Origin of the sequence: Halomonas sp. C22 (assembly GCF_007655045.1) — a bacterium.
GTDB classification, from domain to species: domain Bacteria; phylum Pseudomonadota; class Gammaproteobacteria; order Pseudomonadales; family Halomonadaceae; genus Vreelandella; species Vreelandella hamiltonii.
The window spans coordinates 226070-268170 of sequence record NZ_VBVC01000003.1 but is presented as its reverse complement, the minus strand read 5'-3'; the positions used below and the strand labels follow the sequence as shown (position 1 = coordinate 268170).

37 protein-coding genes (1 of these 37 cut by a window edge) are annotated in these 42101 nt (G+C 60.3%); 14 read left to right on the top strand and 23 right to left on the bottom strand.

The genetic code is table 11. From position 1 onward, the window contains the following. Positions 1-1320: methyl-accepting chemotaxis protein (locus FEU76_RS07925; protein WP_144982417.1), on the bottom strand; the 1320-nt coding region annotated here is incomplete at its 3' end. Between the two features lie 378 nt (positions 1321-1698). Then, positions 1699-3369 (bottom strand): methyl-accepting chemotaxis protein, encoded by a 1671-nt coding sequence (locus FEU76_RS07920; RefSeq protein ID WP_144981921.1) that lies wholly within the window; start codon positions 3367-3369, stop codon positions 1699-1701. A 567-nt stretch (positions 3370-3936) separates the two neighbouring features. Here FEU76_RS07920 and FEU76_RS07915 point away from each other — a divergent pair. Continuing rightward, positions 3937-5667 carry an HD domain-containing phosphohydrolase gene (locus FEU76_RS07915; protein ID WP_096922444.1) on the top strand — a complete coding sequence of 577 codons (1731 nt, stop codon included), beginning with the start codon at positions 3937-3939 and terminating at the stop codon, positions 5665-5667. A 35-nt stretch (positions 5668-5702) separates the two neighbouring features. On the opposite strand, the gene FEU76_RS07910 is transcribed toward FEU76_RS07915, so the two are convergent. Continuing rightward, the gene (locus tag FEU76_RS07910) at positions 5703-6209 is read right to left on the bottom strand and encodes a GNAT family N-acetyltransferase (protein ID WP_144981918.1); all 507 of its coding nucleotides are present in this window, start codon (positions 6207-6209) and stop codon (positions 5703-5705) included. A gap of 83 nt (positions 6210-6292) precedes the next feature. Here FEU76_RS07910 and FEU76_RS07905 point away from each other — a divergent pair, with 83 nt between their 5' ends. Continuing rightward, entirely contained in the window at positions 6293-6925 is a 633-nt protein-coding gene (locus FEU76_RS07905) for a LysE family translocator (protein ID WP_039176814.1), read from the top strand. Positions 6926-6944: 19 nt separating this feature from the next. On the opposite strand, the gene FEU76_RS07900 is transcribed toward FEU76_RS07905, so the two are convergent. The 6 genes from FEU76_RS07900 to FEU76_RS07875 form a co-directional block, all read right to left on the bottom strand. Next, the gene (locus tag FEU76_RS07900) at positions 6945-7943 is read right to left on the bottom strand and encodes an LLM class flavin-dependent oxidoreductase (protein WP_039176811.1); all 999 of its coding nucleotides are present in this window, start codon (positions 7941-7943) and stop codon (positions 6945-6947) included. Between the two features lie 110 nt (positions 7944-8053). Continuing rightward, positions 8054-9328, bottom strand: a complete 1275-nt coding sequence (locus FEU76_RS07895) for a nitrate regulatory protein (protein ID WP_144981915.1) — start codon at positions 9326-9328, stop codon at positions 8054-8056. A 73-nt stretch (positions 9329-9401) separates the two neighbouring features. After that, positions 9402-10754, bottom strand: a complete 1353-nt coding sequence (locus tag FEU76_RS07890; protein WP_016914702.1) for a NarK family nitrate/nitrite MFS transporter — start codon at positions 10752-10754, stop codon at positions 9402-9404. Positions 10755-11087: 333 nt separating this feature from the next. Further along, a complete protein-coding gene (locus FEU76_RS07885; protein ID WP_096922450.1) occupies positions 11088-12107 on the bottom strand; it encodes a patatin-like phospholipase family protein in 1020 nt (339 codons plus the stop codon). Positions 12108-12196: 89 nt separating this feature from the next. Continuing rightward, positions 12197-13297 carry a CZB domain-containing protein gene (locus FEU76_RS07880; protein WP_039176802.1) on the bottom strand — a complete coding sequence of 367 codons (1101 nt, stop codon included), beginning with the start codon at positions 13295-13297 and terminating at the stop codon, positions 12197-12199. 147 nt (positions 13298-13444) lie between these two features. Continuing rightward, positions 13445-14200, bottom strand: coding sequence for a murein L,D-transpeptidase catalytic domain family protein (locus tag FEU76_RS07875; RefSeq protein WP_096922452.1), 756 nt, complete (start codon positions 14198-14200; stop codon positions 13445-13447). A 170-nt stretch (positions 14201-14370) separates the two neighbouring features. Between FEU76_RS07875 and FEU76_RS07870 the strand changes: the two genes are divergently transcribed. Further along, entirely contained in the window at positions 14371-16008 is a 1638-nt protein-coding gene (locus FEU76_RS07870) for a L,D-transpeptidase family protein (RefSeq protein ID WP_144981912.1), read from the top strand. A gap of 98 nt (positions 16009-16106) precedes the next feature. Here FEU76_RS07870 and FEU76_RS07865 read toward each other — a convergent pair whose 3' ends face one another. Beyond that, positions 16107-17768, bottom strand: coding sequence for a peptidoglycan DD-metalloendopeptidase family protein (locus FEU76_RS07865; RefSeq protein WP_039176794.1), 1662 nt, complete (start codon positions 17766-17768; stop codon positions 16107-16109). A gap of 611 nt (positions 17769-18379) precedes the next feature. Between FEU76_RS07865 and FEU76_RS07860 the strand changes: the two genes are divergently transcribed. Together FEU76_RS07860 and FEU76_RS07855 are read left to right on the top strand one after the other, a co-directional pair. Continuing rightward, the gene (locus tag FEU76_RS07860) at positions 18380-19300 is read left to right on the top strand and encodes a LysR family transcriptional regulator (protein WP_039176791.1); all 921 of its coding nucleotides are present in this window, start codon (positions 18380-18382) and stop codon (positions 19298-19300) included. A 78-nt stretch (positions 19301-19378) separates the two neighbouring features. Next, positions 19379-20389: a glutathione S-transferase family protein gene (locus FEU76_RS07855; RefSeq protein WP_144981909.1), complete on the top strand. Its 1011-nt coding sequence runs from the start codon at positions 19379-19381 to the stop codon at positions 20387-20389. Between the two features lie 75 nt (positions 20390-20464). On the opposite strand, the gene FEU76_RS07850 is transcribed toward FEU76_RS07855, so the two are convergent. Together FEU76_RS07850 and FEU76_RS07845 are read right to left on the bottom strand one after the other, a co-directional pair. After that, a complete protein-coding gene (locus FEU76_RS07850; RefSeq protein ID WP_144981906.1) occupies positions 20465-20944 on the bottom strand; it encodes a PRC-barrel domain-containing protein in 480 nt (159 codons plus the stop codon). A gap of 96 nt (positions 20945-21040) precedes the next feature. Continuing rightward, positions 21041-21238 carry a CsbD family protein gene (locus FEU76_RS07845; protein ID WP_096922455.1) on the bottom strand — a complete coding sequence of 66 codons (198 nt, stop codon included), beginning with the start codon at positions 21236-21238 and terminating at the stop codon, positions 21041-21043. Between the two features lie 508 nt (positions 21239-21746). On the opposite strand from FEU76_RS07845, the gene FEU76_RS07840 reads away from it, so the two are divergent. Continuing rightward, positions 21747-23459 carry a DEAD/DEAH box helicase gene (locus FEU76_RS07840; protein ID WP_016914693.1) on the top strand — a complete coding sequence of 571 codons (1713 nt, stop codon included), beginning with the start codon at positions 21747-21749 and terminating at the stop codon, positions 23457-23459. A 144-nt stretch (positions 23460-23603) separates the two neighbouring features. Further along, complete coding sequence (nfi, locus tag FEU76_RS07835; RefSeq protein WP_144981903.1) at positions 23604-24326, top strand: deoxyribonuclease V; 723 nt, start codon at positions 23604-23606, stop codon at positions 24324-24326. On the opposite strand, the gene FEU76_RS07830 is transcribed toward nfi, so the two are convergent. Continuing rightward, positions 24310-25020: a glutamine amidotransferase gene (locus tag FEU76_RS07830; RefSeq protein WP_144981900.1), complete on the bottom strand. Its 711-nt coding sequence runs from the start codon at positions 25018-25020 to the stop codon at positions 24310-24312. The two genes, nfi and FEU76_RS07830, sit on opposite strands and share 17 nt — an antisense overlap. 112 nt (positions 25021-25132) lie before the next feature. On the opposite strand from FEU76_RS07830, the gene tpx reads away from it, so the two are divergent. After that, on the top strand, positions 25133-25636 hold the full coding sequence (tpx, locus tag FEU76_RS07825) for a thiol peroxidase (RefSeq protein WP_144981897.1): 504 nt from the start codon (positions 25133-25135) through the stop codon (positions 25634-25636). Here the strand turns inward: tpx and FEU76_RS07820 are convergent. Further along, a complete protein-coding gene (locus FEU76_RS07820; RefSeq protein ID WP_039177020.1) occupies positions 25633-26301 on the bottom strand; it encodes a gamma-glutamyl-gamma-aminobutyrate hydrolase family protein in 669 nt (222 codons plus the stop codon). The two genes, tpx and FEU76_RS07820, sit on opposite strands and share 4 nt — an antisense overlap. Further along, positions 26294-27292 (bottom strand): amidoligase family protein, encoded by a 999-nt coding sequence (locus FEU76_RS07815; protein WP_144981894.1) that lies wholly within the window; start codon positions 27290-27292, stop codon positions 26294-26296. Before FEU76_RS07815 ends, FEU76_RS07820 begins: the two co-directional genes overlap by 8 nt. A 109-nt stretch (positions 27293-27401) precedes the next feature. On the opposite strand from FEU76_RS07815, the gene FEU76_RS07810 reads away from it, so the two are divergent. After that, positions 27402-29789, top strand: a complete 2388-nt coding sequence (locus FEU76_RS07810) for a mechanosensitive ion channel family protein (protein WP_144981891.1) — start codon at positions 27402-27404, stop codon at positions 29787-29789. On the opposite strand, the gene FEU76_RS07805 is transcribed toward FEU76_RS07810, so the two are convergent. Both FEU76_RS07805 and FEU76_RS07800 read right to left on the bottom strand, forming a co-directional pair. Further along, positions 29757-30194, bottom strand: coding sequence for a hypothetical protein (locus tag FEU76_RS07805; RefSeq protein ID WP_039176761.1), 438 nt, complete (start codon positions 30192-30194; stop codon positions 29757-29759). The genes FEU76_RS07810 and FEU76_RS07805 overlap by 33 nt on opposite strands. Before the next feature lie 87 nt (positions 30195-30281). Continuing rightward, complete coding sequence (locus tag FEU76_RS07800) at positions 30282-31298, bottom strand: J domain-containing protein (RefSeq protein ID WP_144981888.1); 1017 nt, start codon at positions 31296-31298, stop codon at positions 30282-30284. A 222-nt stretch (positions 31299-31520) separates the two neighbouring features. Between FEU76_RS07800 and FEU76_RS07795 the strand changes: the two genes are divergently transcribed. The 5 genes from FEU76_RS07795 to FEU76_RS07775 all read left to right on the top strand — a co-directional run bounded on the left by FEU76_RS07795 (position 31521) and on the right by FEU76_RS07775 (position 37331). Then, positions 31521-32942: a hypothetical protein gene (locus FEU76_RS07795; protein ID WP_039176754.1), complete on the top strand. Its 1422-nt coding sequence runs from the start codon at positions 31521-31523 to the stop codon at positions 32940-32942. 146 nt (positions 32943-33088) lie between these two features. Beyond that, a complete protein-coding gene (locus tag FEU76_RS07790) occupies positions 33089-33868 on the top strand; it encodes a ThuA domain-containing protein (protein ID WP_144981885.1) in 780 nt (259 codons plus the stop codon). After that, positions 33865-34914, top strand: a complete 1050-nt coding sequence (locus tag FEU76_RS07785) for a Gfo/Idh/MocA family protein (protein ID WP_039176747.1) — start codon at positions 33865-33867, stop codon at positions 34912-34914. Before FEU76_RS07790 ends, FEU76_RS07785 begins: the two co-directional genes overlap by 4 nt. Positions 34915-34977: 63 nt before the next feature. After that, positions 34978-36240, top strand: coding sequence for an ABC transporter substrate-binding protein (locus tag FEU76_RS07780; protein WP_144981882.1), 1263 nt, complete (start codon positions 34978-34980; stop codon positions 36238-36240). 101 nt (positions 36241-36341) lie between these two features. Beyond that, entirely contained in the window at positions 36342-37331 is a 990-nt protein-coding gene (locus tag FEU76_RS07775; protein ID WP_144981880.1) for a LacI family DNA-binding transcriptional regulator, read from the top strand. Here the strand turns inward: FEU76_RS07775 and cdd are convergent. The 6 genes from cdd to FEU76_RS07745 form a co-directional block, all read right to left on the bottom strand. Beyond that, positions 37328-37735, bottom strand: a complete 408-nt coding sequence (cdd, locus tag FEU76_RS07770; protein ID WP_081137722.1) for a cytidine deaminase — start codon at positions 37733-37735, stop codon at positions 37328-37330. The two genes, FEU76_RS07775 and cdd, sit on opposite strands and share 4 nt — an antisense overlap. Before the next feature lie 53 nt (positions 37736-37788). Next, the gene (deoD, locus tag FEU76_RS07765; protein WP_016914679.1) at positions 37789-38514 is read right to left on the bottom strand and encodes a purine-nucleoside phosphorylase; all 726 of its coding nucleotides are present in this window, start codon (positions 38512-38514) and stop codon (positions 37789-37791) included. Positions 38515-38604: 90 nt separating this feature from the next. Next, positions 38605-39849 carry a phosphopentomutase gene (locus tag FEU76_RS07760; RefSeq protein ID WP_144981877.1) on the bottom strand — a complete coding sequence of 415 codons (1245 nt, stop codon included), beginning with the start codon at positions 39847-39849 and terminating at the stop codon, positions 38605-38607. Next, entirely contained in the window at positions 39849-41201 is a 1353-nt protein-coding gene (deoA, locus tag FEU76_RS07755) for a thymidine phosphorylase (protein WP_039176717.1), read from the bottom strand. Before deoA ends, FEU76_RS07760 begins: the two co-directional genes overlap by 1 nt. Continuing rightward, positions 41202-42005 carry a deoxyribose-phosphate aldolase gene (gene deoC / locus FEU76_RS07750; protein WP_096922469.1) on the bottom strand — a complete coding sequence of 268 codons (804 nt, stop codon included), beginning with the start codon at positions 42003-42005 and terminating at the stop codon, positions 41202-41204. It abuts the gene before it with no gap. An 82-nt stretch (positions 42006-42087) separates the two neighbouring features. Beyond that, on the bottom strand, positions 42088-42101 hold the final stretch of the coding sequence (locus FEU76_RS07745) for a NupC/NupG family nucleoside CNT transporter (RefSeq protein WP_039176713.1). The gene runs 1270 nt beyond the window's last position; the window shows 14 of its 1284 coding nt (coding positions 1271-1284); its start codon lies beyond the right edge, outside the window; it ends in the stop codon at positions 42088-42090.

The window sequence follows — 42101 nt, the reverse complement described above, 5'->3', positions numbered from 1 at the left end:
CTCCTCCATGCTTTCGCCACTTTCCTGGGCCTGGTTGGCCCCTTCCACGATACGCTGGGAGATGTCCTCGATCATGGTGCGAATTTCTTTCGAGGAGTTGGAGGTTTTGGTGGCCAGCGAGCGCACTTCGCTGGCCACGACGGCAAAGCCACGACCATGTTCGCCTGCACGGGCTGCTTCCACGGAGGCATTCAGGGCCAGAATATTGGTCTGGAAGGCAATGGAGTCGATCACCTGAATGATCTCATTGACCCGTTTGGAGCTCTCTTCCAGGCCGTGCATCAACTGGCTGGTCTGCTGCGATTTATGCTGGCCCGTTTCGGCTTTCTTGGAGGCATCCTGCGTCAGCAGCTCCGCCTGGCTGGCGGTGTCGGCATTCTGGCGCACGATGGAAGAGATCTCGTCCATGCTGGCGGCGGTTTGCTGGAGTGCCGCCGCCTGCTGCTCAGTGCGTGACGCCAGGTCCTGACTGCCGCTGGCAATTTGTTGTGAACTGCTGGCCACGGCGGAACTGCTCTGGTTCAGCGTGCCAATCATTTCTTCCAGACGCTCCTGCATATCGTCCATGGCGCTATACAGGCGGCCCATCTCATTGCGCCCGCGGGCTTCGATATGGCTGGTCAGGTCGCCCTTGGCAATGTTTTCACAAATCTGCACCGCTCGTTGTAATGGTGCAATGAGGTGACGGTTCAGGGTCATCTGCATTACGACATACAGACTGATAGCAAGTACTACCAATGTGCCAACGACAATGGAGAAAATCAGACCATCTCGTACCGCTTTAGCGTGAGCTTGATTTCCTCTATCCATCGCATAGCCATTAAACTCCTCGACTGCATCGCTAAAGCGAGAAAATCTTTCATTGATTGGGTCTAGCTGCTGTTCAATGGCCTCGAAGTGGCTATTATTCAGGTCTGCACGTAACGCATCGGTCACAACGAACCCATAAGCACTGAGAATGTTGTCTATCAGCAGGCGTCTTTCGGTTCCTTCTGTCAAAACGATACTGCTTAGTGATTGAATACGGGCATCTGCCCTGGAGAGGCTGTGGAGTGCTTCACGAAGAGCGTTTTCGGCTCTATCTTGTCGCAAGTTTCGATAATGCTGCACCATTCTCTCCAGACGAACACGTACCTCCATGAGGTTCGTTTCAGACCTATTGGCAGCACTTGCCTGTTGAGCGCTTATTTGGTTAATTTCAGTGAGTGTCTCTGCTGCCTCTCTCTCTTCTTTGATGCCCATGCCTCCGAGAATGACAACCATGCCTAGCAGTACTAATAATGCCGTTCCTATCATTCTTTTGACGGATATGTTTTTCATAGTCAACCTCCATGTTCCCATATGCCTGGATTGGCATATTAGAGGGAATTAACATGATAGTTGTTTACTATTGGTTTGATTGTTAAAAATAAGTTGACAGCATTATTTAATTCATGCCTAGGTTGTTGGTGAAGTAAGGGTATGATGGTAAGTTTTATTAATGAATAAACGTTGTTATGTTATAATTTATCGTCCGATATTGTTTCTTAAGTGTTTTAAAATTTTCTCTTTGTCAGTTCTTTTGATGCGTTTTGTATTTTAAGTGATCATCGGTGTAAGTGAGGTCGAGATAAGTAAAGCTGCTATAAATTAAAGAGAGCCTGCAAGGGCTCTCTTTGTTCAAGTATTACTGTATAGGGCTAAGTAACATAGCCAATGTCAGAACGCTTCCCATTCCGGGGTGGTGGAGCGGTGGGTAGGAGATGCTAGTTTAGGCGCTGAGGCGACCTGGAATGCTCTCTGTACCGACAGCGGGAGTCCGGTGTTGGCCTGGCGCTCGCTGGCGCGTTTGAGTTTGAATTCGCTGACCAGCTCGGCCAGTCGTGAGGCTTCGTCCTGCAATGAGGCGGAGGCAGTGCTGGTCTCTTCTACCAGAGAGACGTTCTCCTGAGTGGCGGAATCCATCTGCGAGACGGCGGTGCTGATCTGGCTGATGCCGGCTTCCTGCTCCTTGGCCGAGAGGGCCAGCTCCTGCATCATGTCGGTGACGCGCAGAATCGCCTGGTTGATTTCCTCCATGCTTTCGCCACTTTCCTGGGCCTGGTTGGCCCCTTCCACGATACGCTGGGAGATGTCCTCGATCATGGTGCGAATTTCTTTCGAGGAGTTGGAGGTTTTGGTGGCCAGCGAGCGCACTTCGCTGGCCACGACGGCAAAGCCACGACCATGTTCGCCTGCACGGGCTGCTTCCACGGAGGCATTCAACGCCAGGATATTGGTCTGGAAGGCGATGGAGTCGATCACTTGAATGATTTCATTGACCCGTTTGGAGCTTTCTTCCAGCCCGTGCATCAACTGGCTGGTTTGCTGCGATTTATGCTGGCCCGTTTCGGCTTTGCGTGATGCATCCTGGGTCAACAGCTCCGCCTGGCTAGCGGTATCGGCATTCTGGCGCACGATGGAAGATATCTCGTCCATACTGGCGGCGGTTTGTTGCAGGGCGGCGGCTTGCTGCTCGGTGCGCGATGCCAGGTCCTGACTGCCGCTGGCGATTTGCTGTGAACTGCTGGCCACGGCGGAACTGCTCTGGTTCAGCGTGCCAATCATCTCTTCCAGACGCTCCTGCATGTCGTCCATGGCGCTGTACAAGCGGCCCATCTCATTGCGCCCGCGGGCTTCGATATGGCTGGTCAGGTCGCCCTTGGCAATGTTTTCACAAATCTGTACAGCCCGCTGTAGTGGCGATACCAAATGTCGATTGATGGTCACTTGCATCACGGCATAGATACCGAGTGCCGTGAGCACTAGAATACCGACAGTGATCCCCAATATTTGACTATCTCGTAATGTTTCACTGGTGACTTCCTCGCCCCGATCGAGTGCATAGTTATTGAAGTTGCTGACGGCATCTCCAAAGGCAACGAAGCCGTCGTTGATCGTTTCTTTGTAATTGATTAGCTCGCTATAGTTTCCATTGGCCAAATCGCTTCTGAACTCGGGGCGAGTTATATTGTTGTAGGCTTCATTAATGGCGGCTAAATACGTATGCCGCTGCGTGCCAGGCGTCGTGGGCACGCTATTGAGTCCTGCCATCCGTGTATCGGCAACCGACAGACTCGCCTGAGCATGGCCTAACGCAGTCGTTACACGGCTCTCCAGGCCATTTGCGTAGTGTTGCGACAGTCGCTCCAGGCGAACGCGCATCTCCATCAGATTGGCTTCTGCTCGCGCCGCCGCGCTAGACTGTTGAGCACTGATTTGATTGATTTCTTCAACACTGAAGGCGGCTTCGCGCTCTCCCTTGTAGCCCAAGCCTCCTACTACCATCAGCATGACCAGCAGCGCTACCAAGGCCCCTGAGATCAGTCGTTTGACCGATAGATTTTGCATGTCCCTTTCCTTTTGTGTCCCAACGCCTGAAGTGACGTTAATGTGGGTGCTTCAAGATAGCAGTTGTTTGATTGTTTTTAACATAAATTAAAATTCTTGTTTTAAACTATAAGGTGCTATAGCTTGTCGGCGTATTTTAGTTACTTTGTTTCTTTTGGTAATTATTTGATTTTTATTGTCATAATTTATGTAGTGTTGTCTTGTGTTGATATTTAATTAGCTAATTTATATTTGATTTAATGGTTTTGTGTAATGTGTGAGGTTTTTATAAGCACTATAGAGTTTGTCTTTTTTAGGTAAAGCTACTTTAACGATGCAGGCATGTGCTCAACCATGGATGCCGAAAAAGGGCTTATGGTGTCCACATTCATGCCCTTATTGCCTTGAATGATGCGTGTGGTTTTTCTCCGCTTGGCCTACGCTAGGGTAATCAGCCCATGTGAAAAATTGTGTCGTGTCAGCGGTGCTCAGCAGTATTTGGAAGCTGGTGATAATTCAATAAAAACAAAGAATTAATTTTTCGGGCTGTCTACATGGAAAAAACCTCCCTGATAATAGAGGTGTCCCATGCTACTCCAGAGCCGTTATGAGTTTCCTTCTGCCAAGGTCATTCGCGCCTTGCTCCAGCATACCCATGAGCTCTCCATTCACTCTGACGGCATGCCGAGCCCCCTGATCGCCGCCGTCTCGGAGCTGGATCTGCTGACAGGACGGTTAGTGCTGGAAGCCGAGTACGCAGGCCAGCATATCGAACGCTATCTTGGGCAGGGCTGTGTCAATCTCGATATCGAAGCCGTGAAAGGACAGTACCTGCTGGAACGCGAGGCCTACAGCCTCTCCAACGTGGCTGCCAAGCTGCTCAAGACCGATCGAGCTCATTACCGTTTCGAGTGCCAGCTACCTGAGTCGGTGTTCATTCATGAGCACCGAGGTGCCATGCGCATACCGTTCATTCTGGGCATGCAGGCGCGCGTCAATCTCGAAGTTTATCCCCATCAGCTCAGTATCGATGGGCGTGTGCGCAACCTGTCGGTGGGCGGGTGTCTGGTCGATACGCGTCTGACGGATTGTCTGGCGTTGAGCGTCGATCAGGAGATTCCTGGTGTCACCCTCGAGTTTCCCAATGGCGAAAGTTTTTTTGCGGAAGGGTGTGTTCGTCACATTCGCCCTTTTGGGCATCATGGCCATGCGGCGATAGGGGTTCAATTCGTGCGGCTTTCGGCAGCCCAGTCGGAGGCCTTGTTTCGATACGTGACCGAAGCCGAACACGAAGCTGGTTACCGCACAGGGGCAAACGACAAGATGGATTACCATTCGACGCTGTTCATTGCCGGTGCCAAAGAGAAGAAAATTCAGCAGCGTGAGGCCCTGGAGCGAGACAAACGCTCACGCCAGACGCCCATGGAAAAAGGCGTACTCGACGTATCGCATCATATGCAGGTGGGGCTGATGTATACCAAGACGCATGATGCATTCCCCGGTGAGGTACTTTACGACTGCGTTGACACCCTGCGTTATCTGATCGAGTTGGACCGCAAGGCTCTGATGTTTGCGCTTGCCTGTTTGAGAGATGAACCCGAATGGGTGCGCCATGCGGTACAAGCGGCTTGCCAGTTGGCCGATATGCTGTTGACCAGAGACCCTTATGACCCCCAGATTCGCGAAGCGATGCTGGGCACTTTGATACATGACATGGGCAAGCCGCTATTGGTGGGGCCTCAGTTGCCCTCGTTGAAAGTACACATGAACCCTGTACAGAAGGAGATTCTGCGCGGGCATGTGTCGGCACTGCGCCAGAGGCTCATGGAGCTCGACTGGAGCCCCAGTCCGGTGTGTCAGGAGATTATCGACAATGCCAACGAGCGCCTGGATGGTTCCGGCTACCCGAAGGGTAAACGCGGCGATCAGTTATCCGAGTTGATTCGCCTGCTCAGTGTCATCAAGGCCGTCAACAAACTGACCCACGGTCGCAATGGCATACCACCCAGAACGCCTCTGGACGCCTATCGCATGATTTATGAAGCGGACAGGGCGTACGATAAAACCATTCTGGTGGAGTATATTCAGGCCTACGGCCTGTATCCCATCGGCAGTCTGGCGAAGTTCTCGGGGGGCTTTCTGGCGTGGATCATGGACATCGATGGCAAAGGCATGCCCACCCAGGTTCAGGTCGTCAAGAACCTGCGTTTCCCCGATACCAATATGCATACCGTGATGGGGAAGGAGGACATGCCGCAAATAGGCAAGCTGGAGGGCGTGGTTCACCCCCGTGAATACGGGATAGAGCTCAAATCGTAAACATCCGCCCGAAGTAAACTGGCTGGCCCACTGTACTAGGCATCTTTCACCAGCCGCTTGTGCATGACATAGGTGTCCACCAGTCCCAGCGACGGATGGCGAAACGCCTGGGGTACGGTGCCGACAATGGCAAACCCCAGCCGCTGCCACAGGGCGACCGCGACGTGATTGCTGGCCACGACGGCATTGAATTGCATCGCCTCGAAGCCAGCGTCACCGGCCAGCACCTGAGAGTGTTCGCACATGGCGCGGGCCACGCCCTTGCCGCGTGCATGGGGTGTCACCATATAGCCGCAGTTGCAGACATGCTTGCCGGGGCCTGCGGCATTGGCCTTGAGGTAATAAGCCCCTAGCAGTTGACCTTGCCCGTCCTTGACGGCCAGGCTGTGCAGCGGCAGCGTACACCATAGATGGTAGGCATCATCAAAGGTGATGTCGGGGTCTATCGCGTACGTTTCCTGTGCCGCTACAATGGTCTGGAACGTTGGCCAGAACAGGGCGAAATCGTCGCGGGTCATCGGGGTAAATACAAAACGCTGCATGAGTATTCCTGCATACAAGACATGGCATACGCTAGCATAAGCGGATGCCTGAAAGCGTCAACCGAAAGATGGGGAGCCGTCACATGACCCTCGAGAGTGCCCTGACCTATTTCGTGGCGATCTTCGTCTTCGCCATTACTCCTGGTCCCGGTATCTTTGCGCTGCTGGCCAAGGGGATGTCCCAAGGCGTGCGCGCCTGCTGGCCGCTGGCCTTGGGCATGACCGTGAGTGATGTCATCTATCTGATGCTGGCCTTCTATGGGCTGGCTGCCTTGGCAGAAAACTGGGGTGAAGCCTTCACCGTGTTGCGCTATGTGGGCGCGGCTTACCTGTTTTATCTGGGCTGGAAAATGTGGACGGCCAGCGTCACGCCCCCGAGCCTGGAAGGCGGTGCGCCCGTGGCGGCCACATCCGTTCGTGAGGCCCTCAAGGGGTTGACCCAAGGGTTCCTGATCTCGGCCTCCAACCCGAAGGTCATCCTGTTTTATATCGCGTTTCTACCCACCTTCATCGACCTGACCACGCTGAACCATGGCGACATGTTGCTGGTGGTTGGGCTTACCCTGGTGGGGTTGATGATGGGGCTGATGCTGGTGGCGTCGTTTGCCTCGTCGGCACGGCGCTTTTTCCAATCCGAACGCGCCCAGAAGGGCACCAACCGCACAGCAGGTTCCTTGATGCTGGCGGCAGGTGCTTTCTTGATTGCCAAAGGCTGAAGGTTACCAGGTGAACGTGTCAGGCGTCCTTGACGACTGACGCGACGATCTCATAACTGCGCAGGCGGTCCGCGTGCTGATAGAAGTCACTGTTGATCATCAGCTCGTTGGCCCCGGTACGTGCCTGGAAGTCGGCCAGCTGCTCCTTGACCGTTTCAGGGCCACCGATGATGGCCGCGCCAAGAAACTGGGCGACCTGGGCGCGCTCCATGGGGCTCCAGTCCAGATGATCGACCGGGGGTTGTGACTGCGTCGGACGGCCGCGAATCAAATTGAGAAACTTCTGCTGGGCAGTCGTGGCCAGATAGTGGGCCAGGTCGTCGCTGTCGGCCGCCATCACGGGTAACCCTACCATGGCGTAGGGTTCCGCCAGATGCTCGGAGGGCTGGAATTGGTCGCGGTACAGGCGCAGCGCTTCGAAGAGATAGCCCGGCGCAAACTGCGCAGCAAAGGCGAAGGGGAGCCCCAGCCTGGCGGCCAATTGGGCGCTGTAGCCACTGGACCCAAGCAGCCAGATGGGCACATGGGTGCCCTGGCCCGGCACGGCCTTGACGGTTTGCTGGGGCTGGGCTTCGCCCAGGTAGCGGCGCAGCTCTTCCAGCTGTTCTGGAAAGTCATCGACACCCGACTGGGCGTGCCGCCGCATGGCACGCATGGTCGCGCCATCCGAGCCAGGGGCACGGCCCAGCCCCAGGTCGATCCGGCCGGGGTAGAGTGTCTCCAGGGTGCCGAACTGCTCGGCCACCACCAGTGGGGGGTGGTTGGGCAGCATGATGCCGCCGCTGCCAACGCGAATGGTGGACGTTTGCCCTGCCACGTGGCCAATCAGCACGGCCGTGGCGGCGCTGGCGATACCCGCAATATTGTGATGCTCGGCCAGCCAGTAGCGCTGGTAGCCCAGCCGCTCCGTGTGCTGGGCCAGGGCTACGCTGTCTTGAAAGGTCTCGGCGGCACTGCCGCCTTGACGAATGGGCGCCAGGTCCAGAACAGACAGCGCAGTGTTGGCAAGTTGGCTCATGGTGACACCTGCTTAAACGGTCATGGTCAAGCGGCTTGATTTGTTAGCACGCTTTCGAATACACCGTTTATGCGGGTGCCCCTGGCAAATTGCAAGGTGCCAGACGGCCATCAATGGCGCTGGCGCTTGTCATCTTTACGCTGCAGCATCGCGGAAAGGTCGAGAATCGACTGAGCCATGTCGGCCATGCTACGGCTCTGGTCCATGGAGGTCTTGCGTAGAAAGCGGTACGCCTCTTCTTCGCTCATGCCCTGGTGGGCCATGATCAGCCCCTTGGCACGCTCGATCAGCTTTCGTTCTCGCAGGGCCTTGCGGGTATTTTCCAGCTCGTCGCTCAAGCCCTGCAGTCGGCTGGACTGAGCTTGAGCCAGCTCGATCAGCGACCGGCTGAGCGGTGAGTGGAGCGCGCTGGCCGTCAGGTCGCCCAGCGGTTGCGAGGGGGCCAGCATGAGCAGCTGCTCGCAGGGAGCGGGCAGCGGGTGGCCCGGGGTGCTGGTGGCGTGCTCCAGGGCCTTGCGGGCCTCGGCGATTTTGAGATGGCACAGGGCGGTCAGTTGCGTGTTGAGCGTATCTTCCACCGCCTTGATGGTATCCAGCCGCAGCGTGGTGAGTTCGTACCAGGTTTCGCCCAGCGAGTCGCTGACGCCCATGGGCGCATGGGCGCGCTGGCAGGCGATATCGCGAAGCTCGCGGATGCCCGCCAACGTCTTGGGCGAAAGCGCCTGCTGCCAGGTAGCCAACGCCTCGGCGGTGGCAAATTCGGCAAAGGTGTCGAAACAGCGCTGCTGCGCGGCCATCAGCTGGTTGAGCAGCTCACGGTGCGCGTCATCGAAGTGCCCCAGGGTAAACCCGAAGGCGCCGCAGGCGCGCTCTTGCCCGGCCAGCTCCTTGCCCTGCATCAGGTGGAAGATGGCCACCAGTGCCCGCGTAATATCGGGGTCTACGGCCGTGTCGGCGGCTTCGAAAACGATGGCCAGCAACCCGCTGATCAAGTGGTTGAACGCCTGCGTGGCGGCATCCGGCGAAATCGTGAACTGATCGATGGCGCGGCGCAGCGCCGGAAGTTCATCCAGGGCTTGCCACACACCCGCTATGCGGCGAAGCAGCCTGGCCTCTGCCTGTGCGCGAACTTCCTGGCCCAGCGTTTCCAGCCGCTGGCGCATGGCCGCCTCGGCACTTTGGCTATGTTCGAGGTAGGTGGCGCGGCGTGCCTTGAAGCGCTTCCCCTGGGAAGCCAGATAAATGGTCGAAGCGCCCCGTTCGCGCTGCAGAACGTGGATGAACTGACTGATATCGCTGACGATATCGGCGGTGGTGGCCAAATGATGAAGGTTGTCGATATCACAGCGCAGCGCGGTCAAGAGTAGCTGTTGGGCTGAAGACATAATAGTTCCTTGTTACTCGCCGCCTGAAAAGACGGCGCCTCACTGGATGACCAGAGACGCGCCTGCTTAACTGCTAGCGTAAAGAGAGAGCGCCCTGTTCATGACGATCACCGGCGGCCTCACGGTAGGCCTTGGCTTCCTCGGCCTCGGTGGCATCGCTGAAGCGTACCACCAACACGCAAGAAGCCAGCAGCAGTACGGTAATGCCCAGATAAAAGAGCCCTTGCTGGTAGCTGAGGCTTTCATTACGAAACAAGAACGCGGCGGAGACGGCACCAATGTTGCCCCCGGCACCAACGATACCGGCCACGGCTCCCAGCGCCTTCTTGTTGATGAAGGGGACGACCCCGTAAGTGGCACCTTCCGCCATCTGCACGAACAGGCTGAACACCAGCATGATGCCAATCGCCATGCTGAGCACGTGCATCTGCGAAAACGCAATCAGCGCAATGCCTTCGCAGATCAGAGCAATGAAGAGCCAGCGCACACGCCCCTTGAGGCCCGCCTGTTTGGCGAACAGGTCGGAAAAGACGCCGCCCAGAGTGCGGGCAAAGATATTCATCAGCCCGAACAGGCCTGCAATGAGCCCCGCCGTGGCCAGAGTGAGATCAAAGGTATCGAAAAAATAGATGGCGGCGATGTTGTTGATAGTCAGCTCTACTCCGAAGCAGAGCCCGTACACTACAAACAGCGCCCAGACACGAATATCCTTGGCGGCAGCCATGAAGCTCTGCGCTGCGCCATACTCGCCGCTGGCTTCCGGTAGCTCTCCACGAGCACGCAACTCGCTGAAATTGCCATCCGGGGCATCCTGGGTAAAGTACCAATAGGCGATACCCGTCAAAAACAGCACGACCCCTGGTACCAGCATGGCAAGCCGCCAGCCCAGCGCTTCGTTGACGCCCAGCATGAGTATTCCGGAGAAGATGAGTGGCATCAGGATTTGCGTCGTACCGCCCCCCAGGTTACCCCATCCGGCGCTGGTGGCATTCGCGGTGCCCACCACATTGGGGGCGAACATCATGGTGGTGTGGTACTGGGTGATCACGAAAGACGCACCAATGGCGCCAATGGCCAGACGAGCCAGCAGAAAGGTTTCAAAGCTGTTGGCCAGGCTGATCCCCATGACGGGAATGGAGCCCAACAGCAGCAGTCCCGTATAGGTCTTGCGCGGCCCGATGCGGTCGCAGAGCACCCCGATCAGCAGCCTGACCACCACGGTGATCGCCACGGAAGCAATGATGGTGTTGCCGATTTGGGTTTGCGTAAGAGACAGGTCTTCACGTACGACAGCCATCAGCGGGGCGATGCCGAACCAGCCAAAAAAACAGATATGAAAGGCAAACCAGGACATGTGGAATGCCCGCATCTGTGGCGTGGAGAAATCGAGCAGCCGAATACGATTGGCTTTGTGGCGGATGTTCATGGGTGGCCTCGGGTAGCATGGAACGAGTTCGTCAACGCACAACGCCAAGGGCACTGCACAGAGACGGGAACATGCCCTCATCGTTGAAGGTCAGGTTCGACGCACTCGTACCCGGCTGGGCCTGGTCCACGCCTATAACACTGGAAATCACCAAGCAAATAATTCGCCACTAGCCATTTTTTAAATATAAAACATTGATTTAATGAATAACGATGGGTGCGCTGGGGGTGTGGTGCCAAGGGGAGGGAGCAGGGGCGCACTCGATTGGGGCAGTAGCGCCGAGTCGAGTGCGCCAAGTTGGCGCAATATCAGAGGGTGCCTGCTCTTGAAGGACTAGCCATGCAGGTACACGGCGTCGATATCCAGCGTCGAGCGCTCACCAATCGCCTCGAAGTGCTCGTTGAGCCACAGCTCTGCAGCCGCTTTGCCCTGGTCGAACAGGTGGCACAGGAACGGCCATTCGGCATTGAGCTTACTGGATACCGACAGGCTCTCCAGAGCCTTGTCGCCACTGATGCGATGAAACAGAGCCTGCTGGTAGCAGTTTTCGATGCCTTGCTCCTCCAGTGCATGCTTGAGCAGGGCAATCATGCGGACTTCCTTGATCAGCGCAGCGTTGAAGGTGATCTCGTTCAGCCGGTTCATGATGGCCGAGGCCGTGGTGGGCAGCTCATCGCGGCGGATGGGGTTGATTTGTACCAGCAGTATGTCGCGCGCGCTGCACTCTTCCATCAAGGGAAACAGTGCGGGGTTACCCATGTAGCCGCCATCCCAAAAGGCTTCGCCGTCAATTTCGACGGCCTGAAACATGAACGGCAGGCATGCCGACGCCATGACGGCATCGACGCTCATCTCTTCACGACGAAACACGCGTTGCTTGCCGGTACGGACGTTGGTCGCCGCGACGAAGAGTTTCAGCTGGTCGCACTGGCGCACGCGGTCGAAGTCGATATGCGACGCCACGATGTCTCGCAAGGGGTTCAGGTTCAGCGGATTGAGCTGATAAGGGGAAACCAGACGAGTCATCAGGTCCATGGCGACATAGCCCGGTGAATTATCCAGGCTCCAGTTGCCGGTCAGTACGTCCATGGGGGAGCGGCGGATAGGGCTCGCCATGCCCGCCCGGCTGACGGCTTTCCAGAAATCTCGCAACGCTTGCCGAGCCGTCTCCTTGCCGCCGCGAGTCAGCGCGTCGGCCATGACGACGCCGTTCATGGCCCCCGCGCTGGTGCCGCTGATGCCCTCGATGTCGATTCGGTCATCTTCCAGTAGTCGGTCCAGCACGCCCCATGTATAAGCGCCGTGAGCACCGCCGCCTTGAAGCGCCAGGTCGAGCTTTTTTGCTGATGCCATGTGATCCTTCCCATAGTGGCTAATAACCTGCCCCTAAGCATGGCATAAATGAGCACGTTCGGTAGCCTGGCTATCCACGCTGGTATCGGTTATGGCATTCCCGTCAATGGCGTAGGGGAGGGCAAGGGCGTGTCATAGACCGCTTCTTCCATGAGCCGATCCAGCTGTTCGGCCAACGTGATACTCGCTTCTTCCATGAGGGCCAGAGCGGCCAACTGTCCCGTGTGGTCTCCCTGCCTGGCCAGCCGCAGTGCTTCCAGGCCGCTTTCGTGGAAGCGCCGGTGCGGGACGGCCAAGGCGCGGTAGGCGTCCATCCGCTGATAGCGCTGGCCTTCGCCCGTAAAGTACCAGCAGCCCAGGGCGCAGTGCTGGTGGTCGCTCGGGTGTTCATCGACATTGGCTGACAGCAGTTGATGGTAGATATGACTTTTCCAGACGGCGTGTTCCAGCTTGGCGGCCTCCAGACAAGCCGTGGTGGTGCCGTGATGTATGACTTTATAGAGATGCCGAGCACGGTCACTGAGCTGTGTAATCACACGCTCGGCTGTGTCGGCCGTGCAGGCCAGGGCATTGGCCACTTCCCGCTGATGGGCAAGTACTCGGGCGTCCTCTTTCAGGCTGTGGCCTGCCTGTTCCAGCCATTGCTCCAACTGCTGGGCAAGCCGCTGAGTTTGCTCGGAGATATGCTGTATGTCCTGAGCAATCACCGGCCATACCGGCGTTGGCTGCGTTGAGGCAGGGTGATGGGCTGCTTCCAGTGAGGCGTTGACCGATAGAGCATGAGCATGACCAGCGCTGCGCGCCAGTTCCACCGCAATCTTGCGCAGGGACTGGAGTGCGGCTTCGCTGGCAAACGGCGCGGCATAATGCGCATCGGCCTGCGCCAGGCGTTGCCGCTGTTGGTGCAGTGTCTGGGTTGTCTGTTCGGCCACATGAAGCTGCTCGAACATATCGTTCAGCGTGGCTCGCTCACTGGCGAGCTGTTGAGCATGATCGGCAGCCCCTTTGCTGAGAGACTCCAGCATGCGAGCCCCTTTGGTTTGCAGCAGGCTGATGGCTTCGAAAGGCGTCATCAAGCTGAGGGTGCGGCAGCTTTGAGCACTGCGAGCAATGGCCAGCTCGGCCCGCAGGGCGGCGTTTTCCTGTTCCAGACGACGGATGGTTTGGTAAGGGTGCATGAAGGCAAACATGAGACACCTGCCGTGCAATGGTTTGTGATCTTTTGTATCAAATTATTGCAGGAGATGGCCTGTTTGCCTGGGAAAAAGCGTGTCTCGCGATGAAAATCACGCTTTAGGCGCCATAAAGGAGTAAGCGGGTCGTCTGGCCGTAACGGGTTATCTCATCTGTGCGAGCTGCAGGTGGTCATCTTGGCCGCAGCGCAGGAAGGAAGAGGTCGCCAGCCACTCTTCATCGGGATAGTAGGCAAATACGTACTGCTCTTCCTTGAGGCTGTCGATAAGCGGGTAGGTGATGTCTTCGCGAACGGCAGGGCAGCCATGGCTACGCCCGAGTCGTCCCGTCTGGGCTATGAACTCTTCGCTCACATACTCTGCCCCGTGAATCACGATCGCGCGTTGGAAAGCGAGGTCGTTCACCTCTGGCTCCAGGCCCTCCAGGCGCAGCGAGTAGCCATTGCGCCCGTAATAGCTGTTCATGGTGCGAAACAGCCCAATGCTGGATTGAAAGCTTTCCGGGACGTTCGAAAACACTTCTGCCACGGCATCACCCGACCCTCGGCCATGGGACACCAGCTCTTCGAACAGCAAGGCGTGCTGGTGCAGGTCGAAGACCCACAAGCGAGGCTCCGTGGAGGGCAGCGAGTAGTCGATGACGGCCAGGCGCTCGGCGTAGGGGTCGGCACAAGCGATGGCTTGTGCGGCCAGGCGGAGCGCCTCACCGGAGGCGCCAGGCGCCAGTTGTTGCAACTGATGATGAAGGGGCGACACGCCGATGGGGGGCTGGGAAGAGACCTGGGTATAAAAGCTGGCAGCCTGGAGTGGAGAAGCGCCAAGTAACAGGCTCGTGGCGGTCATCAGGGTCAAAAAACGGGGGGTATCAGAGCGGAAACGGGTATACAAGCGTGAGAGCATCGAGTGTCATCCTGCCAAAAGTGCGATAAGCCCCCACCAGAAACGACCACGAACAGGCGCAAGCAGCTATGCTGAAAGGGAGCGTCAGGCTATTCGGTCGGTAATGGGAACTGCCGATATCATTGGGCATCAGCGCCGTACAGCGCTGCATCATAACGCAAGGAGAGGCGATGAACGATCATCCGCGACTAAGACAATGGGCGATAGGCGCTCTGCTTGGCCTTGTCCTGCCCGGCCCCTTGCTGGCGGTGGCAGCGGAGCCTGCTCCCCCTGGGATGCAACAAGCCTTGTCACAGCAGGTCGAGCGGGCAGGGGAGTCGCTGCCGGTGGCAGCGTTTTATCAGCTCAATGGCGGGCAGCCGGTATGGCAGGATGAAGCCCGCGTGGTGGCCCTGGTGCAGGGCCTGAATAGCTTGCTGGATGATGGCCTGACACCCGAGGATTACCGTGCGACGACGCTGCTGGAGGAGTTCCGTGCCAGCCGCGAATGGGACGCTGCCGCCCAGGCACGCTTCGATGTCGATGCCACCCGAGCCCTGTTGCTGGCGCTGGAGCATCTATCGTCGGGCAAGGTCAATCCTCGTCAGGTCGAACCTGGCTGGGATGCCTCGCGCCCAGAGCGCAGTTATGCGCTGCCTCGGGTACTGAGCGCCGTGGAGCGCCACGATGTCGAGTCGGCGCTGGCCATGGCCCGGCCCAGCTCACCCGAGTACGCCCAGCTTCGTCAGGCATTGAGCACCTACCGTCACTTGGCTGAGCAAGGCAGCGTGCCTTACCTGCCCGGCAGAGAGGTTTCGCTGCGCCCCGGCGACCGAGACCCGGATGTGGTCACGCTGCGCCAACGACTGACCCTGTGGGGTGCCTCGGGGCTGTTGGGAGCCGACAGCGGCGCCTACCCGATGATTGGCGTGCAGGGGGCGCAGCGTGACCAGCAGCTGTTCGATGACACCCTGGTGCAAGCAGTGAAGCATTTTCAGCGCCGCCACCAGTTGCAGGAAGATGGTGTCGTGGGGGAGCGTACCCGGCTGGCGCTGAACATGCCGGTGGCTTCACGGGTCGATCAGTTGCGGGTCAACCTGGAACGTGCGCGCTGGATACGCCCCTCCTTGCAGCGCGAGCCTCGGGTGTGGGTCGATATTGCGGGCTACCGGCTGCATTACTTGCGGCCTGACGGCCAGCAGTGGGATGCGCGAGTGGTCGTGGGCACACCGCGTCGTGAAACGCCGGTCATTCACTCCACGATCAGTCATCTGACCATCAACCCCAGCTGGACCATACCGCCTACTATCATGCGGGAAGACGTGTTGCCACGGGTACGTGAGGATATCGGTTATCTGGCCCAGCAAAACATCCAGGTGTTGAGCCCCTCAGGAGAAGCGCTGGATGCCCAGAGCATCGATTGGCAGCGCCCTGGAGGCGTCATGCTGCGCCAGGTGGCGGGTAGCCGTAACCCTCTCGGGAGGGTCGTGGTACGCTTTCCCAATAACGACATGATTTATCTGCACGACACGCCGGCACGCGGCTTGTTTCAGCGGGATCAACGGGCGTTGAGTTCTGGCTGCGTCAGGGTGGAAGGCGTGGCGGAGTTCGCCCAGATGCTGTTACAGGACAGCGGCAGTCGTCATCAGCTCAATGCGCTGATGAACAGTGGGCGCAGCGATCAGAACGTCAACCTGCCTCAGCGCATTCCCGTGGCGCTGCATTACCTCACCGCCTGGCCCAATCCCCAGGGGGAAGTAGAGTTTCGAGATGATATCTACCGCCGAGACCCGGCCCTGCTATCGGCGCTCTCCGCACGCGACGCCTGATCCCCCTTCCACGTATGCTACATAAGCGACAGGCCGCCCCTTGGGGCGGCCTGTCGAACGGCGTAACACGGTGAGTCAAAGAGCTACGAAAGAAAGAACTACTGAACGGTGTCGCTATCGTCGTCACTGCTCTGGTTGCTAGCCACGCTGATGGTGCCGGTCTCGCCACTCTCCAGTGCTGCCAATACCGGTTCTGCCTGGCGCTGGAAGGCGATCAGGGTATCGCCACTCAGGCTGGTGTTCTCAGGCAGCTCGACGGTCATGGCGTTGACAGGCGTATTGTTGACGATGACCTCGTAATGCAGGTGAGGGCCGGTACTGCGGCCCGTATTGCCGGACAGGGCAATGCGCTCACCCATGTCGACACGCTGGCCCTGGCTCACCATCGGCTGCGAAAGGTGCAGGTAGCGTGTGCGGTAGCCGTTATCATGGCGAATCACGATATAGCGTCCTGCCGCGTGGTGGTTGCCCACGCGCTCCACGCGGCCGTTGGCAGGCGCGATGATCGGTGTGCCGATCGGCATCGCAAAGTCGGTGCCGTTATGCGGGCTGACCCGCCCTGTCACCGGGTGAAGGCGGCGCGGGTTGAAGTGAGAGCTCAGGCGATAGTTGCCTTCGAACGGGCGACGGGCAAAGGCCGGGTCCAGGCTGTTGCCTTCCGGGGTGTAGAAGTTGTCGTCGGAAGGGTTGCGCACCACGGTCAGATCCATGCGCTCGCCGTCATATTTGACCGCCAGCACCCGTGAATCCAGCGTTTCGCCATCGATCATGTCAGACTCGACCAATACCTGAAACTGATCCCCCCGGCGGCTGTCGCGACGGAAATCGAGTTTCTTCTCCAACAGGCGGGTCAGCTCGGTGACCGAGCTGCTGCTCAGGCCGGTAGCCTGGGCAGAGCGTGCAAAGCTGCCGCTCACGCTACCCGCGTAAAGCCGCTGTACCGGCTCGCCCTGGCGTTCGATGGTGGTGATAGCAAAGTGTTCGCTGTCTCGTTCCAGCAAAATGCCGTCGCGGGTGTTGCGCATCATGCGCAGCGACAGCAGTCGGCCTTCTTCATCCAGCTGGTAATCGAAGCTGTTGCCGGCGCGCCAGTTGGTCAGCAGGCGCTGGTCGGGCATGTCTTCCAGCAGCGCCAGTACTTCGCTGTAGCCTAGCCCCAGCTCGTTCTGAGCAACCACGGCAAAGGTTTCACCAGACTCGACGATATGCGTCTGCCACTCGGGCACGAAGGGCTCTTCAGCGGCCAGCTCGCGCTCGAGAAAGGAAATATCGTCGAACAGCTCGATATCGTAATCTTCGTAGGAAGTAGCATCAGCAATGTCGACGGTCGGGTCGGTATTGAGCATGCCGCTTGCAAGAGTGCCCACGATCACGGCCATGTGCAGCGCGCCGTCATCGAGCGCAACGGCCAGGGGAGGCACGCTGGCCATGGAGGCTTCGGCGCTGGTGATCACGTCGAGGTCGACGATCTCGGTTGCTGCCAATTCGCTGAGGGGAATATGGTCACGGGTGGCGTCGAGGGCGCGGGAGGCGCGATCGATCGCTTCTGCAACAGGCGTTCGCTCTTGCCGCAGCGAGGGGACACCAGGAGCAGAGTCGCTGGGGAGAGGAACAAGTACGCTCTCCAGCGGTGTGTGAGGTTGATTCAGGTCGTTATACGTCGTCACCAGCTTTTGTGCGCCCAGCACAGTGACCATGGTGGCCACTGGTAATAGTAACAATTTATGCGTGCGGGGCAGCGAATGGAGGATTCGCAACATGGGTAAATGGACCGCCGAATTTGTGAAGTAAACGTAACAAGAAAGTGAGCAAACTCGGGAACCATACCCCAAGGAGGCAGGGGTGAATAGACTGTATATCCATACACAAAACATACTTCTGTCGAAATATGCAAATATTCGACAATGAGAACCGCTCTCGAACGCCGTTCGCTAACAAAAGTAACGGCGTAAACTGCCTTCGATGACCGCCGCATGGCGTGATCATCTTCTTAACCATAGACGCAAATGAAGGGTTATTAAAGATGTGCGTAAGTTGTGTCTAATTAAAACGGCATTTTAAGCACTTACCGACCAAAATGAGCGCTTGAAACGGACGTTTTTCACGGGCCAGGAAAGCGCATCGCCCAAAACGCCCTCCGACCTCGCAAACGTGGCTTTTTGAGGGTAATTGCTAATATTTAGAATGTGTTTTTTTGTTTCTGTATGTTTGTTTTTTGAAACACGGCGATGTTCCTGTGAGCCCGCGTATTAGCCCTTGGTGCAAAATTTGCTGTCAGGCCACGTACTCTCGACGTTTTACTGGCATCCTATGTGTTGTTTTTTCGAAGGTGAAGCGGTTTGTTTCGCTGTTTAGCGTCGAGGAAATCGAAATGTCTCGGGTAACACTTGCACAGTGGCAGATGCTCGCCGCCGTGGTCGACCACGGTGGCTTTGCAAGGGCGGCAGAGGCGATCCATAAAAGCCCCTCTACGCTCAACCATGCGGTACACAAATTGGAAGAGCAGCTGGGTATCCAGGTGCTGGAGCCCGTGGGGCGGCAAGTGCGGCTGACGGAAGCAGGCGAACTGTTGCTGCGCCGTGCGCGACAATTGATCGAGAGTGCGGCGTCGCTGGAGGACGTGGCCTCGCGTTTGGCCGCAGGCCTGGAAGCGGAAATCGTCGTCGCCATCGATCAGATCTTTCCCGCAGCGGCCCAGGCCAGGGCGCTGGAGCGCTTTTCGGAAACGTATCCTCAAGTGCGCGTACAGCTGCATGAGAGCGTGCTCAATGGCGGCACCGAAATGCTCTATGACGGACGTGCCGACCTGGTGGTCACCGCCATCGAAGCCCAGGGGTTTCTCGGCGAGCCGCTGGTCAATGTGCGCTTTGTGGCGGTCGCTCATCCGCGCCACCCGCTGCATCAGTTGGGGCGCGCGCTGGATCTGCGTGACCTGGCCCAGCATCGCCAGCTGGTAGTGCGTGACTCGGCGCTGCGCCAGTCCACCAATGCCGGCTGGCTAAAGGCCGAGCAGCGCTGGACGGTCAGCCATGTGGGCACGTCATTGGACATGCTCAAGCGAGGGCTGGGGTTCGCCTGGATACCCGAAACGCGTATCCTCGAAGAGCTGACCAGTGGTGCGCTGAAGCCGCTGCCGCTGAGTGCAGGAGGCGTGCGGGAAGTCCCGGTCCAGCTTATCTTCCGTGACCGTGACCGGGCAGGGCCTGCGGCTCATGCCATGGCCGCTGCGTTAAGGCAGTCCGTCAAGGAGACGTGCAGCCAACATTCGATTCCCTCGAATGAAAGGCGGTAAAACATCCGCTTGAGCCCGCTCTCGTCGAGCGTATGCTGTAAACATGCCATTTCATACGTTCGCAACGGGAGAAACACCATGGGGTTATTGGTCAACGGCGAGTGGGTCGATCAGTGGTACGACACCAAAAAGCACGGCGGGGAATTCGTCCGTGAGTCGGCACAGCTGCGTCACTGGGTAGGAAATCCTGCCGACAGTGGCAGCGTGCTGGAGGGCGAGGCCCAGCGCTATCCTGCCGAGGCGGATCGTTACCACCTTTATATCTCCCTGGCATGCCCCTGGGCACACCGTGTGTTGATCATGCGTCAACTGAAAGGCCTGGAGCCCTTGATCGGCGTCTCCCATGTCAGCCCGCTCATGCTGGACAAGGGCTGGACCTATCACCAGGACGAGGGCTCCAGCGGCGACCCGATCAATCACGTCGAGTTTCATCACCAGCTCTATACCATGACCGACGCGCAGTACACGGGGCGAGTGACCGTGCCGGTGCTGTGGGACAAGCAGCGCAGCGCCATCGTCAATAATGAGTCGGCTGAACTCCTGCGCATCTTCAACCATGCCTTTGACGAGCTGACCGGCAATACGCTGGATTTCTATCCCTCCGACCTGCGTGATGTCATCGATGAGGTCAACGCCGATGTGTACGACCACATCAACAACGGGGTTTACAAGTCAGGCTTTGCCACTGAGCAGAAGGTGTACGAGAAGCATGTCACTGCGCTGTTCGACGCGCTGGACCGCATGGAAAAGCGCCTGGGAGAGCAGCGTTACCTGGCGGGAGAATGGCTGACCGAAGCCGATATTCGTCTGTTTACCACGCTGGTGCGTTTCGACGCGGTCTACTACGGCCACTTCAAGTGCAATTTCAAACGCATCGAGGATTATCCGAACCTGTCCAACTACGTGCGTGAGCTCTATCAGTGGCCGGGCATTGCCGACACCGTCAACCTGGACCACATCAAGCGCCACTACTATTACAGTCACGACACCATCAACCCGACTCGTATCGTGCCCGCCGGGCCAGCGTTGGACTTTCAGCGCCCCCATGACCGTGAGCGCCTGCCAGGGCAGGGAGTACGCCGTCGCTGAATCCGTGCGACCACTCACGAAAATGGCCACCCGATGGGGTGGCCATTGCGTACGTATCGCTAGACGGGAAACGTATCAGTTGGAGTTAACGGCGTCACGGGCGGACTGCCAGGCACTTTGCGCGCCATCACGCGTGGTTTCCCATGCATCGCGTGCGCTTGCCTTGGTTTGTTCCCACCAGTCGTGGTTGTAAGTAGGAAAGGCTTCCACTTCTTCGGACGTGGCTTGGAGCATGATCCGGTGCTCGGTATCGCCATCCGCTTCGGTGTGGGTTTCCAGCGTGAAGTGGTCGGTACCGACGACGATTTCACGTCCGCCCAGGCCCAGTACGGCACCACTTTCGACGACGAGTGCAGTGATGCGCATTTCCTCATCGAAAAGAATGTTTTCTACCTCACCGATCTCTTCGCCGGAACCGCCCGCGAAGTAGACGTCAGCATCCAGAATGTCTTCGGCTGAATACATGCCCTGTGGCTCGGTCTGTGCGTGGGCGCCCATTGCCATGCTGCCCAGAAGTACCGTGCCGATAGCCGTTGTCAGTAGTGATTTACGCATAGCTTCTCTCCATGTTGCTATTGAATCAGCCAAATAGTCATCTATTGGAAAATGGATACGCATTGGCCTGCCTGTACAGCGCCAATGCCGAAATGATCAGAGGCCGTCGGCCCACTCGTCTGCACGGCGCTCGGCTTCTTCACGGGCCAGCCCGTATTTCTGCTGAAGCTTGCCCACGAGCTGGTCTTTCTTGCCGCCGATTTGCGTCAGCTCATCATCGGTCAATTCGCCCCAGCTGGAACGCGCCTTGCCTTTTACTTCGGTCCATTTGCCTTCGATCTGATCCCAGTTCATATGCATCACTCCTTGAAGTTCGTGAACAACGTGAGGCACCTCTCAGGTTAGACCAATAGTGAACAAGTGCAAGTTTCAGGATGATATTGGTTAAAGTAAAAAAGCTGGTCAGCTCACCAGTGGGGTGGTAGGATGCGCGCTCCTCGCATGTGTTGACCCCTCCATCACGACGGCAAGCGTTGATTCGGTGGCCTTGTGGCACCAAGCCGAAACGTTTGCAGGAACATCCCCTCGACTGGATGTTCATTGCTGTGAAGATGGCGCGCCTCCAGCATTTCACCAGACGGGTGAAATCGGCGCAGTAAGGTCGCCACAGCGGTTGGCCCGCAGCGTGCGGTACTGCCAGCCGAATGCCAGGTGCGACCGGCGTCTCCGACTCCACTGATGACGATATCCGCTATGCGGAGCCTTGTTCTTTTGCTGCGCACCGTGACGTGCGGCATATGACAGAGTCAGAGACGCTTACGATGTTTTTTGCCGGTGATACCGGCCTACCAAGGTGTGATTAATGACCTCGATTTCTGTCACCTCGCCGAGCTTCGGTGATCTGGCTCTTTTGCCTGCCGTTCTGTCTGCTGTAGAAGCGCAGGGCTACGAAACTCCTTCGCCCATCCAGGCGCAGACCATTCCAGCCCTGCTGGAAGGCCGCGATATGCTGGGTCAGGCACAAACGGGTACCGGTAAAACGGCTGCCTTTGCACTGCCGCTGCTGTCGCGTCTCGACATGCAGCGTCGCGAGCCCCAGGTACTGGTGCTGGCGCCTACCCGCGAACTTGCTCAGCAGGTTGCGGTTTCCTTTAGCAAGTATGGTCAAAACCTGCAGGGGCTCGAAGTGGCGACCCTGTGTGGTGGTCAAGAGTACCGTGAGCAGCTGGGCGCCTTGAAGCGCGGCGCTCAGGTCGTGGTCGGTACGCCCGGTCGTATCATCGACCACCTGGATCGCGGCAGCCTGAAGCTGGACGGTTTGTCTGCGCTGGTGCTGGACGAAGCCGACGAAATGCTGCGCATGGGCTTTATCGACGACGTAAAACGCGTGGTTGCCGATACCCCGAAAGATGCCCAGCGCGTGTTCTTCTCGGCCACGCTGCCGTCTGAAATCGAGCGCATCGTCAATCGCTATCTGGTCAACCCGGTCAAGGTGGCGATCGAATCGCGCACCACGACGGGAGAAAACATCGAACAGCGCCTGGTGCGTGTGGACGGTGGTGCCAAGCTGGAAGCGCTGGCGCGTATTCTGGAAGTGGAGCCAGTGGATGCGGCCATCGTGTTCGTACGTACACGTGCTGCCTGTACCACGCTGGTAGAGCAGCTGACGGCGCGCGGTGTCAACGCGGCTGGCCTGTCGGGTGACCTGGACCAGAGCCTGCGTGAGCGCACCATCACTCGCCTGAAGCGTGGCAAGGTCGATGTCCTGATCGCGACCGACGTCGCCGCTCGTGGTCTGGACGTTCCGCGTATCACCCACGTGGTGAACTACGATCTTCCCCAGGACGCCGAAGCCTATACGCACCGTATCGGTCGTACTGGCCGTGCGGGCCGCAGCGGTATCGCGATCACCTTCGCGGGCTTCCGTGAAGGCCGCAAGGTAGGCTGGATGGAGCAGGCAACGGGTCAGAAAATGACCGAAATGCCGCTGCCTGACGAAGCCGCTATCCGTGCGCACCGTGATGAAGTATTCCACCATCGCGTCGTGGCAGCCCTGACCAAGGGTGCCGAAGAGCAGCGCGCGCTGGTCGAGCGTCTGGTGGAAGAAGGTCACGACGCCGTCGAGCTGGCATGTGCCTTTGCTGCCATGGCTCGTGCTGACGAAGCGCCGATTGGCCGTCTGCAAGCACCGCGCAAAGAGCGTGCTCCGCGTGAGGGTGCCCCCGGCAAACCTGCTGGTGCTCGTCGCGAGCGCTCCAGTGCGCCCAGCGAAGGCATGACCCGCTACCGTGTATCGGTAGGCCATAAAGATGGCGTCAAGCCTGGCCAGTTGGTTGGCGCGTTGGCCAATGAAGGCGGTATCGAAGGTGCCCGTATCGGCCGTATCGATATTCGCAACGCCTTCTCGGTGGTCGAGCTGCCCAGCGGCCTGCCGTCTACCATTCTGGCCAAGATGGCACGTGCCCGTGTGGCCGGTCGCCCGCTGGAAATCAGCGAAGACCGTGCGCCCGAGCGTGCACCGCGCCGTCGTCGTGACGATGGCGATGCGCCGGTTCGCCGTCGCGAACGTGCGTAAACGCCTGCCGGGCGACTGATGTCGCCTTGGCTACCATCCCCCCATGCCTTTGGCATGGGGGGTTTTTTTTGGCTATCCTGAACGTCATCCTGGTGGCTCAGCGTCTGCTGGGCGCCAACCTCGAATCACCCGCAAGGAGGCCGCATGGACGCCGCATTACACGATTGGAACCTGACTCCCAAGCAGGCCATCGCACTCCAGTCCCAGCTTGCCAAGCAATTGGAAGCCGACGACCGTATCGACCCCGTGACGCACATCGCGGGGGTCGACATCGGTTTCGAAGAAGACGGCAGCATTACCCGGGCGGCGGTGGTCGTGCTGGCGTGGTCGCCGGAGCAGGCGCCGCCACTGACTGTGGTGGAGCAGGTGGTTCACCGGGAACCCACGCGCATGCCCTACATCCCGGGCCTGCTGTCGTTCCGGGAAATTCCGGCGGCGCTGGGAGCCTTTGCCCAGTTGAAAACACGCCCGCAGCTGGTCATGGTGGATGGGCAGGGCATCGCCCACCCTCGGCGGCTAGGCGTGGCAGCGCACTTGGGGCTGTGGCTGGACCTGCCGACCATCGGGGTTGCCAAGTCGCGACTCACTGGGCGCCATGCCGACGTGGGGGAGGCCCGAGGCGATTGGGTGCCGCTCATGGCTGGGCAGGAAGTGATCGGTGCCGTGCTGCGCTCCCGTGCTCAGGTCAAGCCAGTGTTCGTGTCTCCGGGGCATCGACTGTCGCTGGCGACTTCGCTGGACTGGGTCATGCGCTGCCTGGGCAAGACCAAGCTGCCAGAGCCAACCCGCCTGGCCGACCGGCTGGCATCGCGGCGCGACCAAAAGCGCACGACAGCAACGCAAACGCGCACTACAGCATCGCGATGAAACGGGTCAGCAGGCGCGTGGCGTCGGGGGTCTCCGCGACGTCTTGCAGCAGTTGATCCGGGTCTTCACCCTGGTCGCGCAAGGCAGCGCGCTGGCGTTCGATATAAGCGCGCATCACCGGCGGTGAAAACTCGGGATGGAACTGGACGCTCCACTGGCGTGGCCCATAGCGCAGCGCCTGGTGGGCATCGTGGCAATTGTGCGCCAGGATGCTGGTGTCAGGGGGAAGCTGCATGACCGCCTGAGCATGGGTCAAGTGGGCCACGAAACACTCCGGGAGTTGCCCAAGCAGCGGATCCTGGCGGCCTGCCTGGGTCAGGCGTACGCTGCGTGTGCCGGATTCACGCCCCGCCGGGTGGTAATCACTCACACCGCCAAATGCAGCGGCCATCAGCTGGTGGCCGTAGCATACGCCCAGCAGCGGCAGGTCGTCCGCCAGTGCCTGCTGTAACCAGGGCTTCAGCGCCTCGCTCCAGGGGAGCTGCTCACTGACCATGCTGTGGGAGCCGGTAATGATGGCTGCCACGATATCCTCCGGCGGCTGGCTGGTGAGGCGTGCATCCCATACGTCGAGGGTCAGGTGGTCGGGCAGGGTGTCCTGCACCTGCTCGATGAACAGCTGTTCGAAGTCTCCGTGCTGATCCACCACTTCGGGGAAGGCGTCGCCGGTTTTGATAATGACTACAGAGGCCATGGTGTTCTCGCTAGCGTGTCGCGATGGATGAGGGATAGCCGAATCAGGGAGTTCCACGGTAAGCTGGGCCACTGATCGTCATTCCCCTTTTACCATACATTAGGAGCTTGATATGCAACAGATTACGCGGGCAGGTCAACCCATGGATGTGGCGGGCACCTTACCGGCGGTGGGGCAGGATGCACCGGCCATGACGCTCACCAACGGCAGCCTGGACGACGTTACCCTGGCGACCTATGCAGGCAAGCGCAAGGTGCTGAACATCATCCCCAGCGTCGATACGCCTACCTGTGCAACGTCGACGCGACGCTTCAATGAACTGGCCTCGTCGCTGGACAACACCGTGGTGCTGGTGGTGTCTGCCGACTTGCCTTTTGCGGCCAAGCGTTTTTGCGGTGCCGAAGGGCTGGACAACGTGGAGACGCTCTCGACGTTCCGCCACCGCGAATTTCAGCAGGACTGGGGCGTGGCGCTATGCAACAGCAACATGGAAGGGCTCTGCGCTCGTGCCGTGGTGGTGCTGGATGCCGAGGATCGGGTGCTGCACAGCGAGCTGGTCAGCGAGTTGAAGAACGAGCCTGATTACGACGCGGCATTGGCTGCACTGAAAGGCTAGCGGGGCGCCTTGGCCGCCTTCACCAGCGCACGTATCAAACGCTGCTGGGGGCGGTTGAAAATCAGCCACTCCGGGTGCCACTGAACGCCTATCAGGAACGCATGCTCCGTGGACTCGATGCCCTGCACCAGCCCATCGCGGTCACGCGCCACGATACGAATGCCCTTGCCTGCCCGATTGACCGCCTGATGATGAAGGCTATTCACGCGACACCAGGTCACTCCCAGCAAGCGATAGAGCTGGCTGTCGCCCACGATGTCGACGGTTTTGCGGGGCAGTACCGTGCGGCGGCGCTTCAAGCCTTCGTGGGTGGTGTAGATGTCGGGGTCCAGGCTGCCGCCCAGATGCACGTTGATCAGCTGCGCACCTCGGCAGATGCCGAGTACTGGCGTATGGCGGGGTATGAAGCGCTTCAGCAGGTCGAGTTCCAGCTCGTCACGAGCCGGGTCCAGGCGCACGTCAAGCTGCACTTCGCCGCCGTACAGGTGGGCTTGAATGTCGTCCCCGCCGCCAATGATCAGGCCGTCCAGATGCTCCGGCAAAGGGCGGGAAGGGGAAAGGCGTAGCGGCCTGCCGCCGTGACGCCAGACGGCAAACCAGTCGAAGCACCAGGCAAGCTGGCTTTTGTAATCCGAGGTCGTGATGCCGATCAGGGGTCTAGGCATGGCCAAACAGTCTGCGCTTGAGGCGCTGCCACCAGGGCTGGCGCTGTTCGGCCATGTACTCCTGGCAGCGGGCGTGAAGGTTGTCCTGATCGTGGGCCAGCTTCTCTACCTCCACCCAGCGGTTCCACTCCATCACGCTGCCCCAGCCCGGCTGCGACAGCTGCGCATTGGGCAACCGATAATGGAAGGTGGGCCGTGGCTTGGTCAACTGGCCGTGCAGTAGCGGATGAGGGTGTTCCGGGCGCAGGTGGGCAAACAGCGGCAGCAGGTCCAGCTCGCGGTTACGGGTAGGATTATCGGCCAGGTAGTCGTCGATGAAGGTGTCGAGGTCCGGCTGGTAACGCAGATCCAGCACCTTGCGGGCGTACTCCTTGGGAAACGGGTTGGCGTGCGGCAGCATCTCTCGGGTGATATCCACCTTGATTTCCTGGCGTAGCCAACTGGCCAGCAGCAAATAGGCGCGTAGCATGGCGAGCAGGTAATCGACCTCGCCGCGCTCGATCTCAGGGTTCAGGTGCAGGCCGAAGCCGTACAGCAGGCTGGCATCGGTGCCTTTGGCGCCTTTTTCCCGCAAGGTGTCGAACAGAGTGTCCAGCGCTTCGAGCTCTTCCCAGGGGATGGGAGGGCAGACGATTTCGGTGGGCACCAGGCCGGTCACCATGTCACCGATCAGTTCACGGGTCTTTTGGTGGAATTCCAGCCGTCGCTGATGCTGTTGGCGGGCCCACTCGCTGTCACTGTCCTGCTGTGCGTCCAACAACGTCTGGTCTGGATGGGCGTATTGAGTATCCAGTTCGATCTCGAACGCTCCCCAGCGTGTGTCGGCCACCTGTAGCCGATGGGGGCTGACCACGTTAAGCTCACCACCAAACAGTGCCTGCACCACCTCGGCCGTCTCGCGAGGGGGGAGCCCGGCAAACTCGATTTCGACGCCTACGCGTCGGGTCTGGCCGTCCGGGTTCAAGCGTTGGGGAGGAGCCTGCAGCGTCATCTCGATGTCCTGGAGGTGAACGTTTGTACGTTTAGCCTATCATAATCACACGCTTAGGCTGAGCAAGAGAAGGACACGATTCAACAGTCACTTTCCACGGGAGTCACGCGTGCGACAGCACTGGATAACCAGCATCGTTCTAGGGGCGCTACTCAGCCTGATGATCAGCGTCACCGCACACGCCCAGAGCGTCTCGCTTCCCACGCTGGGGGGCAGTAGTGACAGCGAAGAGCAGCCGGACGTCACCAGCGAAAATTTCCAGCGCTCCCTGAGCGACGTCATTGGCATGCTCGAAAGCGAGGATCAGCGCCGTGCGCTGCTGGACTCGCTGCGCGAGCTGCAGCTGAGTACCGAGGCCGTGGAAGACGAAGGCGTGGTGCGCCAGGGTTTGTTGGGCGCCCTGGCCTATACGCTTTCCGACATCGGTGAGCACGCCCAAGCCGGAGATTCGCCCATCGACGAGTGGTCACGGCAGCTGGTCCAGGGCGTCGAGGACCTGCGCGCCCTGAATGCCGGTGCCGACCAGGGCGACGCCATCCGGGCCGTGGCGGAAGGGGCCTTGCTGGCCGTGATCTGGAGCGGTCTGCTGGTCACGATGATTGCCTTTGGGCGGGTGGTGGCCACCCGCCGCGATTGGCCGCTGGACCTGCCTCGGGACCCCAAGGCCTGGCTGTTGGCGGTTCACTTCTTGCGGCGCATGCTTCCCTGGATACTGGCCTTCGTCATTACCTTGGGCGTCGGCCAACTGCTGCCTTACAGTCCTGGCCGTGCACTGGTGCTGGTGGTGGCCTATATCTGCCTGTGTGGCCGAGCGCTGTCGGTGGTGTTCGAAACGGTGGTGGCGTTCTTTAGTCGCGGGCACCGTTTTACCGCCGTGCAAGTATTACAGCACAAGGCGTTGCGGGGGCTGTTCGTCATCGGCGCGCTGATTGCCTTGGGAGATGCCGTCAACTCTACCCGCCTGATGGAGCTGCTGGGGACCGAGCTGTCGGGGCTGGTGTCGGTGCTGGCCAACATGCTGGCGGCGCTGCTGTCGGCGCGTTTCATCTTCAAATTCCAGCGCCCCATTCGTCATCTCATCTGTAACCGGCCTTACAAGCAGCGCCGCGATGCCAGTACGGCCGTGGAAATGATCCGTGCGCTGGGTGGGCTATGGCACATTCCTGCCCTGCTGATGGTGGGCGGCTCGCTGCTGGCCATTTTCATTACCGTCGGGGATGTGGGCACGGCGCTGGCTCGCTCGATCATTTCCGCCAGTCTGCTGGTGCTGACCCTGGTGATTACCGGGCTGCTGCGTCGCCAGGAAGAGCGCTTGGGCAAGCGGCGCCATCGCCGCCGCTTTAGCCAATATCGCAAGCGACTCGAGCGGTTTGGCTTCGTACTGGCGCACCTGAGCGCCTGGATGATTTTTGCCGAGCTTTCCATGCAGGTATGGGGAGGCTCGCTGTTTGGGCTTGGCCAGCAGGCCGTGGCCAGTGCGCGTATTGGCCAGGCGTTGGTCAGCCTGGGGGCCACCGTGCTGTTGGCATGGCTGGTGTGGATTTTTGCCGATACCGCCATTCAACGGGCGCTGACTTCCTCCGCGCGTTCACGGGGGCGGCGCGTCAACCAGGCTCGCGCACAAACCATCACACCGATGATCCGTAACGTGATTTTCGTCACCATCCTGATCATTGCGGTGATTGCTGGCTTGGCCAACCTTGGGGTCAACGTCACGCCGCTGCTGGCCGGTGCCGGTGTGATCGGTCTGGCGGTGGGGTTTGGCGCGCAAACCCTGGTGCAGGATTTGATCACCGGCATCTTCATCCTCATCGAGGACTCCCTGGCGGTGGATGACTTCGTCACCATCAATACGCACATGGGTACCGTCGAAGGGCTGACGTTGCGGACGGTCAGGCTGCGTGACCTGGACGGCGTGCTGCACATCATCACCTTCAGTCGTATCGAATCGATCCACAACATGTCGCGCCAGTTCGGTATTGCCTTGATGCGGATTCGCATTCCTTATGACATGAAAATCGATGACGCCATCACGCTGATGCAGGAAACGGCTCAGGAATTGCGCAAGGACCCGATGATGCGTCACTACATCTGGTCGCCGCTGGAGATGCAGGGGGTACAGGCCTTCGAAGATGGCTGCCCGATATTACGGATGCGCTTCCGCACCGCTCCTGAAATGCAGTGGGACGTGTCACGCGCCTTCAATCTGCTGCTGAAGCAGCGCATGGAAGCCCAGGAAATCGACTTGGGTGTACCGCGGCTCAGCGTGCGCATGGAGGCTCGCTCCGAGGCCCGTGGTGACGAGCCCCATGGTACCGACATGACGCTGCAGCACCGCCAGCAGGGCGACCTGGATGCGCCGCAGCATACCCCTGAGCCCCCTAAACCAGCGCCCAGGCCCACCGAGGCCGAAATCCGCCGTGACGAGCGGCAGCGCCCTGAAGGCTCAACGACTGCGCCGCCGCTATCTCGATCCCAGCCCAAGCCCCAGACTTAGGGCAATGCCAATGGCCAGCCCCAGGCCTGTGCCCAGCGCAAATAGCGTGACCAGCAGCCAGGGGCCACGCAGCCCTCGCCAACGGTTATATAGCGAGACGGCGTGGCTGACTCGGTCGACCAGTTCGTCATGGCGTGAAATGGCGTGGTCAGGGGGCAGCGAGAAATCATTGGCCACGTCACCTTGCCAGTGTGCTCCGTGGGTCAATCCAAGGCGCGCGCGCAGGCGGCCGATGTCGCTCAAGGTGCCGTGCAGCGCATCGTAGGTTTCACGGTGCGGGGTCACCGTCAGTACCGAGGTGGCGTCCTGGCGCAGGGCGCTGTTGGGGCAGCGCGCCACGGCGGTGTCGATCTGCTGCTCATTGGCATTGGGGGGCAGGCTCAGGCGTTGATAAAGGTCGCGCATAATCCGGCGTCGGTCTCGTCACAATGGACACAGTGGAAGGTCGTGGTTTCAGCATGGCGGGCAGCATACGTCGCTGCCCCGTGACGCTTAGTAAGTTTGCATCAGATAATCATACGCGTTTTTGATGCGCTGAAAACGTGCCGAGGCCAGCGCCACCTGATGTTCGCTTTCCGAATAGAACCGGTCGGGGTGATGCAGTTGCGCCATGCGCCGGTAGGCCTTGCGCACTTCTGTCTTGCTGGCGCCTGGCATCAGCCCCAGCACGGCCAGCGCTCGGGTGGTGCGGTCGGGCGGTGGCGGAGGATTGGTCGCGCGCTGGTAACGCTCGCGGCGTGCCTGTTCTGCCCGGGCCTGCTCCTGCTGTCGGCGGGCGTGCTCACGACGAGCCTGTTCGGCGCGAGCCTGCTCCTGGCGCTGCTGCTCTGCACGTGCGTGCTCCTGGGCTTGCTCGGCACGCTGCTTGGCCTGACGCGCTTCCTCCTTGCGCTGCTGTTTTTGCTGTTGGCGCTGGGCGCGCGCGTGCTGCTTGTCGGCCTTGGCGCGCTGCTGCTGTTCGGCCTGCGCCTGGGCGGCCTGTTCTCGCTCGGCGGCCTGGGCTTCCTGCTCGGCCTTGTGGGTGTAATACGCCGGGTCGTGCACCTGCCAGTAGGCATCGCGGCTGGGGTCTTCCGGGGCTCGCAGCGGCTTGCCGGTCAGTTCCTGAAAAAGGGTGTTCAAGGTGGCGGGTACCACGTTCAGCAGGTCGGCCAGAAAGCGCAGGATATAGTGATTGGCCAGCGACAGCTCGCCATCGTCGGTGGCCACCGTGATGGCTTGATGCATCACGCTGAGGCTGCGCTCCCTGGAGCACTCCTTGCGCACGACTTCGGCGGCCAGTTGAATGGCGTGAAGGTCCTGGCTATGGGCAATGCTCATGACCGGGCCCAGCTCGTGCCCATGGCGAAACTGCGCGCTGACCTGGGCCAGCCGACGTCGGCGTTGCCCCTCGGAAACGTGCTGGCGATGCACGAGCACCCAGCCAAGCAGCAGTAGCGTGGCCGTATCCACTTGGCTACGACTTTTTAGCAGCAGCAGCTCAAAGGGTGAAAAACGGGCGATGGGCATCCCTGGGCTCCAAGGCGAAGAAGTAAAGCGCTGATCCATGCCATGCGCTTCATGGCGCGGTCTTCACGGCACAGTCCTCATGGTACAGTCCTCATGGCGCAGTCTTGATGGTATGGCTCTGTGGTATCAAGGTGCGCTGGCAGACGACGCTCTGCCAGCCGTACTAGCGAGCTCACCATGGTATATCATCGAGTCTGGCATGAAAGCAGGAGATAAGTGAGGGTGATCAACGTTGAACGTAAAAATAGCTTCCAACTGCGCCTGTCTCGACGGCTGAAGGAAGAGACCTCACATACGCTGGATGTGTACTTGTTCGTGCCTCAGGAGCTGGGGCTGAGTACGCACATCATCTCCGAAGAAGCATTTTATCACGCTGCCATCAACGTCTCGCGCACTTACTACAGCGACGAGTACCATCTGCCGCTGGTGCATAGCCGCCTGGCCAGCCGTAACCAGCTGGGCAGCGACTCCTACCGCTTGAGCCTCAGTCTCTACGCCTACCAGTACGTGGTGGCCCTGGAGCGAACCACCCAGGGCATGCTCTCCACGGCCCGTAAACTGCGTCGCCTGCAGGGTGAGGAGAAGAGCAGCACCCACGACAAGGCGAGCGAGCTTTACGATCAGCTGGTCGAGATGAGCGACCTGAGCGACGGCATACTCAAGCGCTTGCGGCGTAACCCGCCCACCGATGAACGGCTCTATAAATACTTTGCCAACATCGACAACTATCTTTCCTGGTTCACCGAGCAGCAGCTGTTGGCGCTGGTGGCCCACATGCCCAAGGGCGGAGAGTTCAGCGAGGTCAAACGACGCCTGGTGACCATCTGCCACCGTGAAGGCGAGTACCGCGAGCAGCAGGAGTACAACGCCGAGCGCGTACGCGATGACCCCACCCGCATGTCCAACAAGATGCGCCTGCTGCGACGGCTGATCGAGTACCCGATCACGCTCAAGCAGCGTGCGCTGGAGCTGGGTAGCGGCGAACAGAAAGCCGTCAAGGCCCTGGCCACCGCGGTGGTCATGGCCTTCGTGTCGCTGGGGGTACTGCACCTGCGCGACGTGATTGGCGACATCACCGCACTGTTCGTGCTGGCCATGGCGCTGCTCTACGCCATGCGCGAAGTGTTCAAGGACGACCTGCGCAATACCCTATGGCGATGGCTGAGAAGAGGCCGACCCAAGTGGCGGCGACAATACATCGACCCTACCCGCAATGCGCTGGTCGGACGGCAGCTCGAATGGTTCGACTACAAGCGCTATACCGCCCTCGACCAGGATATACAACAGATGCGGCGGCGCACGGTGGCCCAGCGTGAAGAGGTGGTCATGCACTATCGCTCCAGCTCGCGCATGTCCCCCACACGCTTCTTGAGTGGCTATGAGCATACCCGCGAAACCCTGAGCATTGACCTCTCCATGCTGACCCGCCTGATGAGCAAGGATAAGCACCATATCTATCGCCTGAAAGAGGGGCAGGCGGTGCGGGAAAGCGTCGAGCGCCGCCACCTGTTCAACCTGGTGGTGCGCGAAACGGGCAGCGAAGATGCCCCTTACCTGGCGCGCTGGAAAGTCGTGGTCAGCCGCTCGGGCATCGTGGATGTCGAGCGCGTCGCCGAGAATCGCCCCGACGAAGCCCCTGTCTGAACAGCAATAGAACCTGACGCCAGCGCGTCGGTGGTGTTCGACTAAAATCCAATAAGTAAACGTTTACTCTTTTTGAGTAAACGTTTACTTTTCTCCTCAGCGCTCACTCTCGTGAGCAAGTACCTATCAACGCTGAGGAGAACGACATGACACTCCGAGTCACCGTATGGGGCGAAAACGTCCACGAACAAACCAACGACGTAGTGGCGCGTATTTACCCCACCGGCATGCACCAGTGCATCGCCGATGGGTTGAATGAAGCGGAAGCGCTAACGGCCACGGCGGTCACGCTGCAAGACCCGGCGCAGGGGCTTGACGAAGAGACGCTGGAGAATACCGACGTGCTGCTGTGGTGGGGCCACGCCGCCCACGGCGACGTGCTGGAAGAGACCGTCGACCGCGTGCAAACGCGCGTGCTGCAGGGAATGGGCTTGATCGTGCTGCACTCCGGCCACTACTCGAAAATCTTCAAACGTTTGATGGGCACTACCTGCTCACTTAAATGGCGGGAAGCCGGTGAGCGTGAGCGGCTCTGGGTGGTGAATCCTGGCCACCCCATCGTGCAAGGGCTCGGGGATTACATCGAACTGCCCCATACCGAAATGTACGGCGAACCCTTTGCGGTGCCCAACCCGGACGAGGTGATTTTCATTAGTGCCTTCGAAGGCGGCGAAGTGTTCCGCTCCGGCCTGACCTACAAGCGCGGTAACGGCAAGATTTTCTACTTCCGTCCCGGCCACGAAACCTACCCAATCTACTACGACGAGCAGGTAAAGCGGGTGCTCAAGAACGCCGTGGTCTGGGCGCAGCCGGAAGGCTCCCGGTGGATCGACAGCTGCCCCAACGTCCCCGCCGACCAGGCGCCCAACCCGGTCGAGATCAAGGGCGAAATCCTGCACAAACCTGGTGAGGAGGGCTTCAAATGATCCGTATCGCGATTATTGGCGCGGGCAGCATGGCGGGGGAGCACGCCAAGCACTATGGCCGACTCGAAGGTGTCGAAGTGGTTGCCGTATGCGACCGTGATTTCCCCAAGGCGCAGGCCTTCGCCGAGCGCCATGGCATTGCCGATGTTTACCAGTCGCTGGACGACATGCTGGCCCGCGACGATATCCACGCGGTGAGCAATGTCACTCCGGATGGCGTGCACAAGGCCACGTCGCTGGCAGCCATTGCGGCGGGTAAACACATCCTGTGTGAAAAGCCCCTGGCCACCAATGCGGAGGATGCCCACGAGATGGTCGCTGCCGCCCAGGCCGCCAAGGTCATCAACATGGTCAACCTGAGCTACCGTGACGCCCCCGCCATTCAGCACGCCCGAGCGCTGATTACCGGCGGCGCCATCGGCACCGTTCGCCACGTGGATGCCAGCTATCGCCAGAGCTGGCTGGTCAGCAACGCCTGGGGACGCTGGGATGAGGATAGCCAGTGGCTCTGGCGGCTCTCGGAAGCCCACGGCAGCAAAGGCGTGCTGGGCGATGTGGGCGTGCATATCGTCGATTTTGCCAGCTTCCCGGTGGGCGATATCACCCGCGTCAACTGCGAACTCACCTGCTTCGACAAAGCCCCAGACAACCGCATCGGCGACTACCTGCTGGATGCCAACGACACGGCGCTGATGCGCGTGCGCTTTGCCAACGGCGCCATGGGCACGATTCAGGCAACCCGCTGGGCAACCGGGCACCACAACTCGCTGACGCTGAGCGTTCACGGCGACAAGGGTGCGATCCGCGTGGATCTCGACGCCTCCAAGGATGACGTTCAGGTGTGCCTGAACGATGACGTGCATCCCGCTCGCTGGAGCACCGTCAAGGCGCCGCCCACGCCCAGCATCTACCAGCGCTTTATCGAGAGCATTCGCACTGGGGAAAACGACCAGCCCGACTTTGCCCGGGGCGCGGCCATTCAAACCGTGCTGGATGCCTGTTTCGTTTCCAGCCTGGAGGACCGCAGCCTGGCAATTGCCAGTTGATCAGCAGATTTCATCGAGCATCTCTGACCGCAAGACACCCAATAACAAGATGAGGATTCCACGATGCGCTCAACATTGAAAACACCGTTGCTGCTGATGACGTTACTGCCTGTCGCATTGCCTGCTCTGGCCGCCGAGATCACCGTGGCCTGTGGCGATGGCGGGGCGGCGGATTTCTGCCCGGCGCTTGCCCAGCGCTGGGCAGAAGCCAACGGCCATCAGGTCAATATCGTCACCACGCCAGCCTCGCCCACGGAAAAGCTTTCGCTGTATCAACAGCTGCTGGGCAGCCAGTCTCGGGATGTCGATGTGCTGATGGTGGATATCGTCTGGCCGGGGCTGCTGGCAGAGCACCTGGTGGATTTGAACGAGTACCTGCCGGAAGGCGCCACCGAGGGGTTCATTCCCTCGCTGATGGACAACAATACCGTGCAAGGCAAGCTGGTGGCCCTGCCGTGGTTTACCGATGCCGGGTTGCTCTACTACCGCCATGACCTGCTGGAGCAGTACGGTGAAGAGGTGCCGCACTCCTGGCAAGCGCTCACCGACACCGCTCGGCGTATTCAAAACGCCGAGCGGGAGGCTGGCAATGAGCGCATGCATGGCTTCGTCTTCCAGGGGCGGGCCTACGAAGGGCTCACCACCAACGCCTTGGAGTGGGTGGCCAGCTACGGCGGTGGCACCTTTGTGGATGCCGACGGACAGGTCACCGTCAACAATCCTCAGGCCGTGGAAGCGCTGGCGCTGGCGGCTTCTTGGATAGGTGATATCAGCCCGGAAGGTGTACGCAACTACATGGAAGAGGAAGCGCGAGGCGTATTCCAGGCGGGCAACGCGGTGTTCATGCGCAACTGGCCCTACGTGTGGTCGCTGGGCCAGGCGGACGGAACGCCGATCCAGCACAAATTCAGCGTGGCGCCGCTGCCCAGTGGGCCTGAAGGCCTGTCGGTGGCCACCTTGGGCGGTTGGAACTGGGCGGTGTCTCGCTACTCGGCGCACCCTGACGTGGCCGCTGAGCTGGTGGCCTATCTGACCGCCGAAGCCCAGCAGAAAGCCCACGCTATCGAGTTTGGCCGTAACCCCACGCGCCCGGCACTGTATGAGGATGACGAGGTGCTGGCCGCGCAGCCCTTCATTGGCGAGCTCTACGAGACGGTCATGAAGGGCGTGCCGCGCCCCGCCAGCGTGACCGGCAGCGCTTACCCACGGGTGTCGAATGCCGTGTTCAACCGGATGCACGATGCGCTATCGGGCAACATGACGGCGGAGCAGGCCGTGCAGCAGCTGGAGGGAGAACTCTCGCGCCTGGGAAGACGCGGCTGGTAACGCAAGGGCTTGGCTGGCACGGGGTTGCTTGCGCAGGGGGCGGCGATTTTCCGCCCCGCTTTTTGTACAATCAAGCTCCCCAACGGCGGCTGAGGCCAGGCATGAAACAGCACACATCGAGCGCACCGGCGGCGACCATCCGCGAAATTGCCCGGCGTGCCGAGGTATCCATCGCGTCGGTCAGCCGAGCCTTGAACGGCAAGCCCGGGCTGAGCGACGCGCTGCGCGAGCGGATTCTGACCATCAGCCGTGAGCTGGCCTATCAACCCAGCGCCGCCGCCCGTCAACTGATCAGCGGTAAGGCGGCGGTGGTGGGGATCTCCCTTGGGCGACAGGATATCGAGCTGCGGCCTTACTACATTCTGCTCTACCAGCACCTGACCGTGGCCCTGCACCAGCAAGGCATGGTACCGGTGTTTTTTCACCACGATCAGACCCATGAGCTGCCCGAGCGGGCAGGAGCCGCGATCTTGCTGGGCGAAACGGCAGAAGATGCCAGGCCAGGCCTTCTGAAGGCAGCGGGCGTTCCCTTCGTACGAATTGGCAACGCAGGAGACGGCTTTTCGGTGGCCCCGGACGATGTCTCGGGCATTTACCAGATGACGCAGCACCTGATCGAACAGGGGCGAACGCGGATTGCGTTTGTGGGGGGAGAGCTGGACGTGCCGCGGCCTCTCAGCCGCCTTTCCGGATATCAGCGTGCCGTCACCGAAGCGGGGCTCAGCGAGCAGTTGATCAGCCTGCCGCATCGGCTGACCTCGGACTCCCTGACCAGCTATCGCCAGCTCAACCGCCTGCTCAAGGAGCGCGCAGACGCATCCTTGCTCTTCGACGCGCTGGTCTGTGCCACCGACGAGCTGGCGCTGGGCTGCGTGGCCGCTCTGGAAGACAGCGGTATTCGTGTGCCCAGCGAGGTAGCCGTCACCGGCTTTGACGACCTGCCCACTCTGGCCACGGGGTTGACCACGGTACGCCAGGACATTGCCGCCATTGCGGCAATGAGCGTGGAGCTGCTGGGCGATGCGTTGGCAGGAAAAGCGCCCCGGCACGTGTCGCTGCCGGTGGCGCTGGTGCTGCGGGAAACTGCTTAACGTCCCGGCAGCTGCTCCGGCCCAAAAGCGTCGGGCAGCAGGCTGTCCATGGTGTAGGTTTTCAACACCTCGCCCTGTTTGGAGAGCACCATGATTTGCGTGCTGGGGGTGGCGAATTCGCGGATGCGCTGGCGGCAGTCGCCGCAGGGCGTGCAGAGGTGCTCGCCGGGGCCCATCACGTAGACCTTGGCCAGCTCGCGCTGGCCAGCGGTAACCATGGCAGAAATGGCCGAGGCTTCGGCACACAGCCCTTTGTAGTGGGCGACTTCCACGTTGCTACCGGCAAACTGCTGGCCGTCGGGGCACTCCATCACCGCCGCCACGGGGTGGTTGGAGTAGGGCGCGTAGGCGTTGCCCAGGGTGGTCAGCAGCGTGTCGACCAATGCCTGATCCGCGTGGCTCATGGCGCTATTCTCTCTCTGTGTTCAGGATGTCTATGGGCTCAAGACGCCGGGCATTACGCCTTGGCGGCGTCATCGCGCAGAACGGTGTCGAGGGCAATCACCATCATGTCGTTGAAGGTGGTTTGGCGGTCGGCACTGGAGAGCGAGTCACCTTTCAGAATGTGGTCGGAGACGGTGCAGATGGTCAGTGCACGGGCGCCGAATTCGGCGGCCACGCCGTACAGGCCTGCGGCTTCCATCTCGACGCCGACGATGCCGTAGCGCTTCATCAGCTCGGCCATGTCGGTCTGCGGGTTGTAGAACAGGTCCGCCGAGAAGATGTTGCCGACTTTCACGGCGACGTTCTGCGCTTTGGCGGCCGCCACGGCGTGGCTGGCCAGCTCGAAGTCGGCAATGGCGGCCAGGTCGTGGTCATTGAAGCGCATGCGGTTCACCTTGGAGTCGGTGCTGGCACCCAGCCCGATCACCACGTCGCGCACGTTGACATCGTCACGTACCGCGCCGCAGGAGCCCACGCGGATGATCGACTTCACGCCGTAATCGGTAATCAGCTCTTTGGCATAGATCGACACGGAGGGGATGCCCATGCCGTGGCCCATGACGGAAATCTCGCGGCCTTTGTAGGTGCCGGTGTAGCCGAACATGCTGCGCACGTCGTTGACCTGGCGCACGTTCTCCAGGTAGGTGTCGGCGATGTACTTGGCGCGCAGCGGGTCGCCAGGCATCAGGACGGTATCGGCGAAATCGCCCATTTCGGCGTTGATATGCGGGGTAGCCATGAAACTCTCCTCTCTGAACAGGGAGCCTGAACCCCGCCGTGCGGGGTTCAGGCCGTGCACGTTGACGTGCCAGTGATACGTTATCGGCGCTTAGGCCGCGTCAGGTAAAAAGCTCTCGCCGTCGGCCATGGCGTCTACGGCGAAGAACGCCGCAAGGGTTTGGCCAATGTCGGCAAAGGTGCCGCGCTCGCCCAGCGGGCCGGGGGCGAAGCCTGCGCCGCGTACCATGATCGGCACGTATTCGCGGGTGTGCTCGGTGCCTTCCCAACTGGGGTCGCAGCCGTGGTCGGCGGTGAGCAGCAGCAGGTCGTCGTCATCGAGGGCTGCCAGCAGCTCCGGCAGGCGGGCGTCGAAGTGCTCCAGCGCGGCGGCGTAGCCCGGTACGTCCCGGCGATGGCCGTAGACCGAATCGAAATCCACGAAGTTGGTCATGATCATGGTCGGGCGGTCGCTGGTCTCGTTGGCGGTGCGCGCGACTTCCGCCAAGGTGGCATCCATCAGGGCATCGTGGCCGCTGGCCTTGACCTTGTGGGTAATGCCGCAGTGAGCGTAGATGTCGGCGATCTTGCCAATCGACACCACTTCGCCCCCGGCATCGGCGAGCTTTTGCAGCACGGTGGGGCTGGGCGGCTCGACGCTGTAGTCGCGGCGGTTGCCGGTGCGCGCAAAGCTTGCACGGTCTTCGCCAATGAACGGTCGGGCGATGACGCGGCCAATGTTGTAGGGCTCCAGCAGCTCGCGGACGGTTTCGCACAGCGCATAGAGGCGTTCCAGGCCGAAGTGCTCTTCATGGGCGGCAATCTGGAACACGGAGTCGGCCGAGGTGTACACGATCGGTTTGCCGGTGGCGATATGCTCTTCGCCCAGGCGAGCGATGATCTCGGTGCCTGAGGCGTGGCAGTTGCCGATCACTCCGGTCAGCTTGGCGTCACGAATGATGGCGTCCAGCAGTTCGAGCGGGAAACTGTCGGTTTTATCGAGGAAGTAGCCCCAGTCGAAACGCACCGGCACACCGGCAATTTCCCAGTGGCCGGAAGGGGTGTCCTTGCCGCTGGAGATCTCTTTGGCGTGGGCGTAAGCGCCCGTCAGTTGGTCGGGCAAACTGACACCTTCCGCCACGCTGCCAGTGGCGTCGCGGTGGGCGTGGAACAGACCTAGCGCGGCCATGTTGGGCAGCGACAATGGGCCGGAGCGCTCGGCGGTGTCGGCTTCGCCACGGGCACAGGCGGCGGCGATGTGGCCCAGAGTATCTGACCCCTGGTCGCCAAAGGTGGCGGCATCGGGGGCGCTACCGATCCCGAAAGAGTCGAGTACCAGGACGATGGCGCGGCGCATCAGGCTTCTCCTCGGAAGGTCTCTTGCAACAGGGTGTCGGCGGTGGCGTCGGCATCGCCAATGGTGACCGCCGCACGGAGCTGAGCAGCGGCACGGGCCGCGGCCTCTTCCGTGCGGGCGTGGACGATGGCCAGCGGGCGCTGGCTGTCGACGCGGTCGCCGATTTCGACGATGTCGCTAAAGCCCACGCTGTGATCGACGCTGGCATCGTTACGCAGGCGGCCGCCGCCCAGCTCTACCACGCTCATGCCCACGGCGCGGGTATCGAAACGCTGCACGATACCGCTCTGCTCGGGGTAGACCGCTTGAACGACCGGGGCGGTGGCCAGGTAGCTGTCCGAGCGCTCCATGAAGTCGGCGGGGCCGCCCAGTTCGCGCACCATACGGGCAAACACTTCTGCCGCCGCGCCAGAGGTCAGCGCTTTGTCCAGCTTGGCGAGGGCTTCTTCGCGGTTGGCCACCAGCTTGCCCGCAATCAGCATTTCAACGGCCAGTTCGCGGGTGACCAGCATCACGCGGCTGTTGGCTCGCTCGCCGCGCAGCAGCGCCAGGGTTTCGACGATTTCTACCGCGTTACCGGCACACGGGGCTAGCGGCTGGCTCATGTCGGTGAGCAGGGCGGTGGTGGGTGTGCCTGCCTGGGTGGCCACGTTGGCGATGCTTTTGGCCAGTTCGCGGGACTTTTCCGGGGTGGGCATGAACGCGCCGCTGCCCACTTTGACGTCCATTACCAGGGCGTCCAGGCCAGAGGCCAGCTTTTTGCCCAGAATCGAGGCCGTGATCAACGGGATGGATTCCACGGTGGCGGTGACATCACGCACGCCGTAGATGCGCTTGTCGGCCGGGGCGAGGTTGCCGGTTTGGCCGATGATCGCCACGCCGGTGGATTTAACCACCTCACTGAAGCGCTCGGGGGCGGGGTAGGGGTCATAGCCGGGGATCGATTCCAGCTTGTCCAGGGTACCGCCGGTGTGGCCCAGGCCACGGCCGGAAATCATCGGTACGAAGGCGCCGCAGGCCGCGACCCACGGGCCCAGCACCAGCGATACCAGATCGCCCACGCCGCCGGTGGAGTGCTTGTCCACGATGGGGCCGGGCAGGTTGAGGGAATCCCACTGCATCACGTGGCCAGAATCGCGCGTGGCGGTGGTCAATGCCACGACTTCTTCGCGGCTCATGCCATTCAAAAAGACCGACATGGTGAAGGCGCCGATCTGCGCATCGCTGATGCGGTCATCGGCGATGCCCTGCACGAACGCCTTGATCTCTTCAGCGGGCAGCGGCTGGCCGTCGCGCTTCAGGCGAATCAGTTCTTGAGGGAGCAGCGCGTGGTGAGAAGCGTTGGACGACATTTAGTAGCCTCCGTTGGTGGGGGAGAGCAGCGCCGCGTCAGCGCCACCGTCGAGTGTGTTCAACAAGTTGCCCAGCAGGCTGGAGGCACCAAACCGGAAGTGTGCCGGGGTGACCCACTGCGGCCCCATGATGTCGGCTGCCAGCGCCAGGTACTCAGCGGCTTCTTCTGCGCTGCGTACGCCGCCGGCGGCTTTGAAGCCAACGTCTTTGCCGCTGGCCTTGATGGCCTTGAGCATGATCTCGGCGGCTTCCAGCGTGGCATTGACCGGCACTTTTCCGGTCGAGGTCTTGATGAAATCCGCGCCGCCTTCGATGGCCAGCTCACTGGCACGTTTGATCAGCGCAGGGTCCTTGAGTTCGCCGGATTCGATGATGACTTTCAGCAATGCCTGGCCACCACAGGCGGCCTTGCACATTTCCACCAGCTCGCGGCCAGTCTCTTCATCGCCTGCCATCAAGGCGCGGTAGGGGAACACCACGTCGACTTCATGAGCACCCGATGCCACGGCTTCGCGGGTTTCACGGGCCGCGCCCATGATGTCATCGCCCCCATGGGGGAAGTTGGTGACCGTGGCGATCTTGACCTGATCATCCAGCTTGTGGGCGCCCAGCGCGCGGGCTGCCGTGACGATGAACGAGGGGTAAACGCACACCGCTGCCGGGTGGCCGTAGGGGGTCTTGACCTGCTGGCACAGCGCTTCGATCACGCTGTCGGTGTCGCTGTCGTTCAGGCTGGTGAGGTCCATTAACGTCAGGGCGTGACGGGCGGCCTGGATAAGCTGGGGGGAAGCGGTGGCAGTCATGAAGTTCTCATCAATCGGTAAAAGACAAAACGGGCACTGCGTACTAAAGCAGCGCCCGTTGCGTTATCGCGTACTCGCTGCGTCAGGCGGTGAGGC

Excerpts from the sequence above, each read along its gene's own strand:
- FEU76_RS07790 (WP_144981885.1), top strand. The coding sequence starts at position 33,089 with ATGACACTCCGAGTCACCGTATGGGGCGAAAACGTCCACGAACAAACC.
- FEU76_RS07805 (WP_039176761.1), bottom strand. The coding sequence starts at position 30,194 with ATGCGCGACCTTTATCAACGCCTGAGCCTGCCCCCCAATGCCAATGAG.
- FEU76_RS07860 (WP_039176791.1), top strand. The coding sequence starts at position 18,380 with ATGTCTCGGGTAACACTTGCACAGTGGCAGATGCTCGCCGCCGTGGTC.
- FEU76_RS07820 (WP_039177020.1), bottom strand. The coding sequence starts at position 26,301 with ATGCCTAGACCCCTGATCGGCATCACGACCTCGGATTACAAAAGCCAG.
- FEU76_RS07855 (WP_144981909.1), top strand. The coding sequence starts at position 19,379 with ATGGGGTTATTGGTCAACGGCGAGTGGGTCGATCAGTGGTACGACACC.
- FEU76_RS07865 (WP_039176794.1), bottom strand. The coding sequence starts at position 17,768 with ATGTTGCGAATCCTCCATTCGCTGCCCCGCACGCATAAATTGTTACTA.
- FEU76_RS07840 (WP_016914693.1), top strand. The coding sequence starts at position 21,747 with ATGACCTCGATTTCTGTCACCTCGCCGAGCTTCGGTGATCTGGCTCTT.
- FEU76_RS07775 (WP_144981880.1), top strand. The coding sequence starts at position 36,342 with ATGAAACAGCACACATCGAGCGCACCGGCGGCGACCATCCGCGAAATT.
- FEU76_RS07800 (WP_144981888.1), bottom strand. The coding sequence starts at position 31,298 with ATGCCCATCGCCCGTTTTTCACCCTTTGAGCTGCTGCTGCTAAAAAGT.
- FEU76_RS07900 (WP_039176811.1), bottom strand. The coding sequence starts at position 7,943 with ATGAGCCAACTTGCCAACACTGCGCTGTCTGTTCTGGACCTGGCGCCC.
- FEU76_RS07895 (WP_144981915.1), bottom strand. The coding sequence starts at position 9,328 with ATGTCTTCAGCCCAACAGCTACTCTTGACCGCGCTGCGCTGTGATATC.
- FEU76_RS07875 (WP_096922452.1), bottom strand. The coding sequence starts at position 14,200 with ATGCTCTCACGCTTGTATACCCGTTTCCGCTCTGATACCCCCCGTTTT.
- FEU76_RS07870 (WP_144981912.1), top strand. The coding sequence starts at position 14,371 with ATGAACGATCATCCGCGACTAAGACAATGGGCGATAGGCGCTCTGCTT.
- FEU76_RS07785 (WP_039176747.1), top strand. The coding sequence starts at position 33,865 with ATGATCCGTATCGCGATTATTGGCGCGGGCAGCATGGCGGGGGAGCAC.
- FEU76_RS07890 (WP_016914702.1), bottom strand. The coding sequence starts at position 10,754 with ATGAACATCCGCCACAAAGCCAATCGTATTCGGCTGCTCGATTTCTCC.
- tpx (WP_144981897.1), top strand. The coding sequence starts at position 25,133 with ATGCAACAGATTACGCGGGCAGGTCAACCCATGGATGTGGCGGGCACC.
- FEU76_RS07920 (WP_144981921.1), bottom strand. The coding sequence starts at position 3,369 with ATGCAAAATCTATCGGTCAAACGACTGATCTCAGGGGCCTTGGTAGCG.
- FEU76_RS07780 (WP_144981882.1), top strand. The coding sequence starts at position 34,978 with ATGCGCTCAACATTGAAAACACCGTTGCTGCTGATGACGTTACTGCCT.
- FEU76_RS07815 (WP_144981894.1), bottom strand. The coding sequence starts at position 27,292 with ATGACGCTGCAGGCTCCTCCCCAACGCTTGAACCCGGACGGCCAGACC.
- FEU76_RS07905 (WP_039176814.1), top strand. The coding sequence starts at position 6,293 with ATGACCCTCGAGAGTGCCCTGACCTATTTCGTGGCGATCTTCGTCTTC.
- FEU76_RS07850 (WP_144981906.1), bottom strand. The coding sequence starts at position 20,944 with ATGCGTAAATCACTACTGACAACGGCTATCGGCACGGTACTTCTGGGC.
- FEU76_RS07845 (WP_096922455.1), bottom strand. The coding sequence starts at position 21,238 with ATGAACTGGGATCAGATCGAAGGCAAATGGACCGAAGTAAAAGGCAAG.
- deoA (WP_039176717.1), bottom strand. The coding sequence starts at position 41,201 with ATGTCGTCCAACGCTTCTCACCACGCGCTGCTCCCTCAAGAACTGATT.
- FEU76_RS07885 (WP_096922450.1), bottom strand. The coding sequence starts at position 12,107 with ATGGCATCAGCAAAAAAGCTCGACCTGGCGCTTCAAGGCGGCGGTGCT.
- FEU76_RS07880 (WP_039176802.1), bottom strand. The coding sequence starts at position 13,297 with ATGTTTGCCTTCATGCACCCTTACCAAACCATCCGTCGTCTGGAACAG.
- deoD (WP_016914679.1), bottom strand. The coding sequence starts at position 38,514 with ATGGCTACCCCGCATATCAACGCCGAAATGGGCGATTTCGCCGATACC.
- FEU76_RS07910 (WP_144981918.1), bottom strand. The coding sequence starts at position 6,209 with ATGCAGCGTTTTGTATTTACCCCGATGACCCGCGACGATTTCGCCCTG.
- nfi (WP_144981903.1), top strand. The coding sequence starts at position 23,604 with ATGGACGCCGCATTACACGATTGGAACCTGACTCCCAAGCAGGCCATC.
- cdd (WP_081137722.1), bottom strand. The coding sequence starts at position 37,735 with ATGAGCCACGCGGATCAGGCATTGGTCGACACGCTGCTGACCACCCTG.
- FEU76_RS07830 (WP_144981900.1), bottom strand. The coding sequence starts at position 25,020 with ATGGCCTCTGTAGTCATTATCAAAACCGGCGACGCCTTCCCCGAAGTG.
- FEU76_RS07915 (WP_096922444.1), top strand. The coding sequence starts at position 3,937 with ATGCTACTCCAGAGCCGTTATGAGTTTCCTTCTGCCAAGGTCATTCGC.
- deoC (WP_096922469.1), bottom strand. The coding sequence starts at position 42,005 with ATGACTGCCACCGCTTCCCCCCAGCTTATCCAGGCCGCCCGTCACGCC.
- FEU76_RS07760 (WP_144981877.1), bottom strand. The coding sequence starts at position 39,849 with ATGCGCCGCGCCATCGTCCTGGTACTCGACTCTTTCGGGATCGGTAGC.